This is a genomic window from Pseudomonas sp. OV226 (assembly GCF_003148705.1).
Taxonomy (GTDB): Bacteria; Pseudomonadota; Gammaproteobacteria; order Pseudomonadales; family Pseudomonadaceae; genus Aquipseudomonas.
This window is the reverse complement of the sequence record NZ_QGGS01000015.1, coordinates 1-57,671: the sequence shown is the minus strand read 5'-3', so window position 1 is coordinate 57,671 and position 57,671 is coordinate 1. Positions and strand designations below refer to the sequence as shown.

At 58.9% G+C, this 57,671-nt stretch carries 43 protein-coding genes, 1 tRNA gene and 1 pseudogene (1 of these 45 running past the window's edge); 32 read left to right on the top strand and 13 right to left on the bottom strand.

What is annotated here, in order from left to right:
- A protein-coding gene (mexE, locus tag C7534_RS21405; RefSeq protein ID WP_046033148.1) for a multidrug efflux RND transporter periplasmic adaptor subunit MexE crosses the window boundary here: on the bottom strand, window positions 1-670 show its 5' portion. It extends 584 nt beyond the left edge of the window; 670 of the gene's 1,254 nt are visible here — the first part of the coding sequence; the start codon lies at window positions 668-670; the stop codon falls past the left edge of the window.
- A gap of 306 nt (window positions 671-976) precedes the next feature.
- A complete protein-coding gene (locus C7534_RS21400) occupies window positions 977-1,894 on the bottom strand; it encodes a LysR family transcriptional regulator (RefSeq protein ID WP_109786947.1) in 918 nt (305 codons plus the stop codon).
- 268 nt (window positions 1,895-2,162) lie between these two features.
- Here C7534_RS21400 and C7534_RS21395 point away from each other — a divergent pair, with 268 nt between their 5' ends.
- The 4 genes from C7534_RS21395 to pgm all read left to right on the top strand — a co-directional run bounded on the left by C7534_RS21395 (window position 2,163) and on the right by pgm (window position 8,410).
- Complete coding sequence (locus C7534_RS21395) at window positions 2,163-3,185, top strand: zinc-dependent alcohol dehydrogenase family protein (RefSeq protein ID WP_046033150.1); 1,023 nt, start codon at window positions 2,163-2,165, stop codon at window positions 3,183-3,185.
- A 541-nt stretch (window positions 3,186-3,726) separates the two neighbouring features.
- Window positions 3,727-5,187, top strand: coding sequence for a hypothetical protein (locus C7534_RS21390; protein ID WP_109786946.1), 1,461 nt, complete (start codon window positions 3,727-3,729; stop codon window positions 5,185-5,187).
- A 67-nt stretch (window positions 5,188-5,254) separates the two neighbouring features.
- Entirely contained in the window at window positions 5,255-6,655 is a 1,401-nt protein-coding gene (locus C7534_RS21385; RefSeq protein WP_109786945.1) for an aminotransferase-like domain-containing protein, read from the top strand.
- A gap of 111 nt (window positions 6,656-6,766) precedes the next feature.
- Window positions 6,767-8,410, top strand: a complete 1,644-nt coding sequence (pgm, locus tag C7534_RS21380; RefSeq protein WP_109786944.1) for a phosphoglucomutase (alpha-D-glucose-1,6-bisphosphate-dependent) — start codon at window positions 6,767-6,769, stop codon at window positions 8,408-8,410.
- A 184-nt stretch (window positions 8,411-8,594) separates the two neighbouring features.
- Here pgm and C7534_RS21375 read toward each other — a convergent pair whose 3' ends face one another.
- Window positions 8,595-9,290 carry a pirin family protein gene (locus C7534_RS21375; RefSeq protein ID WP_046033190.1) on the bottom strand — a complete coding sequence of 232 codons (696 nt, stop codon included), beginning with the start codon at window positions 9,288-9,290 and terminating at the stop codon, window positions 8,595-8,597.
- 235 nt (window positions 9,291-9,525) lie between these two features.
- Here C7534_RS21375 and C7534_RS21370 point away from each other — a divergent pair, with 235 nt between their 5' ends.
- Window positions 9,526-12,000 (top strand): UvrD-helicase domain-containing protein, encoded by a 2,475-nt coding sequence (locus tag C7534_RS21370; RefSeq protein ID WP_109786943.1) that lies wholly within the window; start codon window positions 9,526-9,528, stop codon window positions 11,998-12,000.
- A 60-nt stretch (window positions 12,001-12,060) separates the two neighbouring features.
- Here C7534_RS21370 and C7534_RS21365 read toward each other — a convergent pair whose 3' ends face one another.
- Window positions 12,061-12,336 (bottom strand): DUF1652 domain-containing protein, encoded by a 276-nt coding sequence (locus C7534_RS21365; RefSeq protein ID WP_109786942.1) that lies wholly within the window; start codon window positions 12,334-12,336, stop codon window positions 12,061-12,063.
- A 254-nt stretch (window positions 12,337-12,590) separates the two neighbouring features.
- On the opposite strand from C7534_RS21365, the gene C7534_RS21360 reads away from it, so the two are divergent.
- The 11 genes from C7534_RS21360 (at window position 12,591) to C7534_RS21310 (ending at window position 26,075) form a co-directional block, all read left to right on the top strand.
- A complete protein-coding gene (locus tag C7534_RS21360) occupies window positions 12,591-13,406 on the top strand; it encodes a helix-turn-helix domain-containing protein (RefSeq protein WP_109786941.1) in 816 nt (271 codons plus the stop codon).
- 50 nt (window positions 13,407-13,456) lie between these two features.
- Window positions 13,457-14,860, top strand: a complete 1,404-nt coding sequence (locus C7534_RS21355) for an NAD(P)/FAD-dependent oxidoreductase (RefSeq protein WP_109786940.1) — start codon at window positions 13,457-13,459, stop codon at window positions 14,858-14,860.
- 30 nt (window positions 14,861-14,890) lie between these two features.
- Window positions 14,891-15,232, top strand: coding sequence for a cupin domain-containing protein (locus C7534_RS21350; protein WP_046033157.1), 342 nt, complete (start codon window positions 14,891-14,893; stop codon window positions 15,230-15,232).
- 47 nt (window positions 15,233-15,279) lie between these two features.
- Window positions 15,280-16,365, top strand: coding sequence for a polyamine ABC transporter substrate-binding protein (locus C7534_RS21345; protein WP_046033158.1), 1,086 nt, complete (start codon window positions 15,280-15,282; stop codon window positions 16,363-16,365).
- Window positions 16,366-16,456: 91 nt separating this feature from the next.
- Window positions 16,457-16,915 (top strand): REP-associated tyrosine transposase, encoded by a 459-nt coding sequence (locus C7534_RS21340; protein ID WP_109786939.1) that lies wholly within the window; start codon window positions 16,457-16,459, stop codon window positions 16,913-16,915.
- Between the two features lie 476 nt (window positions 16,916-17,391).
- Window positions 17,392-18,849 (top strand): serralysin family metalloprotease, encoded by a 1,458-nt coding sequence (locus C7534_RS21335; protein WP_109786938.1) that lies wholly within the window; start codon window positions 17,392-17,394, stop codon window positions 18,847-18,849.
- A 79-nt stretch (window positions 18,850-18,928) separates the two neighbouring features.
- The gene (locus tag C7534_RS21330) at window positions 18,929-19,351 is read left to right on the top strand and encodes an AprI/Inh family metalloprotease inhibitor (protein WP_109786937.1); all 423 of its coding nucleotides are present in this window, start codon (window positions 18,929-18,931) and stop codon (window positions 19,349-19,351) included.
- A 212-nt stretch (window positions 19,352-19,563) separates the two neighbouring features.
- Window positions 19,564-21,339 carry a type I secretion system permease/ATPase gene (locus C7534_RS21325; RefSeq protein WP_109786936.1) on the top strand — a complete coding sequence of 592 codons (1,776 nt, stop codon included), beginning with the start codon at window positions 19,564-19,566 and terminating at the stop codon, window positions 21,337-21,339.
- Window positions 21,336-22,685, top strand: coding sequence for an HlyD family type I secretion periplasmic adaptor subunit (locus C7534_RS21320; protein ID WP_109786935.1), 1,350 nt, complete (start codon window positions 21,336-21,338; stop codon window positions 22,683-22,685). Before C7534_RS21325 ends, C7534_RS21320 begins: the two co-directional genes overlap by 4 nt.
- Before the next feature lie 2 nt (window positions 22,686-22,687).
- Complete coding sequence (locus tag C7534_RS21315; protein WP_046033164.1) at window positions 22,688-24,052, top strand: TolC family outer membrane protein; 1,365 nt, start codon at window positions 22,688-22,690, stop codon at window positions 24,050-24,052.
- Window positions 24,053-24,221: 169 nt separating this feature from the next.
- Window positions 24,222-26,075 carry a polyurethane esterase gene (locus C7534_RS21310; RefSeq protein ID WP_109786934.1) on the top strand — a complete coding sequence of 618 codons (1,854 nt, stop codon included), beginning with the start codon at window positions 24,222-24,224 and terminating at the stop codon, window positions 26,073-26,075.
- Window positions 26,076-26,111: 36 nt separating this feature from the next.
- On the opposite strand, the gene C7534_RS21305 is transcribed toward C7534_RS21310, so the two are convergent.
- On the bottom strand, window positions 26,112-26,336 hold the full coding sequence (locus C7534_RS21305; protein WP_046033166.1) for a YgdI/YgdR family lipoprotein: 225 nt from the start codon (window positions 26,334-26,336) through the stop codon (window positions 26,112-26,114).
- A gap of 170 nt (window positions 26,337-26,506) precedes the next feature.
- Here C7534_RS21305 and C7534_RS21300 point away from each other — a divergent pair, with 170 nt between their 5' ends.
- The 3 genes from C7534_RS21300 (at window position 26,507) to C7534_RS21290 (ending at window position 31,478) form a co-directional block, all read left to right on the top strand.
- Window positions 26,507-28,174 (top strand): VRR-NUC domain-containing protein, encoded by a 1,668-nt coding sequence (locus C7534_RS21300; RefSeq protein ID WP_109786933.1) that lies wholly within the window; start codon window positions 26,507-26,509, stop codon window positions 28,172-28,174.
- On the top strand, window positions 28,171-30,450 hold the full coding sequence (locus C7534_RS21295; RefSeq protein WP_109787002.1) for an ATP-dependent DNA helicase: 2,280 nt from the start codon (window positions 28,171-28,173) through the stop codon (window positions 30,448-30,450). The genes C7534_RS21300 and C7534_RS21295 overlap by 4 nt, the downstream gene beginning before the upstream one ends.
- A gap of 128 nt (window positions 30,451-30,578) precedes the next feature.
- On the top strand, window positions 30,579-31,478 hold the full coding sequence (locus C7534_RS21290) for a zeta toxin family protein (protein WP_109786932.1): 900 nt from the start codon (window positions 30,579-30,581) through the stop codon (window positions 31,476-31,478).
- Here the strand turns inward: C7534_RS21290 and C7534_RS21285 are convergent.
- A complete protein-coding gene (locus C7534_RS21285) occupies window positions 31,459-32,211 on the bottom strand; it encodes a DJ-1/PfpI family protein (protein WP_109787001.1) in 753 nt (250 codons plus the stop codon). The two genes, C7534_RS21290 and C7534_RS21285, sit on opposite strands and share 20 nt — an antisense overlap.
- Window positions 32,212-32,358: 147 nt before the next feature.
- On the opposite strand from C7534_RS21285, the gene C7534_RS21280 reads away from it, so the two are divergent.
- A complete protein-coding gene (locus C7534_RS21280; RefSeq protein ID WP_109786931.1) occupies window positions 32,359-34,281 on the top strand; it encodes a hybrid sensor histidine kinase/response regulator in 1,923 nt (640 codons plus the stop codon).
- Window positions 34,282-34,348: 67 nt separating this feature from the next.
- Here the strand turns inward: C7534_RS21280 and C7534_RS21275 are convergent, their stop codons facing one another.
- The 4 genes from C7534_RS21275 to C7534_RS21260 all read right to left on the bottom strand — a co-directional run bounded on the left by C7534_RS21275 (window position 34,349) and on the right by C7534_RS21260 (window position 38,346).
- On the bottom strand, window positions 34,349-34,825 hold the full coding sequence (locus tag C7534_RS21275) for a hemerythrin domain-containing protein (RefSeq protein WP_046033169.1): 477 nt from the start codon (window positions 34,823-34,825) through the stop codon (window positions 34,349-34,351).
- A gap of 295 nt (window positions 34,826-35,120) precedes the next feature.
- The gene (locus C7534_RS21270) at window positions 35,121-35,348 is read right to left on the bottom strand and encodes a hypothetical protein (protein WP_223525560.1); all 228 of its coding nucleotides are present in this window, start codon (window positions 35,346-35,348) and stop codon (window positions 35,121-35,123) included.
- A gap of 260 nt (window positions 35,349-35,608) precedes the next feature.
- Window positions 35,609-36,952: a cation:proton antiporter gene (locus tag C7534_RS21265; RefSeq protein WP_109786930.1), complete on the bottom strand. Its 1,344-nt coding sequence runs from the start codon at window positions 36,950-36,952 to the stop codon at window positions 35,609-35,611.
- A gap of 239 nt (window positions 36,953-37,191) precedes the next feature.
- Window positions 37,192-38,346: a MalY/PatB family protein gene (locus C7534_RS21260; RefSeq protein WP_109786929.1), complete on the bottom strand. Its 1,155-nt coding sequence runs from the start codon at window positions 38,344-38,346 to the stop codon at window positions 37,192-37,194.
- Between the two features lie 354 nt (window positions 38,347-38,700).
- Here C7534_RS21260 and fdnG point away from each other — a divergent pair, with 354 nt between their 5' ends.
- From fdnG to C7534_RS21215, 7 genes are all read left to right on the top strand, one after another.
- On the top strand, window positions 38,701-41,766 hold the full coding sequence (gene fdnG, locus C7534_RS21245) for a formate dehydrogenase-N subunit alpha (RefSeq protein ID WP_146206182.1): 3,066 nt from the start codon (window positions 38,701-38,703) through the stop codon (window positions 41,764-41,766).
- The gene (gene fdxH / locus C7534_RS21240; protein ID WP_046033175.1) at window positions 41,767-42,702 is read left to right on the top strand and encodes a formate dehydrogenase subunit beta; all 936 of its coding nucleotides are present in this window, start codon (window positions 41,767-41,769) and stop codon (window positions 42,700-42,702) included.
- The gene (locus tag C7534_RS21235) at window positions 42,699-43,352 is read left to right on the top strand and encodes a formate dehydrogenase subunit gamma (RefSeq protein ID WP_077432149.1); all 654 of its coding nucleotides are present in this window, start codon (window positions 42,699-42,701) and stop codon (window positions 43,350-43,352) included. Before fdxH ends, C7534_RS21235 begins: the two co-directional genes overlap by 4 nt.
- Before the next feature lie 4 nt (window positions 43,353-43,356).
- Window positions 43,357-44,283 carry a formate dehydrogenase accessory protein FdhE gene (gene fdhE, locus C7534_RS21230; RefSeq protein ID WP_046033177.1) on the top strand — a complete coding sequence of 309 codons (927 nt, stop codon included), beginning with the start codon at window positions 43,357-43,359 and terminating at the stop codon, window positions 44,281-44,283.
- Between the two features lie 64 nt (window positions 44,284-44,347).
- The gene (selA, locus tag C7534_RS21225) at window positions 44,348-45,778 is read left to right on the top strand and encodes an L-seryl-tRNA(Sec) selenium transferase (protein ID WP_109786926.1); all 1,431 of its coding nucleotides are present in this window, start codon (window positions 44,348-44,350) and stop codon (window positions 45,776-45,778) included.
- Window positions 45,775-47,712, top strand: a complete 1,938-nt coding sequence (gene selB, locus C7534_RS21220) for a selenocysteine-specific translation elongation factor (RefSeq protein WP_109786925.1) — start codon at window positions 45,775-45,777, stop codon at window positions 47,710-47,712. Before selA ends, selB begins: the two co-directional genes overlap by 4 nt.
- Window positions 47,713-47,718: 6 nt before the next feature.
- Window positions 47,719-47,814, top strand: a tRNA-Sec gene (locus C7534_RS21215).
- A gap of 9 nt (window positions 47,815-47,823) precedes the next feature.
- On the opposite strand, the gene C7534_RS21210 is transcribed toward C7534_RS21215, so the two are convergent.
- Complete coding sequence (locus C7534_RS21210; protein WP_109786924.1) at window positions 47,824-49,152, bottom strand: OprD family porin; 1,329 nt, start codon at window positions 49,150-49,152, stop codon at window positions 47,824-47,826.
- A gap of 54 nt (window positions 49,153-49,206) precedes the next feature.
- Entirely contained in the window at window positions 49,207-49,860 is a 654-nt protein-coding gene (locus C7534_RS21205; protein ID WP_046033181.1) for a hydrolase, read from the bottom strand.
- 197 nt (window positions 49,861-50,057) lie between these two features.
- Here C7534_RS21205 and C7534_RS21200 point away from each other — a divergent pair, with 197 nt between their 5' ends.
- The 5 genes and pseudogenes from C7534_RS21200 (at window position 50,058) to C7534_RS21175 (ending at window position 56,075) form a co-directional block, all read left to right on the top strand.
- Window positions 50,058-51,146 (top strand): AI-2E family transporter, encoded by a 1,089-nt coding sequence (locus C7534_RS21200; RefSeq protein WP_046033182.1) that lies wholly within the window; start codon window positions 50,058-50,060, stop codon window positions 51,144-51,146.
- 393 nt (window positions 51,147-51,539) lie between these two features.
- Window positions 51,540-52,724 (top strand): patatin-like phospholipase family protein, encoded by a 1,185-nt coding sequence (locus tag C7534_RS21190; RefSeq protein ID WP_177412262.1) that lies wholly within the window; start codon window positions 51,540-51,542, stop codon window positions 52,722-52,724.
- A 109-nt stretch (window positions 52,725-52,833) separates the two neighbouring features.
- Window positions 52,834-54,122: pseudogene (locus C7534_RS21185) on the top strand (NAD(P)/FAD-dependent oxidoreductase).
- Between the two features lie 25 nt (window positions 54,123-54,147).
- The gene (locus tag C7534_RS21180) at window positions 54,148-54,705 is read left to right on the top strand and encodes a helix-turn-helix domain-containing protein (RefSeq protein WP_109786922.1); all 558 of its coding nucleotides are present in this window, start codon (window positions 54,148-54,150) and stop codon (window positions 54,703-54,705) included.
- 23 nt (window positions 54,706-54,728) lie between these two features.
- Complete coding sequence (locus tag C7534_RS21175) at window positions 54,729-56,075, top strand: glutamine synthetase family protein (RefSeq protein WP_109786921.1); 1,347 nt, start codon at window positions 54,729-54,731, stop codon at window positions 56,073-56,075.
- A gap of 108 nt (window positions 56,076-56,183) precedes the next feature.
- Here C7534_RS21175 and C7534_RS21170 read toward each other — a convergent pair.
- The coding region (locus C7534_RS21170; RefSeq protein ID WP_109786920.1) for a bifunctional aconitate hydratase 2/2-methylisocitrate dehydratase at window positions 56,184-57,671 on the bottom strand (1,488 nt) is incomplete at its 5' end.

The following is a 57,671-nucleotide window of genomic DNA, read 5'->3' as shown; positions in this document are numbered from 1 at the left end:
TGTACTTGAGGAATACGCGCTCGTCTGCGTCGAAGTAGGCGTAGACCTTATCGGTGGACACGACGCTGGTCAGCGGTGTGGTATCGGCGGTCACCAGGTTGCCGGCGGTGATTTCGGCACGGCTGACACGACCACTGATCGGGGCGGTGACACGGGTGAAACTCAGGTTCAGTTTGGCCAGGTCCAGTTGCGCCTGAAGGGCACCGACGGCGGCGCGGGCTTCTTGAGCGGCACTGGTACGCGAATCGGCCAGTTCGGCAGAGATCGCGTTGCTGGTGCGCAGGCGTTCACCGCGCTGGGCTTCGTTTTCACTGCGAGTCGCATTGGCGCGGGATTGGGCGACCAGGGCTTCGAGGCGGCGGACCTCAGCCTGGAACGGACGCGGGTCGATCTGGAACAGCAAGTCGCCTTTCTTGACCAGTGCGCCTTCAGTGAACGCCACTTCATCAATCTGCCCGGAGACTCGTGGGCGAATTTCTACCGTTTCCGGGGCTTCCAGGCGCCCGGTAAATTCGTCCCACTCGTTGATCGGTTGTTCCAGCACCTTGGCGACACTGACTTTGGCCGCGGGCATGGTGGCGGCAGACTCCGGAGCCTTGCCGCAAGCGCTCATCACCACCACGGCCAGCAGGGCCAACGGGAAGCGCAAATGTTTGAGTGACTGTTCCATGGATGCATCCGCCAATGTATTGAGATGGGCGGATGATGAGCGGCGAGGGTGTATCTCACGAATCGAATGAAGCGAAGGTAACTATCATTCGGAATGATATGAGGCTCGGGCGAGCTCTCTAGCTTGCACCTTGCGTTGGTGAGCTATCAACGGGCTTGATGGAAATTCTGTGTTGCTGGAAAAGCATCAATCAGTCTTGAAACCGAGGTGAGGCTATCGCGGGCAAGCCTGGCTCCTACATATCGTGCAATGGCCCTGTAGGAGCAAGGCTTGCCTGCGATAGCGTCGGCGACATTCATACGTATGTCACGTCAGGCTGTCCGGATCCCCGAAGAACATCTGAATCCGTGAACGCAACCAGCGCTCGCCCGGATCATTGTCCTGCGACCCGCGCCAGGCCATGTGCAATTCAAAACTGCGCACCGGCAGCGGCGGATCTTCAGCCCGAACACCACCGGCAGCCGTCAGCGCGTCGGCCGTGTAGTCGGGCACTGTCGCGACGATATCCGTCCCGCTCAGCAGCGTGCTCAGGCCGTTGAACTGCGGCACCGCCAGTACGACATGCCGTTTGCGCCCGAGCTTTTCCAGTTCTTCATCTATAAAGCCGCTCAGGTCGCCAGCGAACGACACCAGCGCATGCGGTCGTGCACAGAAATCATCCAGGCTCAACGGCCCCGGCACTGTGTCGGCCCGCAACAGCTTCGGCATGCTGCGACGTAGTACTTTGCGCTTGGCGTTGGCCGGCAGGTCGGCGGTGTAGCTGACGCCAATGGAGATCTCGCCCGAGGCCAGCAGGCTTGGCATCAGAATGTAATTGGCCCGGCGCACCACCAGGACGATGCCCGGTGCTTCGGCCCGCAGGCGCTTGAGCAGCATCGGCAGCAGGGCGAACTCGACATCGTCCGAAAGGCCGATGCGAAACACCGCGGTGCTGGTGGCCGGGTCGAATTCCGCCGCACGACTGACCGCGGTGGAAATCGAATCCAGTGCAGGGGAGAGCAGGGCGAAAATTTCTACCGCCCGGGCGGACGGCTCCATGCTGCGACCGGTGCGCACGAACAACGGATCATCGAACAGCCCACGCAGGCGCGAGAGCGCCGCACTGATGGCCGGCTGGCCGAGAAACAGTTTCTCTGCAGCGCGGGTTACGCTGCGTTCGTGCATCAATGTTTCGAAAACGATCAACAGGTTCAGGTCGACACGACGCAGGTCATTACGATTCATCTGGAGTCCTGGCAGAGTCATCAAGCTTGACGAGAGCGGCCATATGAGAACAATGGCCGGCATGAATCTTACGGGGAAAGGCTGCTACTCTGCACCGTGTAATTCAGTTTTTCCCGAAAGGCCGCTTCGATTTTCACGACATTTGACAATGTCGCCGGTGCTGCGGAATCAATGACAGGCATGTCGACTATTAATAGCCACTGATAGTCTTGGGTAGAAAGCCCGGATAGAGTTCATGGCATTAGAGGTTACTTTGACGAGGTTTGCGATGTCCCGCACGATCCGTTTTCACAAGTTTGGTCCAGCCGAGGTGCTCAAATGCGAAGAGCATGCGGCAGTGCTTCCTGCTCCGGGCGAAGTGCAGGTGCGCGTCGAGGCGATTGGCATCAGCTGGTATGACACGCTTTGGCGCCAGAATCTGGCCTCGTCCCACGCTCGTCTGCCTTCGGGCCTGGGCCAGGAAATGTCCGGCGTCGTTACGGCGCTCGGCGAGGGCGTGGATGACCTGGCAGTGGGTGACAAGGTCGCCAGCTTCCCGTCGCAAAGCCCGAACGATTATCCGGTGTACGGCGAGCAAATTGTTCTGCCTCGCTCGGCGCTGACCCGCTATCCCGATGTGCTGAACCCGATCGAAGCGGCCGTGCATTACACGCCGTTGCTGATTGCTTACTTTGCTTACGTCGATCTGTCACGCGTCAAGCCCGGGCAATTCGTCCTGGTGACCGACGCCAGCCATTGTGCCGGACCTTCGTTCGTCCAGCTTGGCAAGGCCTTGGGTGTACGCGTGATTGCTGCCACCAAAACGGCGGATGAACGTGAGTACCTGTTGTCGCTCGGTGCCGAGAAAGTGATCGTCACCGAAGAAGAAGATCTGCTCATGCGGATCAACAAAATCACGGACAACCGCGGTGTGGATGTGGTGTTCGATGGTTTGGGCGGTCCGCAGATGTCGCTGCTCGGTGATGTGCTCGCACCGCGTGGAAGCCTGGTGTTGTATGGCCTGCAAGGGGGCAACCAGACGCCGTTCCCGGCCTGTGCAGCGTTCCAGAAGAACATTCAGTTCTTTGTGCACTGTATCGGCAATTTCACCGGCAAGCCGGAACTGGGCATCATCCAGGACCAGGTCGCGCTGCAACGTGCCTTGCGTGACATCAACCAGTTGACCGCGGACCGCGTGCTGCTGCCGCTCAAGACTCGGGTCTTTCCGTTTTCCGAGTTTGTCGAAGCACATCGCTACATGGACGAATGCCCGTGCCGCGAGCGGGTGGCCCTCCAGGTCGAGCCTGTGTAACTCCCCGTTAAAAAGTCCGTGCTTGCACGGACTTTTTCATTCCCTTGTCGAAAGCACGAGGCGTCCTGTCAATCCATGACGGGGCCGTTCAGCAACTGAACTGGTTTTTGCCCTCAATCTGTATCTTCTAATCATCATATAAGCCTTGATAATTGAATGATTACTTTCATCTCAAGGAATGAGCTATGGCTGTTTATAGGGGCTCCGTAATACACGCTCAACAATTAGTGTGTTTTCGAAAAGTTGAGGAAGTGAGCAGGGTAACTTCTTTCTTTATTTGTCGTACTACCTGTCTGTGGGAAGTTGTCGGATATTTCCTAGGATGTCTCGTGCCCTCGCCAGAGGCCCGCCCTGCATGGGCTGAAGGCTCTCGGCGGCACGGCGCATCATTGGTTGCGCCTAATCATTTCAAATAATGACTAAAAACCAAGTGTTAATATTTCATATCAACTCCAGCACTCTAATCATGACAGGTGACCGATTGCATCATGCATGACGTTGTTTGTGTGACATCGACTCTATGAGTAACAGGTAAACGAAGATGACCAATACCCATGATCAGGCAATGAACTATGTTTATCAGCAAGTACTGCAACGATTGCTGAGTTTTTTCTCACGGGCTGAACGTACGGCTTTGCAACTGATGATTCAGCGCATCGTGGTCGCAGCCGGTGGCATGGAACGTATCGGCGAATACAAGGTGCTGACGATCCAGTCCGGCACCCGAGACAATTGCTACACCCTTGCTCTGCTGCGCGCCGCACAATTGAGTATTGCCGGCCGGGCGCCGGCGACATTCCAGCTGCGGGTGGCGACCTCGCGATCGAACGGGGTGGTGTCGGCGGCCCTTGAAAACATCCATCGCAGTTGTAGCGCATTGTTTCTTTACGATGATCCTCGCGTTGAAGTGTTGATGGTCGATAACCGCGAGGTCCTGCCGTTCAATCATGCGGTGGCAATCTCCGAAGCCGGACGGGAGTCAAATCGCCTCAATCTTTTGATGGTGGGTCACCGTCGAACCTGGAACGGCCCCCTCGACCTTTGGGATGACGCCTACCTGGCAACCGGCGAGTTCTACGGGCAGATAGCCCGCTGGGATCGCGGTGTCGATGCCTTGGTCAGCAGCGATTCGCCTCGTCAGCAAAAGCAGTTACTGGAGGGGTTGAACCGTGCTGCGGCGAAGGCCGGTTTCAAGGCCCCAGATCAACCGGAAACCAGCTATGAGCAGCTCTTTGCTCGACTCGATGAACTGGGCAGCGATTGCTATCGCGAGTTTTATCCAGATCACGAACAAGCCGCGTGGCGCCCCGCAGAAGGTTTTGAGGCGTGTCGCCGTGCGACCTACATCGATATTCACGACATGTTGGTCAGCAACCTGGAAGAGCGCTGGCCGCTGCTCACCGAGTTCCTGAAGTTTCAACCTGACGGGCTGACGACTCAATTGAGCGATTACGAATTCGTCAGCCTTTCGATTGCCGCACACCTGCGGGGGCTGCAAGCCTGCTTCGTGCAGGGTCGCGCGTATGAGGCCGGTGTTGCCGACTATGTGCAGCGGGTATTGGTGATGATGCGCCGCAAGCACCTTCCTGAGCATGCGTGTGAACAGGCATTACAGGCGTTTTGTGCCCCGGCAATCCTGTCCGATCAGCGGGAATTGGCGGCGATAGAGGCTCAAAGGACTTTGGGTCTGAATGAAGCTCAGTTGGTGTGTTTGCTGTTCGCTCCTTTTGTCGAGCATGGCGCATCGCTTGAATACTTTCTGCGCCAGTGTCATCCCGGCATGCTCGTGGCATTGCCGGACCTGCATCGGGCCATGCAGGGCATGCCTGCACCCGAGCAGGTTTTGCAATGGATGGTCGACGTCAGCGGGTTACCCGTCAGCCTGATCGGTACGCTTTATCGCATGGGGCCGGTGGTCAGCGGCGAACCTGCGGACGTGGGGCAGAGCGCAGATACAAGGGAGATTGACGTTGTGACGAGCGAACGGTCAGCGGGACGTTGAAGGTGCCCGGCTTGGTAACGTCCGCTCAGCGGCTTTGGGCCGTGTTCAGCGTGTTCGGTCATTGCTCATGAAAGGACCCCGAGAAACCGATTTCGCTTATCAGGCGGTGTACCGCTACCTGACCCACCTCATCAGCGAGCCGGCCAGCGATACGCGCGTGCGGCTTCCTTCGTTACGACAGTTGGCGGAACGCCTGAGCGTATCGATTTCCACCATTCAGTACGCTTACTCGCTGCTGGAAAAGGAGGGGCGAGTCTATTCGGTCGCCAAATCCGGTTACTACGCATTGCCCGTGTCCTTCATCCGGCCGCCGTGCAGCGGCAATGACCTGCTGGAGACGGTTTATGTCAATGCCAGGCGCCCGGGAATGCTGGTGTTGAGTACCGATGAACCTGCGCTGTTGCAGCCGTTGGACAGCCCACTGTTGCTGCTGGAGCGAGAGCTGTTGCGCCAGTATCCGCGCCAGCCGCAATCGAGTGTTCAACCTTGCGGCGAACGGGAACTGCGCGCGGCGCTGGCGGCACGCTATACCTCCTCGCCAGCGCGTTGTTGGCACGCCGACGATGTCTACATCGGCGCCGATCTGCGGGGCGTACTGGAAATATTGATCGCGGTGCTTTGTCTCAAGGACGCAACGGTCGTGGTGGAGTCGCCCTGCGACTGGTCGATCTTGCGCTTGTTTGACGCCTGCGATGTAAACGTTGTCGAGGTGGCATTGCAAGCCGATGGTGGGCTTGATCACGACCATCTGCAGTTGTTGCTGGAGTCCGAGCCGGTGAGACTTGTGATGCTGTCGTCCGGCCTGAACATGCCGCGTGGCAGTGTGGCCTGCGACAGCAACAGACAGAAAACCGCACAGTTGCTGGAGCGGCACGGTAGTTGGGTGTTGGAGAATGACTGTTACGGCGAACTTGAATATGAACCCGGCCGTCCACGGTTTCGCGATTTACTGGACCCGGACAGATTGATCGTATTTTCCACGTTCGAGAAAGTCATCGGGCCAGAAGCGCCTTATGGTTATCTGCTTTCGCGGCAACTGCGCAGTGAACTGCAGCGGCACTTTCTGCTGCGCTCGTTCCGCTTGTCGCCGATCCGCCAGAAAGCCATCGCGCGCCTGTACAACAATGGGCGGATCGACCAGCACTTGTTGGTGCTGCGACGACTGCTCAAGGAGCGCAAAGTGCAAATGACCCAGTTGCTTGAGGAGCGCCTGGCGGATGCGTTGCACTATGTCGACCCCAAGGGCGGAGCGACGGTCTGGGTTCGTTCGTTGCGTCGGGTCGATGTGCGCGGCGTGTTCCACCGCCTGCTCAAGCAACAAGTGGTGGTGGCGCCGGGGGAATTGTTCAGTTTGCGCGGGCTGCATGCGCAACATTTACGATTGAGCCATACCTTTGGCGGTGAGCATGATCTTGGCGTTGCACTGGGCTTGCTGGGGGATGCCTTGCGTCTGGAGGCGGTCGATTGAACGAGGTTATAAAACATCCTCGATCTTCCTGGATCGATAACATCGCGTTGCGGTCAAACTGCCAGTAAACTGCGATCCAATTCCTGAACCACTCTATTTCAGAGGTTTTGCATGACACTCAGTCCTTTTGCGGGCAAACCGGCACCGGCAGAATTGTTGGTCGATATCCCGCGACTGGTAACGGCCTATTACACCGGCCAGCCTGACGCCGCCATCTCAACCCAGCGTGTAGCATTTGGCACGTCCGGGCACCGAGGCAGCTCGTTCGACCTGAGTTTCAACGAGTGGCACGTTCTGGCTATCAGCCAGGCGATCTGCCTGTATCGCGAAGCCCAGGGCATCGACGGCCCGTTGTTCGTCGGGATCGACACCCACGCACTGTCCACGCCGGCGGGTGCCAGCGCCCTGGAAGTGTTGGCGGCGAACGGCGTCACCGTGATGATCGCCGAAGGCGATGAATACACGCCGACCCCGGCCATTTCCCATGCCATTCTCTGCTACAACCGTGGTCGCACGTCGGGGCTGGCGGACGGTATCGTCATCACGCCGTCCCACAACCCGCCGCAAAGCGGTGGCTACAAGTACAACCCCACCAACGGTGGTCCGGCCGATACCCATATCACCAAGTGGATCGAGGCCAAGGCCAACGAACTGCTGGCCGCCAGGCTCGCTGGCGTCAAGCGCATCAGCTATGAGCAGGCCCTGAAAGCCAGCACGACTCACCGTCACGATTACCTCAATACCTACGTTGCCGATCTGATCAACGTGATCGACTTCGACGCCATCCGTGATGCCAAGCTGCGTCTGGGCGTTGATCCGTTGGGCGGAGCAGGGGTGCGCTACTGGTCGGCTATTGCCGAGCACTACCGTCTGGACCTCGACGTGGTCAACAAACAGGTTGATCCGACGTTCCGGTTCATGACCGTCGATTGGGACGGCCAGATCCGCATGGACCCATCGTCCAGCCACGCGATGCAAGGCCTGATCGGCCTCAAAGAGCGCTTTGATGTCGCGTTTGCCTGCGACCCGGATCATGACCGTCATGGCATCGTTACGCCGTCCGGTGGTTTGCTTGCACCGAACAATTACCTGGCGGTATCGATCGACTACCTGTTTCAGAACCGCCCGCAGTGGCGCGCCGATGCAGCCGTGGGCAAGACCGTGGTCAGCAGCGGCTTGATTGATCGCGTTGCCAAGCGCCTGGGGCGTCGATTGTACGAAGTGCCCGTCGGCTTCAAATGGTTTGCTGACGGTCTGTTCGACGGTTCGCTGGGTTTCGGCGGCGAAGAAAGTGCTGGCGCCTCGTTCCTGCGCAAGGATGGCGGTGTCTGGTGCACCGACAAGGATGGCTTGATCCCGGCACTGCTGGCAGCAGAAATGACTGCTCGCACCGGCCGCGACCCGAGTCAGGCCTATCGTGCATTGACCGACGAACTCGGCGAGCCGTTCTCGGTACGCGTGGATGCCAAGGCCAACCCTGAGCAGAAAGCCTTGCTGAGCAAGCTGTCGCCGGATCAGGTCACCTCGACCGAGCTGGCGGGCGAAGCCATCCAAAGCATCCTCAGCCATGCGCCGGGTAATGATCAGGCCATCGGCGGCCTGAAGGTCATGACTGAAAACGGCTGGTTCGCGGCGCGCCCATCGGGCACGGAAGACATCTACAAGATCTACGCCGAAAGCTTTGTGAGTGATGACCACCTCAAGCAATTGGTGGCAGAAGCACAAACACTGGTGGATGGCGCCGCTGCGAAGTGATTGAAGACCCTATCGAGGGCAAGCCCGGCTCCTACAGGTTCAGTGGTGAACACAGATTTTGTGTTTGACCCCCGACACTGTGGGAGTCGGGCTTGCCTGCGATGGCGTCGGTACAGTCACCAAAAATCCAAAAAAAGGGGCGACCATAGGGTCGCCCCTTTTTTATCCGGCGTTTTTTACTCGATCAAGCCAGGTCGACCAGGACGATTTCACTGTCCTCGATCGCTGTCACTCGCAACACCTGCTCATCGGCCACGGCAACACCGTCTCGAGCTTGTGCACGCAAGCCGTTGACTTCAATGACACCGGTGGCTGGCACCAGGTAAGCGCGACGACCGCTGTCCAGGCGATATTCAGCCGATTCACCGGCCTTCAGGTTGGCCGCCACCAGCCGCGCATCGGCACGGATTCGCAAACTTTGATCGTCACCGGATTTGCCGCTGGCCAGAGTCACGAAGCCTTCACGCTCACCTTTCGGGAACGGCTTGGCGCCCCAGGACGGTGCAAGACCGGACTCGTTCGGGATAATCCAGATCTGGAAAATCTTGGTCGGTGTCGCCTCCAGGTTGTATTCGCTGTGTGCGATCCCGGTGCCGGCGCTCATCACCTGAACATCACCTGCTTCGGTGCGGCCCTTGTTGCCAAGGTTGTCCTGGTGAGTAATCGCGCCTTCACGAACATAGGTAATGATTTCCATGTCCCGATGCGGGTGTTGTGGAAACCCGGTGCCAGGGGCGATCACGTCATCGTTCCACACCCGCAGGTTGCCCCAGTTCATGCGCTTGGGGTCATAGTACTCAGCGAACGAAAAGTGATGATGGGCATCCAACCAGCCGTGATGGGCGCCACCCAAAGAGCTAAAGGATCTGAGTTCGAGCATGATCGTTTCCTGAAAGGGGTTAATGGCGAGCATCATCTATCAGGCACTCATCGATAAAAAGCGTAAAAAATGCCTCATTACCATCGAATTAGTTGATGCAAAATAACCTCAAAACGTTCTCATCCAGCCTTCACTTCATCGCATAAGCCAATGACCTGTAAGCATTTCACTAGAACTGAACAGCAAATGCAGACACCATAGCCCTCAACAGCCTCACACCCTGGAGTCAGCCCGCGTGCCGCAACACACCCCCGATCTTCCTCCCGAACTTCGTCCCTTGACCGAGATGCCGCTGCTCAAACGCCTGGCCGCCCGATTCTTCGGTCATGGCTTGACCCGCCTGCGCGCCCAACACCGCGCCTCCTGGTTGCATGGGCAGGCCGACGGTTTTCGCAGCGGTCACAGCGCGGGGTTCGACTACGGCTACAAAGAAGGCCGGGTCGAAGGTTTGGAAGAAGGCCGGCAGGTGTTGCTGATCCGCGACTCGCGTTCAACCGAACATCGGCCACCCAACGTCGATGACAATCTGTTTGACGATTGGCGACTGCCATTGAGCGCTGAACTGAAGAGGCGCATGAGGGCTGATGTGGCCAGTCTGATGCCATCGCATGCCCAGCCGAGCGCTGCCCAGTGGAAGATGATTTTCAGCGATACGCCGTCAACGTCAGTGATTGCCGGGGCGGGCGGAGGCAAATCGACCACGCTGGTGCTGCGCATCCTGCTGCTGACTCACTACCTGGGTTTCGAGCTGGATTCGATGACCGTAGTGACGTTCACTCGCGAGTCACGTAAAGACTTCATTAACAAGCTGATCGAACTGTTTGCGTTGTGGGACCGTGCGCTGAGCCTCAAAGAGGCGCGCAATCTGGTGCGCACTTTCCACTCTCGTATCCTGCCGATGGTACGCAGCCTGCCGGGATTCGAGCGTTTGCAAGCGTTCGAAAACCTCAGTGATCGCGCGCAAAACGGCGACGAGGAGGTCGACAGTAATCCGTTCGACTTGCGTATCAATGATGCCCAGCGACAGCGGCTCAACGCCTGTTATCACCAGTTGCATACCCGTGACGAACGCTTTCGCGAGTTAATCAAGCCGTTGTCCCGTCACGCCTTGCAACTCAAGGAGCTGGAGCGCGACCACCCGGATGTACAAAAACGCGTGGCCGTGACCGAATTGGCCGCCAAGCGCGATGAAGAGTTATGTGATGCCATTGAAGACCTGTGGTTTCGCGCTGGCGCCTGGCCCATCAAGGGCATTGAGCCGAAACGCCAGACTTTCGATATCAATGGCTCGACGTTCCATTGCCACGGTTACATCCCGAGTCTGGATGCGTGGGTCGTGCTGGGGTTCGATCCCCGGGAAAACCCGCAGGTCTGCCGTCCGAATGCCAAGCTAACGGTCCGTGCAGAATGGGCGGTTAAGCGCACCCTGTTTCAAGCTTTCTGTCGTAAGCCATTGATATGGCTTGATAGTTACGAGTCATCAAAGCGCATTTTGACCTCGTTGGCAGGCGATGCCAGTGCGGGGCCGGGCTTTGATTACAAGGTAAAAGGAGAGCTGGCGTCAGCCCCCTTGCTGGATTGTTTTGTCGCGGCGGCCGGGTTCATAGAAAACCTCGGCCTGGATGTTCCGGGCGCAGTTGGTCAGATGAGTTTCGCCAAGGATGACCCCGACCGGTTCTTCTTCGAGGCGTTGAGTCTGTTCTGGCGGGCGCTGGAAGATCACCTGCTCGATCAAAAGCCCCCGGTGATGACCTACAACCGAATGTTCGCGCTGTTCAGTGAGCACTCTCCAGAAAACCTGAAACTGCTCAGTGACGAGCTGCTGCGGCCACTGTCACACCTGATGATTGACGAATTTCAGGACGTATCGCCACAAATCGTCTCCTGGATTCGCGCAAGCCTGGTGGAAATTCGCAGTCGCGGTCCGGCGATGCACATTGGCCGGGGGGCGCAGCGTTCATCCTTGCTGTGCGTCGGCGATGACTGGCAGTCCATTTACGGCTGGCGCGGCAGTTCGCCGACGTACTTCATGGAGTTCAACAAAGAATTCCCGTCACCCGGCACTACCAAAGTCATGCTCGGCGACAACTATCGCAGCCATCAATACATCATCGACGCTGCCGAGCATATCGTCCGTGCGGCGCCGGCTATCGCAGGCAAGAAAGCCAAGGCTTGTGGCGAGCCCAAAGCGTTGTTGCCGGTAAACGTTCTGGATCGAGACGATCAGGGCATGGCACAGCGCCTGATGGAACACTACCGGCAGGGTGATTCAATCTTGATGTTGTATCGAAAAAGTAGCGATAAGTTATTGATAGAACAACATATTCAGTCGGTTATTAATGTTGATTCTAGCTTGCCTTATGACGAGCGCCGACTCAAACAGCTCACCTATCACAGCGCCAAAGGCTTGCAGGCTGACGCAGTATTTTTGCTGGGCGATTGTCAGCATTTGACCCAGTCACCGTACAAGAACCAGGTTTACCAGATGGCGGGCCTTGGCAAGGCAGGCGACAGTGAGCCGTACGACAGCGCGCAAAAGGACGAAATCCTGCGACTGGCGTACGTTGGCATCACCCGGGCAGTGAGTCATTGCTACTGGTATGTGGAGGGGCAGGACTCATCCGCGGTGAACATGCCCAAGGCGTCCGACCGAATCGGCAGCGGCAAAGCGTTTTTTGCCGATCATCGTGTTGGTCAGAAGTCAGCGTGACCTGAATCTCACCCAATAAAAAGCCCACATCGCGTGGGCTTTTTATTGAGTGTTCAGCCATCAGGCATAGCTTCTGAGGGCCACAGGTGGGATGAACGCCTCAAGTTCATCCTCGACAGCTTCAATGATTCGCTCGACATCCGTAGCGTTCATGACGGTTGCGCAAGGAATACCGGCAATGGCGATCATGGTCTCGCCACTGGCGCGATCAAACAGCCGCGCAATCATGCTGCCCGGCGCGTCCATGCTCGCCTCGAATCCCATGGGATGAAAATGCCAGCGCATCAGCTGGCAGGCGTTTGGAAACGTGACTTTGCTGAAAGACCCTTTATTCATATGTTGCCCGCCTTCTTCATCGAGCGCTTCCTTTAGCTCAGTTTAGGAGGGGTAGAGCCTTCAATGGCTCAACCGGTGACTGCATTTAAAAGTAGCACCGGTATGTGAAAACGATGTGATTTTTTTCGGTTCCATTGAGCGGTTCGTCGATTTTTTTGTAAGGGTGTCACGCTGGGTTTTCGCAGGGCATTTTTGCAGCCATTGAAGCCTTCGCCGAACTTGGGCAAGCTCGGCGTTTTCGCCCTGGGTTTTTTATGCACACCGATGATGATGGGCCGCAGCAGACCCGGGTCACGGGCGAGACGGTCATGCGCTACCACTTGTGCTGGAAGCACCGCGATCTGGATGGCGTGATGGCGCTTTATCACCCCGAGATCCAGTACCACGACTTTTTCCAGAATCGCGTGATGGGGCTCGATGAACTGCGTGAGTACGTGCGCGTCAGCATGCCTCGCAACCCGGGCGAAGCGCTGGAACATTCGGACCGGATTCGCCTCGACGGCAACACCGCGTTTATTCAGTACCGGATGACCTTGCGTGGCGGTGAGGGGCTGGTGTCCTTCCACACCAGCGAGGCAATCACGGTACGTGATGGCTTGATTTGGCGGGTCAACGAATACGCCACGCTGGTCCACGAGCAGGCAGACAACAAGGCGAGCAAGGCGCTGCGCCCGGCCGTCAGTCGTCTGGGGTTGTCGCCGAGACAATTGAGTTTCATGGCCGATGACTTGCAGCAGTATTTCCAGCGTCAGCAACCTTACCTGGACCCCGAGCTCGACCTGCAACGGGTAGCGAAGGAGTGTGGCTACAGTCGCAACCAGATTTCCTACTTGCTGAATCAGGTGCTGGGCCAGAGCTTCTATCGCTACGTTAACCAGGCGCGCTTGCAACATCTGCTCAGCGCACTGGACGCTGCCACGCCGCCATTGCGTATCGACGAGCTGGCGTTTGCCGCGGGTTTCAATTCGCTGTCGGCGTTCTACAACTGTTTTCGCCAGCACACCGGTCTGTCCCCCAAGGCCTATGCAAAACAAATTTCTTTGCGTGCACGCGCGCAAGACAGTCCCTGAGCCCACGCACTAGGATCGACGCCATCGAAGTTTGAGTGGCGGAGTCTTGCATGTCGGCGTGGCGCACTATCAGTTTATGGATGGATCAGCTCGACGAGCCGTTACTGGCTCGTCCGGCGCTGGAGCACGACCTGGACGTCGACGTCGCAATCATCGGCGCCGGCTATACCGGGCTCTGGACGGCGTATTACCTCAAGCGTCTGGCACCGGGCCTGGACATCGCTATTGTCGAAGCACAAACCGCCGGTTTTGGCGCCTCGGGCCGTAATGGCGGCTGGTTGATGGGCAATATCCTGGGTGAGGACCGCTTGCTCGCCGATTTGTCCCCGGAACAACGCCGCGCGTCATTCGATCTGCTGCACGCCATTCCTGATGAAGTGGAAGTCGTCCTTGAGCGTGAGGGCATCGCCTGCGATTACCGCAAAGGTGGGGTGCTTTACTGCGCCGCACGCTACCCCGAGCAGGAAGTCAGCCTGCGCCGCTATCTGGACGACCTTTACCGCCAGGGCCTGACCGAAAGTGATTACCGCTGGCTCAGTCCCGAGCAACTGGCGCAACAGATCAGAATTGCGAAGCCCTATGGCGGTATCTATGCACCGCACGTCGCGACCCTCCATCCGGCAAAGTTGGTGCGAGGTTTGGCTCGGACGGTGGAAAACATGGGGGTAAAGATCTATGAAAACAGCCCGGTCACGCAGTGGCAGTCGGGGAGTTTGCACACGGCCAAGGCACAGGTTCGCAGCCGCTGGATTGTCCCGGCAGTAGAAGGCTACGCAACCACCTTGCCGCCGCTGGGTCGGTATCAACTGCCGGTGCAAAGCCTGATCGTTGCCACGGAGCCGCTGTCGGCTGCGGTCTGGGACGAAATCGGTCTGAATCAAGGCCAGGCGTTCAGCGAGAGCAGCCGCCAGGTGACCTATGGCCAGCGTACTGCCGACAACCGCTTGGTATTTGGTGCGAGGGGCGGGTACCAATTCGCCGGCAAATTACGCCACGACTTTGACCTGACAACCCACGAAGTGGAGCTACGGCGCTATCTGTTCGGCGAGCTCTTCCCTCAGATGAAGAACACACGGATTACCCACGCCTGGGGCGGCAACCTTGGCATGTCGCGGCGCTTCAAACCGCACATGTTGTGTGATCACGCCAGTGGCATTGCCTTGTCCGGTGGTTATGGCGGGGAGGGTGTCGGTGCCAGCAACCTGGGCGGACGTACCCTTGCTGATCTGATTCTTGAGCGCGATACGGAGTTGGTACACCAGCCTTGGGTCATGCCGGGTGGGCTCGACACACTCAAGGCCTGGGAGCCGGAACCCTGCCGCTGGCTCGGTTACAACGCGATCATCCGCAGCTTTGTCCACGAAGACCAGACCCTGGCCAACCCGGCTACCGCACCCTGGCGCCGCAAGCTGGCCAGCGGGGTCGCGGGGTTCATGGAAGGCTTCATGCAGTAAACAGCGCTTTCTCCCTCGACAGGTACGCCCATGAGCATTACGCAGTTCAAGAACACCGCCACCTTGCAGCTGGAAGAATCCAATCCGGTCGCTGTGCCACTGGGGACCCCCGTGGCGGTGGCCTCGACCACCAGCGTCGAACGCGACGACGGCGTCGAAACCGGGGTCTGGGAATGCACGCCCGGACGCTGGCGCCGACAAATCGTTGCCCAGGAGTTCTGTCACTTCATCCAGGGGCGCTGCACTTTCACCCCGGACGACGGTGAAACCCTGCACATAGAAGCTGGCGATGCATTGATGTTGCCAGCCAACAGTCTCGGTATCTGGGATATCCAGGAAACCGTGCGCAAGACCTACGTTTTGATTTTTTGATCTTCTGATTGCCTGCCAATAACAAAAGCCCCTACAGGAATCGACTCATGATCCGAAAGACACTGACACTGGCGCCACTTGCACTCGTCGCAACCCTCAGCCAGGCGGCCGAGACGGTTAAAATCTACAACTGGTCGGACTACATCGCCCCGGACACCACAAAAAATTTCCAGAAAGAGACCGGCATCGCCTTCACCTATGACGTCTATGACAGCAACGAAACCCTCGACGGTAAACTGATGACCGGTAAATCCGGGTATGACGTGGTGTTTCCGTCCAACCACTTCATGGCGCGGCAGATTGAGGGGGGAGCGCTGAAGAAGCTCGACAAGAGCCAGTTGCCAAACTGGCAGAACCTCAATCCGGTGCTACTCAAGGCCTTGCAAACCAACGATCCGGGTAACGAGCACGGTTTCCCGTACCTATGGGGCAGCACGGGTATCGGCTACAACATCGCCAAGGTCAAGGCTGCGCTGGGCGACAACGCGCCGGTCGATTCCTGGGACCTGATCTTCAAACCCGAGAACATGAAAAAGCTGCAAAAGTGCGGCGTCGCCATCCTCGACAACGGCCCGGAACTGTTGCCTGCGGCGCTGAATTACCTGGGGTTGCCACCCCACAGTAAAAATCCGGAAGACTATAAAAAGGCCGAAGCACTGCTGCTGAAAGTTCGGCCGTATGTCAGCTATTTCCATTCGTCCAAGTACACCAGCGACCTCGCCAACGGTGACATCTGCGTGGCCGTCGGTTTCTCCGGCGACATCCTGCAAGCGGAGAATCGCGCCAAGGAGGCCAAGAATGGCATCGACATCGGCTACTCCATTCCCAAGGAGGGCGCCGCCATCTGGTTCGACATGGTCGCGATGCCCGTCGACGCGCCTGACGAGAAAGCGGGCTACGCCTTCATGAATTACCTGCTGCGCCCGGACGTCATGGCCGATGTCAGCAATTACGTGCACTACGCCAACGGCAACGAACAGGCCGACAAGCTGATCGAGCCGACAATCAAGAACGACACCAAGATTTATCCGAGCCCCGAGATGATGGGCAAGCTGTTCGCACTCGAGGCGATGCCGCTGAACATTGACCGGGTTCGCACGCGCGTGTGGAACAAGATTCGGACGGGGAGTTGAGGGTTCATGTTTTGTAGTCATTGCCCGCAGTGACTCGGTTGGCAACACGGTAGATTCCAGGCCTCCTTTCAATTGATCAGGGGGCAATGGAATGCCATTCGATTCAAAAGCGGGTCATTTGCGCATTGGGCGTTTTTCCGAATCTGGGCGCATTTACTTATTGACGGTTGTCGTTCACCAGCGGCAGCCGTTTTTTGTTGATTGGCGTTTGGGAAGGTTGGTTGTCCAGCAATTGCGTTTGGCACAGGAAGAGGGCTGGGGGGAATTTTGGGCGTGGGTGGTGATGCCGGATCATATGCATTGCCTGGTGCAACTGCGCGATAAATCTCTGGCTGAGTTGATGTGTCGAATCAAGTCACGCAGTAGCCTGGCCATTAATCAGGCATTAGGGCGCAGAGGGCGCCTGTGGCAGAAGGGGTATCACGATCGTGCTGTGAGGCGAGAGGAAGATGTGAAGGCGCTTGCTCGGTATGTCGTGGCTAACCCGATACGAGCGGGACTGGTGACACGGGTTCATGATTATCCGCTTTGGGATGCGTGTTGGTTGTGAGTTTTTGACGACTGCTGCGCAGCCGGACGCAGGCTGCGCCAGCTGCTACAGGTTTCACGTACGCCACAATCCTTGTAGCAGCTGCCGAAGGCTGCGTCCGGCTGCGCAGCAGTCGTAAATTCTCAAATCCAACACAAATTTAACTGATATCAACGCACTGGCACTTATATTAATAAGTCCAGAAAATCGAGACGCCTTCGACAAAAAACAACTTACTTATATTTAATATTTAAATAGCGAATTGTCAGACGATTTGCGCAAACGCACAGATGCAAAACAATCTTTAGCCAGCGCACGCATTGTTTACGGGCATATGCCGGAACAGAACAATTTGGCGTCAAAAAAAACACTAGACGTTTGATTTCAAATTGTGTCAGTTTTCTTTCGCCTTCATTGGGCGAGTGATAGGACGATCTCGCCAGGGATTGTCGCTATCTGACAAAAACTGTTCCATAGCTAAACAAGGAAGTTTGTTTATGTCGAATGTAAAAACCAGCGCTATTGATCATGCCGAACAGGCCTCTGCATCCTCGCAAGCATTGGCTGCACCCAGTTCAGCGTATAACCAGATCGACAGTTTCAGCCATGAATATAACCGAGGCGGCAGTCTCACGGTCAATGGCAAACCGTCCTACTCCGTCGATCAGGCCGCCACCCAGTTACTGCGCGACGGAGCTGCCTACCAGGATAAGGACGGCAGCGGCAAAATCGAACTGACCTACACGTTCCTGACCTCGGCATCGTCGAGCACCATGAACAAGCACGGAATTACCGGCTTCAGTCAGTTCAGCAGCCAACAAAAAGCCCAGGCCGTGCTTGCCATGCAATCCTGGGCCGATGTGGCCAACGTGACCTTCACCGAGAAGTCCACGGGCGGTGACGGTCATATGACCTTCGGCAACTACAGTGGTGGCCAGGATGGCGCCGCGGCATTTGCCTATCTGCCGGGCACGGGCGCTGGTTATGACGGTACGTCCTGGTACCTGACCAACAGCAGCTACACGCCGAACAAGACGCCGGACCTGAACAATTACGGCCGTCAAACGCTGACCCACGAGATCGGGCACACCTTGGGCCTGGCGCATCCTGGCGACTACAACGCCGGCGAAGGCGCACCGACTTACAATGACGCCACTTACGGGCAAGACACCCGCGGTTACAGCGTCATGAGTTACTGGAGCGAAAGCAATACCGACCAGAACTTCAGCAAGGGCGGCGTCGAAGCGTATGCGTCCGGCCCGCTGATGGACGATATTGCCGCCATCCAGAAACTCTACGGTGCCAATACGAGCACCCGTACCGGCGACACGACCTACGGCTTCAACTCCAACACCGGTCGCGACTTCCTCAGTGCGTCTTCGTCGTCGGACAAGGTCGTGTTCTCGGTGTGGGATGCAGGCGGCAAGGACACCCTGGACTTCTCGGGTTTCACCCAAAACCAGAAGATCAACCTCAATGAGGCTTCGTTCTCCGACGTCGGTGGCCTGGTCGGCAACGTTTCCATTGCCAAGGGTGCAGTCATCGAGAATGCGATCGGCGGTTCGGGCAGCGATCTGTTGATCGGTAACGGTGCCTCCAACGAATTGAAGGGCGGTGCCGGCAACGACATCCTCTTCGGCGCGGGTGGTGCTGACAAGCTATGGGGCGGTACGGGTTCGGACACTTTTGTGTTCGCTGCCAGCAGCGACGCCAAGCCAGGTGTGGCCGACCAGATCCTCGACTTTGTCAGCGGCCTGGACAAGATCGACCTGACCGGCATTACCAAAGGCGCAGGCCTGCACTTCGTGAGCGCGTTCACCGGTGCGGTCGGCGATGCCGTATTGACCACCTCGGGCGCCAATAGCCTGTTGTCGGTGGACTTCTCCGGGCATGGTGTGGCTGATTTCCTGGTCAGCACCGTAGGCCAGGCCGCGTTCTCGGACATCGTGGCTTGATTCAGGGCTAACAAGGAGCGCGGTGCTTGATGGGCCGCGCTCTGTCCTTGCCTCGAAGCACGCGGGAGTGAATCGTCGGATGTCCACTAACGCCTTGATCTGCACAATGACCGCGTGGCTATTGGCGACGCTGATGATGTTTCCTGGAGATACAACCATGGCCAGCAGCCTGAAATTAGCGGACCCCTCTGAACTCGACGGACAATGGCAAGCCACCTTGATCGCCACACAAGGTTCGTCCGAGTCGTTGGCAATGCAGGACAAACCATCGAATGTTTGCCTTGTTGACCTTCAATCCACCCAGACGCTGGGCGAGGGTGCCGAGTGCCTCGGTGCCTGGCTGACAGAACCAGCAACCGGCTGGTTCCCCGAGCCAGACGGTATCGCGATTACCGGCAAAGAAGGCTCAAGAATTTTCTTTTTCAGCCGACAGCATGATGGGTTTTATCAAGGTAATTTGAAGTCAGGTCTGATCATCACGCTCAAGCGCCCCACGGATTAAGCAAATAAAGTGACAGGCCGGTGCAAATTTAAATATAAACCCCGGCATTGAAGTTATAAGTGACAGATCAATACGCTGACTCATTGTCGAGTATGGAAAACGGGTTGTTAATTTGTAAGCGTTAACTGACAAAGAATGTCTGGAACTGCGAACAAACAGTTAATTGAAACCTCGCCAAAACAGGGCGATGAATATCATCTCAGGAAAAATCAATGAAGATGGCTAAGGCCCCAGCCACCCCACCGTTGTTCAAGGCGTTGGGCGACTATAAAAGCATCTTGATCAGCGTCGGTTGTTTTACCGCATTGATCAATGTGCTGATGCTGGTCCCGTCCATCTATATGCTGCAAGTCTATGACCGAGTGTTGTCTTCGCAAAACGAAACGACCTTGGCCATGTTGTCGCTGATGGTCGTCGGTTTCTTTGCGTTCATCGGGCTGTTGGAGATCATTCGCAGCTTTATCGTGATCCGCATTGGCAGCCAACTGGAGCGACGTTTCAACCTGCGGGTTTATCAGGCTGCGTTCGAGCGCAACCTGTTTAAAGGCGAGGGCAATGCCGGGCAGTCCCTGGGGGACCTGACGCACATTCGTCAGTTTGTCACCGGTCCTGCGCTGTTTGCCTTCTTCGACGCACCCTGGTTTCCGGTCTATCTGTTCGTGATCTACCTGTTCAATATCTGGCTCGGTGTGTTCGCGACTGTAGGCGCGCTGGTACTGATTGGCCTTGCCTGCCTCAACGAAATGATGACCAAGAAGCCATTGGGTGAGGCTGCCGGTTTTTCCCAGAAATCCAGCCAATTGGCGACGAGTCACCTGCACAACGCTGAAACCATCCAGGCGATGGGCATGCTCGGCGTGTTGCGCAAACGCTGGTTCCAGGTGCATTCGCGCTTTCTCAGCTTGCAGAACCAGGCCAGCGACATCGGTGCCGTCATCAGTTCCCTGAGCAAGACCTTGCGCCTGTGTCTGCAATCTCTGGTTCTGGGCCTTGGTGCCTTGCTGGTCATCAAAGGCGACATGACGGCCGGGATGATGATTGCCGGTTCGATTCTGATGGGCCGCGTCCTGAGCCCCATCGATCAGTTGATTGCCGTATGGAAACAGTGGAGCGGTGCCAAGCTCGCCTACCGCCGTCTTGATGCATTGCTGCAAGCCTTCCCACCGACGGACGAGGCGATGACGCTGCCCGCGCCAAAAGGGCAGATCACTTTCGAGCAGGTCAGCGCTGGCCCACCTGGGCAACGTGCGGCAACGCTGCACATGGTCAACTTCAACCTGGGTGCCGGGGAGGTGATGGGCGTGCTCGGCGCCTCCGGCTCAGGCAAATCGACATTGGCCCGAGTGCTCGTCGGCGTCTGGCCAACCCTTGGTGGCACGGTTCGACTGGACGGCGCGGACATTCATCGCTGGAACCGCGATGACCTGGGCCCCTATATCGGTTATTTGCCGCAAGACATCGAATTGTTCAGCGGCAGCATTGCTGAAAACATCGCCCGGTTTCGTGAAACCGATCCACAAAAGGTCGTCGAAGCTGCACAGCAGGCGGGGGTCCATGAACTGATCCTGCGCATGCCGCAGGGCTACGACACGGTGCTGGGTGAAGACGGCGGCGGCTTGTCCGGTGGCCAGAAACAACGTGTGGCACTGGCCCGTGCGTTGTACGGCAAGCCGAGCCTGGTGGTGTTGGACGAGCCCAATTCCAACCTCGATACCGTGGGTGAAGCCGCGCTGGCCGGCGCCATTGCGCAAATGAAAGCTCAGGGCACCAGTGTGATTCTGGTCACTCACCGTTCTTCGGCATTGGCCCAGGCTGACAAATTGCTGGTGCTCAATGAGGGGCGATTGCAGGCATTTGGGCCAAGCCAGGACGTGCTCAAGGCGCTCTCCGGTGCTCAGGATCAACAACGTGAGAACGCGCCGCAAGCAGCGGGCGGGCTCAGCATGAGCCGGCAGTATCAGCCCACGACAAGGAATTCGGGTGTATGAGCAGCGCACGCATGAACACCGAAAGCGAAGCGACGATGGAACACGATTACCTCACTGAACGTCCCGAGCGTGATGCGCGTTTTTTTGCCCGCATGGGCTGGATGCTGGCCATCGTCGGTGCCGGCAGTTTCTTCACTTGGGCCAGCCTCGCCCCACTTGATCAGGGCATTGCAGTGCAGGGCACCGTTGTGGTGTCTGGCAAGCGCAAAGCCGTGCAATCGATGAGTCCCGGTGTGGTCAGCCGGATTCTGGTGCGCGAGGGGCAAGTGGTGAAGCTGGGCCAGCCGCTGTTCCAGCTCGACCAGACCCAGGTCGCGGCCGATGTCGATTCGTTGCAGGCGCAATACCGCATGGCCTGGGCCAGCGTTGCGCGCTGGGAAAGTGAACGGGACAACCTCAAGCAAGTGAACTTCCCGGCGGAACTGATCAAGGATGCCGATCCTCGATTGGCATTGGTGCTCGAAGGTCAGCGGCAATTGTTCAGCAGCCGCCGCGAAGCCTATTTCCGCGAGCAGGGCGGGTTGCGTGCCAACATGGAAGGCGCCAGCGCGCAGTTGGCCGGCATGCGCCGTGCCCGCACCGACCTGACGGCCCAGGCCAACTCGTTGCAACAACAACTGAGCAACCTTCAGCCCCTGGCGGACAACGGCTACATCCCGCGTAACCGTCTACTGGAATACCAGCGTCAGCTGTCGCAGGTGCAGCAACAATTGGCCGAAAACACCGGCGAAAGCGGTCGCGTGGAGCAGGGCATCCTCGAAGCGAAACTCAAGCTGCAACAGCACATCGAGGAGTATCAGAAAGAAGTCCGCACCCAACTGGCCGACGCGCAACTCAAGAGTGTGACCCTCAAGGAGCAACTGACCTCTGCCGGGTTCAACCTGCAACACAGCGAGATCATCGCGACCGCCGATGGCATCGCGGTCAACCTCGGGGTGCATACCGAGGGCGCCGTGGTGCGCCAGGGTGAAATCTTGCTGGAAATCGTGCCGCAGGGCACCCGCCTGGAAGTGGAAGGGCACTTGCCGATCAACCTGATCGACAAGGTTGGCACCCATTTGCCGGTGGACATTCTCTTCACCGCCTTCAACCAAAGCCGCACGCCACGGGTACCCGGCGAGGTCAGCCTGATTTCCGCCGACCAAATGGTCGACGAGAAAACCGGCGCGCCGTACTACGTGTTGCGCAGCAGCGTCAGCGACCAGGCCATGGAAAAACTCAACGGGCTGGTGATCAAGCCGGGCATGCCGGCGGAAATGTTCGTGCGGACTGGTGAACGTTCACTCCTCAACTATCTGTTCAAACCGCTGCTCGACCGGGCAGGTTCCGCGTTGACCGAGGAATAAGGATGTTCGGCTGTATGAATAAGCTTTCCCTGCTCGCGGCAACCCTGGTGTTGCTGACGTGCAACAGTGTGATGGCCATGGGGCCGTTCGCTATCTACGAACAAGCGTTGCGCAATGACCCGGTGTTCCTTGGCGCGATCAAGGAACGCGATGCGGGCCTTGAAAACCGCCTTATTGGCCGTGCTGGCCTGCTGCCAAAGCTGGCTTACAACTACAACAAGGGACGCAACACCTCCAAGGTCACCTACCTTGATGAGCGTCGGCAAAATCAGACCGATGACCGCAATTACAGCAGTTACGGCTCGACCTTGACCCTGCAACAACCCTTGCTCGATTACGAAGCTTACGCGGCGTATCGCAAAGGCGTGGCGCAGTCGTTGTTTGCCGATGAGGCCTTTCGCGGCAAGAGCCAGGAGCTGTTGGTGCGGGTGTTGGAGAACTACACCAAGGCACTGTTTGCCCAGGATCAGATCGACATTGCGCAGGCGCGGAAAAAGGCCTACGAGCAGCAGTTCCAGCAGAACGAGCAGATGTTCCGCCAGGGCGAGGGCACGCGCACCGATACGCTTGAGTCGGAGTCCCGTTACGAACTGGCGACCGCTGAAGAAATCGAGGCACGCAACGAGCAGGATGCGTCCTTGCGTGAGCTGGGTGCGCTGATTGGCGTCCCGACGATCGACATCGCCGACCTGGCGCCGCTGGACCAGCACTTCCAGACCTTCATCCTGCAACCGGCCAACTACGACACCTGGCACGAAATGGCGGTGGCCAATAACCCGAGCCTGGCCTCCCAGCGTCAGGCCGTGGAAGTGGCGCGTTATGAAGTGGAACGCAACCGCGCGGGCCACCTGCCCAAAGTCAGTGCCTATGCCTCGGCGCGCCAGAACGAATCGGAAAGCGGCAACACTTATAACCAGCGTTACGACACCAACACCATCGGCATCGAAGTCAACGTGCCGCTGTATGCCGGTGGCGGGGTATCGGCGTCCACCCGCCAGGCCAGTCGCAACATGGAACAGGCCGAGTACGAACTGGATGGCAAGACCCGGGAAACCATGATCCAGCTGCGCCGACAGTTCAGCGCCTGCCTGTCGGGCGTCAACAAGCTGCGCGCCTATCAAAAAGCCCTGGTGTCTGCCGAAGCGCTGGTGGTGTCGACCAAGCAAAGCATCCTGGGTGGCGAGCGCGTCAACCTGGATGCGCTGAACGCAGAACAACAACTCTTTACCACTCGCCGGGATTTGGCTCAGACACGCTATGACTACTTGATGGCCTGGACCAAGTTGCATTACTACGCGGGGACCTTGAGCGAACAGGATCTGGCCAAGGTAGACGAGGCGTTCGGCCAAGGTCCGACAACCCAATGAGTTGAACCTGTAGCCGCTGGCGTAGCCTGCGTCGGGCTGAAACCTGTCGGCGCCAGGCATCACGTTTGCGTAAAGGCTGCATGCACTAAAGGCTCCGGGGCGCTTCGTGATCGAGGCGTCCTGGTTGTGAGCCATCTCTGACAATTCCAACAAAAGAGAGGCAATACCAATGGGTGTGTACGACTACAAAAACTTCAACACGGCAGACTCCAAGGCGTTGTTCACCGACGCCATGGCCATCACGTTGTATTCCTATCACAACCTCGACAACGGCTTTGCCACCGGCTATCAGCACAACGGTTTCGGCCTGGGTTTGCCCGCGACATTGGTCACCGCGTTGCTGGGCGGCACCGATTCACAGGGCGTCATCCCCGGCATTCCCTGGAACCCGGATTCGGAAAAAGCCGCACTGGACGCGGTGCAAAAAGCCGGCTGGACACCGATCACCGCCACGCAGTTGGGCTATGACGGCAAGGTTGACGCTCGCGGAACGTTCTTCGGCGAAAAGGCCGGTTACACCAGTGCGCAAGTCGAGATCCTCGGCAAGTACGATACTCAGGGACACTTGACCGAAATCGGCATCGCCTTTCGCGGCACCAGCGGCCCACGAGAAACCCTGATCAGCGATTCCATTGGTGACGTGATCAACGATCTGCTGGCGGCGTTGGGCCCCAAGGATTATGCAAAAAACTACGTCGGCGAAGCCTTCGGCAACCTGCTCGGCGACGTGGCGGCGTTCGCCCAGGCCAATGGCCTGTCGGGTAAAAACATCGTGGTCAGCGGCCATAGCCTCGGCGGCTTGGCGGTCAACAGCCTGGCGGACTTGAGCACGGATAAGTGGGGCGGGTTTTTCTCGGACTCCAACTACATCGCCTACGCGTCGCCGACTCAAAGTGGCACCGACAAAGTACTCAACGTCGGCTATGAAAACGATCCTGTGTTCCGGGCCCTCGACGGTTCAACGTTCAACCTGTCGTCGGTGGGTGTGCACGATGCCGCCAAGGAGTCGGCGACCGACAACATCGTCAGCTTCAACGATCACTACGCGTCGACAGCGTGGAATGTGCTGCCGTATTCCATTCTCAACATCCCGACCTGGATCTCGCATTTGCCCACCGCTTACGGCGACGGCATGAACCGGGTGATTGAATCGAAGTTCTACGACCTCACCAGCAAAGACTCGACGATCATCGTCGCCAACCTGTCGGACCCGGCGCGCGCCAATACCTGGGTTCAGGACCTCAACCGCATTGCCGAAACCCACAAGGGCAGCACGTTCATCATCGGCAGCGACGCCAACGACCTGATTCAGGGCGGGCAAGGCACCGACTACCTGGAGGGCCGCGACGGTAACGACACCTTCCGCGATGGTGGCGGCTACAACATCCTGTTGGGCGGCAAGGGCAATAATGTGCTGGAGTTGCAGGCGTCGTCGAAGACCGTCGAGTTTGCCAATGACGGCGCTGGCACCTTATACCTTCGCGATGCCAATGGCGGCATCAGCATTACCCGGGACATCGGCAGCATTGTCAGCAAGGAACCGGGATTCCTGTGGGGGCTGTTCAAGGACGATGTGACCCACAGCGTGACGGCCAACGGGCTAGTGACCGGCAACAACGTGACCGCATACGCCTCATCGGTGAAGGGTGGCGCCGGGGCCGATACGCTCAAGGCGCAGGCCACGGGCGATTGGTTGTTTGGCCTGGACGGTAACGATCAACTGATCGGAGGCAAAGGCAACGATGTCTTTGTTGGCGGGGCGGGGAATGACCTGATGGAGTCGGGAGGCGGGGTCGATACGTTCCTGTTCAGTGGCGCCTTTGGCCAGGACCGGGTCGTGGGCTATCAGGCAAACGACAAACTGGTGTTTCTCGGGGTTCAGGGCGTGGCGCCCACCGATGATTTTCGGGCACATGCCACCACCGTCGGGCATGACACGGTGCTGACATTGGGTGGGGATTCGGTGACGTTGGTGGGGGTTGGACTGGACAGTTTGTCCGGTTCGGGGATTGTGATTGCCTGACAGTGTTGGGGGCCGGTAAGGCCCCCTTCGCGGTCCTCAGTCTTCCGGGCGCACCGTGGCCACATCCTTGGAGTTGACCTTGATTTTGGTGCCGGAAATATCTTCAAATTCGTAGAATCCGTCTTTGGTCTTGGTTTTCGGCATGTCCTTGGTCAAATACTGAGTGCCGTTTTGCAGGGTCACGACCGTCGGTGTCGAGCAGCCGGCCAGGGCTAACAAGGCTGCTGCGGCCAGCGGTAGACCCAGGGTTTTGATGTTCATGTTCACCTCATGCAATGCTGAAAAAACCTCTATGTCGGTTGGTGCCATCGATTGGCAGAAAGTTCGATGCCCGCCCGAAAATGACTGAATAACGCCGCCGCTTATCCTTTTCCGTTTGCACCGTACCGCGGGGAACTGTTATCTGTACGCATAACCAGTACTCGCTTGCCATGGCGCTTTTCCCTGTGACTGCAAACCCCCTCGACGATCCGTTCTATTACCTCAACAACTTCATGCAAGTGCTTGACTGGCTTGAACATCGTTATGCCGATGTATTAAGTGTAGAAGAACACGCCTTCATCCGTGATTTCGCCCGGCTGCCTCGGGAGTCGCGGGCGCTGCTGGTCAGAATGGTGATGCGCAAGGGCGTGCATTTTCGGGCCGGTAAACTCAGTTACGTCGAGATCGGTGACATCGCCAGTGCTGTCGCACCGTTGTTGGCGGCGGGCTGGATTGATGAGACGACGCCCTTGCACATCGAGGAATTATTCGAGGTGCTGCTCAAGGGCGAAATTCTTCAATGCTTCGGCGCGCTGATCGATCAACCGAAGGGCAAAAAGGCCGATTGGCTCGCACAGTTGAGTGAACAGTTTCCCGAGGCACAACGCTTTGCCCAATGGTGTCCGGCACTGCATGACCGGCTGTTCACCTTGACCATCATGGACCTGTGCGACCGGTTTCGGCTGATGTTCTTTGGCAACCTGTATCAGGACTGGTCGGAGTTCGTGCTGGCCGATCTGGGCATTTTCACCTATGAAAAAGTCGAGTTCAGCCTCGAATCCAGGGGCCTGCACAGTCGCCAGGATGTGGACGCCTGTGTATTCCTGCATCAATGCCAGCAGCATTTCGAGGCGGGCGAACCGGTGGCGTCCATCGTCGAGCGGATCAACGGCCTGACACTTGGTAATCCCTGGCTGCAGCGACGTCGCGACAAGTTGTTGTTTCAGATAGGTCAGCATTGCGAGCGCATCGCCGATTTCGCCGGTGCGCTGACGATTTACCGCGACTGTGCCTTTCCCGGCGCTCGCGTGCGGTTGATTCGCGTGCTGGAGCGTTGTGGTGACTATCAACTCGCCCTGGACCTGGCGACGCTTGCCGAGCAATCGCCGCAAAGCGCCTCCGAGCATCAGCATTTACTACGAGTGTTGCCCAGGCTGCGGCGCAAACTGGGCGGTCCGGCGCTCAAACGGTCAGCCCCCCGGCCAATGGAACGCCTGGACCTGCAACTGCCAAGAACCGATCTGGCGTTATCGGTGGAAGGTTACGTTCAGGCCCACCTCGCCGAAGAACTGGCGCCGGTGCATTACGTCGAGAACAGCCTGATCAACTCACTGTTCGGATTGTTGTGCTGGCCAGCCATTTTCGCGCCAGTGCCGGGGGCGTTCTTTCACCCGTTCCAGCGTGGGCCGGCTGACCTGCTGCATGAAGACTTTTCAGCGCGCCGGGCCGAGTTGTTCGACGCCTGCCTGGCTGAGCTCGATGACGGCCGTTACCGGCAGACGATTCGTGAGCGGTTTGCCGCCAAGTGGGGCGTTCAGTCGCCCTTTGTATTTTGGGGAGTGCTGAGCGAAACGTTGCTGGACCAGGCACTCGATTGCCTGCCGGCGGAACACCTCAAGCACTGGTTCAACCGACTGTTGCTGGATATCAAGGCCAACCGCGCCGGCATGCCGGACTTGATTCAGTTCTGGCCCCAGCACAAGACCTACCGCATGATCGAAGTCAAAGGCCCCGGCGACCGGCTGCAAGACAACCAACTGCGCTGGCTGGAGTTCTGTCACGAGCATCAAATGCCCATTGCCGTCTGCTACGTGCAATGGGCGGAGCCGGGCGTTTGAGCTACAGCATCGCGGTACGGGCATTGTGCGAATTTACCGCCAAGGTCGGCGACCTCGACCTGCGTTTCACCCCGTCGCCGACGGCGCTGGAAGGCATCGTCGGGCACCGTACCGTCGCGTCCCGGCGCAGTGACGGTTATCAAAGCGAAGTCGCCCTTGAAGGCGTGCACAAAACCCTGAAGGTAAAGGGCAGGGCGGATGGCTATGACCTTGGGCAAAACTGCCTGGAAGAAGTCAAAACCTATCGCGGTGACTTGAGCAAACAACCGCCCAATCACCGGCAACTGCATTGGGCGCAGGCGAAGATCTACGGCTGGTTGATGTGTCAAAAACTGGAGCTGACACAGATCAACCTGGCGCTGGTGTATTTCGACATCGTCAGCGAAAAGGAAACCTGCCTGGTCGAGGCGTTCAGCGCAGCACACCTGCAGCAGTTCTTCGAGCATCACTGCGAGCTGTTCCTGCAGTGGGCCGAGCAGGAAATGGCCCATCGCGAGGCGCGCAATCAAGCGGCGCAGCAATTGGCTTTTCCACATGCCGGGTTTCGTCCGGGGCAACGGCATTTGGCTGAATCGGTGTTCAAGGCCGTCAGTAGCGGTCGCTGTCTGATGGCGCAGGCGCCGACAGGCATCGGCAAAACCATGGGCACACTGTTCCCGATGCTCAAGGCCCTGGCGCCGCAGCAACTGGACAAAGTGTTCTTCCTCACCGCCAAAACGCCGGGGCGAAAGCTTGCGCTGGACGCTGCCCAGGTCATTCAACAAAGCGCCGATGCGCCGCCACTGCGTGTGCTGGAAATGATCGCCCGGGACAAAGCCTGCGAGCATCCGGACAAAGCCTGTCATGGCGAATCCTGCCCATTGGCGCGGGGTTTCTACGATCGTTTGCCTGCCGCTCGTCAAGCTGCCAGCCACCTGAGCCTGTTGAATCAGGCTGCATTGCGCCAAGTCGCCCTGGATCATGAGGTTTGCCCGTATTACCTGAGTCAGGAAATGGCCCGCTGGGCGGACGTGGTGGTCGCTGACTACAACTATTACTTCGATTTCAGTGCGCTGCTGTTCGGGCTCGCCCAAGCCAATAACTGGACCGTCGCGGTGCTGGTCGACGAAGCCCACAACCTGGTGGAGCGCGGCCGGCAGATGTACAGCGCCAGCCTTGATCAATCGACTCTGCGTGACATACGCAAAACCGCGCCCGAAGCATTGAAAAAGGCTTTGCAGCGGGTCAATCGGGAGTGGAATGCCCTGCATAACCAGCAACTCGGTGCCTATCAGGCGTACGACAAAGCACCGGAAAAGCTGCTTCAGGCCTTGTTTTCGTGCAGCGCGAGTATCGGTGACTACTTGAACGATCACCCGCAGGGACTGGACAGCGCCCTGCAAAATTTCTACTTCGAGATGCTGCAATTTTGCCGGGTGGCCGAATGCTTCGATGAACAGTTCCTGTTCGACATCAGCAAGCGCGACCTCGACCGCCAGCGGCCATTGTCCCAGCTATGCCTGCGCAACGTAGTGCCGGCCGGCTTCATCCGCCCGCGCCTGACCGCTGCGCGCAGTACGGTCTTGTTCTCTGCAACCCTCAGTCCAAAGCACTATTACGCCGACCTCCTGGGCACGCCTGAAAATACGGTGTGGATTGATGTCGAGTCGCCGTTTCAGTCGGATCAGTTACAAGTGCACATCGTCAGTCAGATCTCGACACGTTTCGTCCACCGGCAGGCGTCGCTTGAGCCGATTGTCGAGCTGATCGCCCGGCAATTTGGCGAGCGTCCCGGGAACTATCTGGCGTTCTTCAGCAGCTTCGATTATCTGCAGCAAGTGGCGCAGTTACTGGCCGAGCGTCATCCGCACATCACACGGTGGTCGCAGTCCCGGGGAATGGGGGAGGCACAGCGTCAGGACTTTCTCGACCAGTTCACCACGCACAGCCAAGGGGTTGGCTTTGCGGTGTTGGGCGGTGCGTTTGGTGAAGGCATCGATTTGCCTGGCGCACGCTTGATCGGCGCCTTCATCGCCACGCTGGGCCTTGCGCAACTCAATCCGGTCAATGAACAGCTGAAACACCGCATGGCCGCCCTGTTTGGTGCCGGGTATGACTACACCTACCTGTTCCCAGGCGTGCAGAAAGTGGTGCAAGCGGCAGGGCGAGTGATCCGTACCCAGCAGGACCAAGGGATCGTCATGCTGATTGACGACCGGTTTGGCGAGAGCAAGGTTAAACAGCTATTGCCACGCTGGTGGGCGTTTGAACCGACGAATCTTCGCGCTTTCGAGTAGGACTTTTTACGTTATAGAACAGCGACATATCTTGAAAGACACGCCGATTTGAACAAACGCCCGATCACCGCTTTATTCAAAGGGCAGGCAATCACTTTCAAGCGAATCTTTGATAAGGAAATCAAGGTATGTCAGTTGCACCGAATTACGCTTACACCCCGGCGCAGGTCACGGCTGCATTCAATGAAATCAAGACCTCGTTGTTCAGCGGGATCATCGCCCAGACCACCCCAAAGGTATTGATTGTTGCGGGGCTGCAAGGCTCCGGCAAAACCTATCTACTGGAAAACCACCTCTTACCCACCCAGCGCTACGAGCAATTCGTTCGTCTTTACGTGCCCGAATACCGACAAAAACACCCCCTGTATGCCGAGATGATCAAGCTCGGCGTCCTGCATGCCTATGAGCACACGGAAACCTTCGTTCGAGAACTCAGTACCAAGATCTTCACCGAAGCCTTCACCCTCAAATACAACATCATTGTGGAGTGCGCCTTCGACAGCATCGATTTCGCCGCATTTCCTCCGCTGGCAACCGCTGCCGGTTACCAGTTCGAGACGCACATCGTAGGTTGCAATCAAGCGTTCGCCCACCTGTCCAGTATCAAGAGAGCACTCAAGAGCCTGGAAAACAGGGAGCTCGAACGGTTTGTCACGGTGTCGGCGCTGGAAGCCGGCATGAGTAACGCACAAGCAATCATCCTGGCCTTCGAGACCGCCTCGAAAGCAGTCAGCGGCTCACAGATCACGGTGTATGAACGTGGGCTGGGCGGATTGAAAGAGCGGGTTTCGCGTTTCCAGAAAATCTATTCCAACGCCGCCACCGATGTCGTTTCTCCTACGGCCCCAACCGCTTACAGCACCTATGGCAACATCATCAACAACCACATCTACACCAAGAGAGAACGTGACGAGATGGTTAAGGAATGCCACCTGGCACTGCTCAAAACCCAGGCACACGCAGCGCAAGTGCCTGACTTTGTCTACAACGACCTGCAGGCTTACATCGTCAAGTACGTGTACCGATAAGTCGTAGCCATTCGGCGGCGAAGCGATGACAGTCTCCCGGCCAGCGAGCGGTCAGTAGCTGGCCATCGCGCACGACGAAGCCTCGTTGTGGCTGGTCTGCTGAATCACGTACGGCGAGAAAGGGGCCCCGCAGGAAATCTGCGGGGCTGGAAAGGGCGGCGGTGACTTCCGCCTCGACAGTCTGCGGGTAGGTTCGGTAATAACGCCCAAGCCAGGCAGCGGTCATTACCCAGGCCGGCAATTCCATGGTGTTGGCCACCAGTGCAGTGACCTTGCGCCCTTGTAACACTGAAAGCCCGGTGTCGGGATCAACCGTGCGGGCGAGCAGCAAAACACCGTGACACACCGCGGCCACCGGTTTGTCGGCCTTGAAAAAGTGCAGGGCAATTTGTTGTGCCTGAGTGGATTCCAGCACGCTGCGCATGCCCTTGGCATGGCCGCCAGGAATCAGCAGGCCCTCGAACTGGCTTGGGTCGACATCGGCGTAGGACAGCGGTTTACGAAAGGCCGTGTCTTCGATCATCTGCCTGTAGCTGGCAAGATCAGGCTCGCGCGTCATCAATAAAGGGTTCAGCGGGCCAAAACCGATATCCACCAACCGCGAATCGGCGTAGGCAGGCAATCCTGAGGGCGTGGCAAAGCACACATCGATCCCGGCTCTGTGCATCGCTTGCCAAGGCACGCTGCTCTCGGTCGGGTCGTAGTCAGAAGTCGGCAACAGAATCAGGATCATGGGGGCGCCTTTTGTCAGCCAGAAATGGCCATTGGCATCGAGCATAGGGGGTCTGGTGCCAGTACTCCACCGAACATGCACCTTGCGGCTTTCCAAACCCTTGGTTTACCGCATACTCCATAAAAATGTTAATCCCGGGTGTAGTCGATGAGTGAGAAGTCGTCCAAAGTAAACTCCATCGAGGAAATGCGCTTTCGCCTGTTGATTGATGCAGTGGTGGACTATGCGATCTACATGATCGATCCGGATGGCATCATCACCAGCTGGAACTCTGGCGCCCGGCGATTCAAGGGTTATGAGGAAGCGGAGATTCTCGGCCAGCATTTTTCAAGGTTCTATACCGAAGAAGATCGACGTGCCGGTTTGCCCCAGCGGGCGCTGGACACGGCAAATCGGGAAGGGCGATTCGAAGGCGAAGGCTGGCGGGTGCGCAAGGACGGCACGCACTTCTGGTCGCACGTAGTCATCGACCCGATTGTCGACCCGAGCGGCAAATTGCTGGGGTATGCCAAGATCACCCGGGACCTGACCGACCGGAAAATCGCCGAGGAAACCCTCAAGCAAAGCGAGCAACAGTTTCGGTTGCTGGTTCAAAGCGTCACCGACTACGCCATTTATATGCTCGACCCCGAGGGACGCCTGACTAACTGGAACCCTGGCGCCCAGCGCATCAAGGGCTACCGGCCCGAAGAAGTGATCGGCCAGCACTTCTCGATGTTCTATACCCCTGAAGACCGCGCAGCCGGTGAGCCGCAGCGGGCCCTGGCGATTGCCACACAGGAGGGGCGATTCGAGAACAAGGCCTGGCGGGTGCGTAAGGACGGCACGCGGTTTCTGGCCCATGTGGTGGTCGATCCGATATGGGGCGAGACCGGCAGGTTGCTTGGTTTCGCCAAGATCACCCGTGATATCACCGAAGCCACCCAGGCACAGCAAGCCCTGGAGCAGACCCGCGAAGCGCTGTTCCAGGCGCAGAAGATGCAGGCCATCGGCCAATTGAGCGGCGGGATCGCCCACGATTTCAACAATTTGTTGACGGTCATCCTCGGCAATCTCGAAATCGTCCGCAAACGGGTAGGGGACGACCCGAAATTGACTCGTTTGGTCGACAACGCCCGGCAGGGTGCCTTGCGCGGTGTGACCCTGACTCAGCGCATGCTGGCCTTTGCCAGACGTCAGGAACTCAAGTCCGAATCCGTGGAAATACCCGCGTTGGTGGAAGGCATCAGTGGGTTGTTACGCAGTTCTCTGGGGCCTTCCGTAGCGCTCGACATGCAGTTTTCAACAGAACTCAAACCGGTCATGGCGGACGTCAACCAGCTCGAACTGGCGGTTTTGAACCTGGTCACCAATGCCCGGGACGCCATGCCCGACGGCGGTAAAATCATCATCTCGGCCAAGTCCTCCGAGCTTTGCGACCAAGCCGCGTTATCGCTTGATAACGGTCCGTATGTCTGCTTGAGCGTGACCGATACCGGCGAAGGCATGGACGCTGACACCCTGGCTTCAGCGATGGATCCGTTTTTCACCACTAAAGGCGTCGGTAAAGGTACGGGCCTGGGGCTGTCGATGGTGCATGGCTTTATCGAACAACTGGGCGGGCGGTTCATTCTCAGGAGTCACAAGAACATCGGCACCACTGCCGAATTATGGATTCCTGTTGCTACGACCACGTCAGTAATCAAGGCCGCCATCGAAGAAGAACAATCAGAACCGGTGGCCCGGTTGTGTGTTTTGGTAGTCGACGACGACAGCCTTGTGTTGACCAGTACCGGCCTGCTGCTGGAAGACCTGGGTCACCGGGTGATCAGTGCGGCCTCAGGTGCTCAGGCGCTCGAATTGTTCGACAGTGAGCAGAACATCGACCTGGTGATTACCGACATGGCCATGCCTCATATGAATGGCGCGCAACTGTCACAGGCCATTCGGCTGAAGAAGCCGGAAATGCCGATTGTCCTCGCTACCGGATACGCCGAGCGTCTGGAGGGTTTTGCGGTCGAACTGCCACGCTTGTCCAAACCCTTCACTCAACTCAATCTGGTGGAAGTCATTGCCCAGGCCATGAAGTGATTGCCGCCCTGCAAAATCCCCGGCGTTTGGGCAAACGCCGGGCTTTCCTGATGTTGGTATCTCAAGATCAAGCGGCGAGGTTACCGTCGCCCAGTTCTTTTTTGTATTGCGCCTTCAGCGTTTCCATCTGAGCGCCTAACTCTTCCAGGGTCGCTTTCCCCAGCAGCTTTTTCGCTTGAGGGAACATCTCCGTTTCTTCCTCTTCGATGTGGTGTTCCAGCAGCTCCTTGACCACTTTGACTCGACCTGCAAACTCGGGAGTGGAAGGATCGGTCACTTTCAGGTCCGGTAGCACCAATGAGTCCACGGTGCGGTGTTCTTCCTTGGCTTCGTAATACATCACGTCCTGCTCCTTGCCTCCGGCCTTTTTATAAGCCGGGTACAGGACTTCTTCCTCAAGCCGGGTATGAATGCTGATTTCCATTTCCAGTTTGGCCAACAACTCTGCGCGTTTTTTAATACCGCGTTCGGTGGACTCACTTAATTGGCTCAGGATGCCTTTTACACGTTCATGGTCAGCTTTCAACAGATCAATGGCGTTCATGGTCAGTCTCTCAAATCAACGTGGGGGTAGCGAACGGACTCATTGGCCGACAGTCGCTTGAGGTGATTGAGCATAAGGCGTGCCGCCATTCAGCCTGATCAAGATTCCATAAAAATCAATCACATAAACGCCGGTGTGGTTCGCTGCGGTCGTGCAGGCTGCATGAGTCCAGGATTTGGCCCATGCAGTTCGCAGTGCAATACGACCAAGCGCTGCAACGTGTCTACGTCTTACCGTTTCAAACATGAATTTGGAGTCAAAAAAAACCCGGCAATTGCCGGGTTTTTTTCGACGCTCAGGCCCGCTCTTCAAGCTGTTCGCGCAACTGATGAGACTGATTGGCCGACCTCGGAATGGGCGGAAAATCTTCGTTGAGCAGGCGCAGATGCTCAATCGCTTCCTGAAACTTCACATCAGCTTTTCGACGCAGGGCTTGATAGCGATCAAACTGCTCTGCGTCCAGATCGTCGCCCTCCAGCAACTCAAAAGCACTACGGCTTAACGCTTGGGCTTCTTCGAACATCTGACGATTGCGTTCCAGAGCGAACGCACGGCAGGCTTTGATTTGATCGGAGGAAGAACACTGGATCATGACCGGCACCTTGTTTTTATGTGGGGGCCCTTATAAGAAACGTCTTCGCCGCAGGGGGACCAGACCTGCCAGGCCCGCCAGATAATGTCAGGCGGGTGGGGCTGATGTTGTGACCACCGGACCCCATAGGGTTTCAAAAAATTTTGCGCAAAAAAATCGATAATCCACGGCATAAAGGCTTGAGTGAACAATCAATTTATTTGTTTTTTCCGGTGTTCATAGCGCTCCAGCATGGGTTGCGTGCTGAGTCCGTGAGCCAGGATACTCAGGGCTACCAAGGACAGCGTCATGTCGGTGCATACCGTCGCGGTTGATTGCCCTAACCCATGGTTCAAGGCGTAGAACAGGTAGTACAGGCTGCCGATTCCGCGTATGCCGAACCAGCCGATCAACAGCCTTTGTCGCCAGTCGAGTAGCGGCCCCCATGGTATGACGGCAACACACAGCGGCCGGATCAGGCAAAACAAAACCGCCCCGATCGGCAGTGCGCGCCAGTCCCAGTGTGCAATCAGCACGACACCGAGCAGGGTCACCAGAAACACTTCCATGGCCCGTTCCACCAGGCTGCCGAATGCGAGCATGTCACCCATCATGATGCCCGCCGCAACCTGTGTGTCTTCGAGGTGCTCGGTATCGCCATGTACGGCATGCTGCGGCTCGACGTTCTGATGACCGACCACAGGCTGGACCAGATGTTCGGCGGGCACTTCATCATGACGGGTGGTGCTGACCTCTTCCTGACGAAGGCCAAGGCCGGCGGCAAACACTGATAAAAACCCATAGGCATGGATCGACTCGGCCCCGACATACGCCAAGGCGATCAGGGCCAAGGCCAGGTAGTCATTGGGGGACAGCGTGCTGTCATCGTTGCGGATTCGCAGCAACAACGTCAGGCGTCCGATGCCGCGCCCCATCCAGTATCCGCTGAGCACGCCGGCCGGCACCGCCCACAACACGCTTCGCAATAACCAGTCCCCCAGCCAGCCGGGTTGACTGTCATGTTGCAACAAGAGCAGGCCAAGAATGACGAAGGGGAAGGCGATCCCGTCGTTGAGCCCGGCTTCGCCCGACAGACCGAAACGTACGGGGTCGTCATCCCGGGCATCGTTGACTTGCACGAGGCTGGCCAGCACCGGGTCGGTCGGTGCGAGAATCGAACCGATCAATACCGACGCGCCCCAGGACAATGCAAACCCGTAATGCAACAGCAGGCACACGCCGGCAATGGTCAACACCATGACCGGCGCCGCCAGCCCCACCGCAATCCGCCAGTTTTTATCCTTGAACGGCAAGCGTAATTTCAGCCCGCAGACAAACAACGAGAACAGCACCGCGACTTCCGTCAGGTGCTCCATCCAGTTGGCTGCGTCATCGGTGTTCAGCTTCAACAAACCCAAGGCGCCTGGTCCAATGACAGCGCCCAGCACCAGGCACACCGCTGACGTGGTCACTGGCATCCATCGCAGGTACGAGGAGGTCAGTGCCAACGTCAACAGCACGACGCCCAACACCGCGACCCACAGGATGAAACTCATGGTTTGCTACTCGCCAGGCAGGTGTCGCGATGGTTCGTGCATGACTCTTCAGCGGCCCGTGATGTGGGCTTACAAGTATTGAGGGGGAAATTTGGCAGGGGTTCATTTTTTCTGGCGAAACCACACCCTGTAGCAGCTGGCGCAGCCTGCGTCCGGCTGCGCAGCAGACGCCACAAGCACGGCTGCTGCGCAGCCGGACGCAGGCTGCGCCAGCTGCTACAAAGGAATAGTCGTTGTTGCTAGGCCTTGTGGTTACGCAAACTGCGCTCCATCCGCGCAATGCCTTCTTCGAGCAACGCGCGCGGGCAGCCGAAGTTCAGGCGCACGAATTGCCGGGCGTCATCGCCGAAATCCAGGCCCGGGCTCAAACCGACCTTGGCCTGGTCCAGGAAGAACTGCTGCGGGTTGTCCAACCCCAGCGCCGAGCAGTCGAGCCACGCCAGGTAGGTGCTTTGCGGCACATTCATGGTGATACCCGGCAGGCGGGTGCGAACGGCGTCGACCAGGTAATCGCGGTTGCTTTGCAGGTAAGCGCTCAGTTCCGTCAGCCATGGCCCGGCTTCGCTGTACGCGACGCGGGTGGCTTCCAGGCCCAGCGGGTTGACGCTGTCGACCATGCCGCAACGGGCGTGGTTGACCTGCTCACGCAGGGCGCGGTCCTGAATGATCATGAACGAAGTTTTCAGGCCGGCAATGTTGTAGGCCTTGCTCGCCGACATCAGCGTGATCGTGCGCCGGGCGATGTCCGCGCTCAGGGTCGCCATCGGTACGTGCTTGCGCCCGTCAAAGCACAGCTCGGCGTGAATCTCGTCAGAGATGATCCACGCGCCCTGTTCTAGGCAGATGTCGGCAATTGCTTGCAGTTCGTCCCGTGGAAAGGCTTTGCCCAGCGGGTTGTGCGGGTTGCTCAGCAGCAGCGCGCCGCCACCTTGCAGCGACTGGCTCAGGGTGTCGAGCGGTGTGGTGTAGGTGCCGTCGGCCAGTTCATTGAAATTCAGCTCGACCTTGTTCAGGCCCCAATGGCCCGGTGCGTGGCGCAGTGGCGGATAGTTGGGAACCTGCACCACGACGTTTTGTTGCGGTTGGACCAGCGCTTTGAGGGCCATGTTGAAGCCCGACTCGACGCCCGGCAGAAAGATCAGCTCTTGCGGCTCGATGCGCCAGGCGTATTTGTTCCAGAGGTCGGCGACGATGGCTTTGCGCAAGTTGTCCGGGGCCACGCTGTAGCCGACCATCGGGTGTTCCAGGCGTTTTTGCAGGGCCTGGATGATCATCGGCGGTGCGGCGAAATCCATGTCGGCCACCCACATCGGCAACACATCGGCCGGGTAGCGGCTCCATTTGGTGCTACCGGTGTTATGGCGGTCGAACACCTGATCAAAATCGAAAGTCATGCGCGGTCTCGTAACGGCGGATTAATCATGCCGGCCATGATAAGCGCCAAATCTTGTGGGAGCGAGCCTGCTCGCGAAAGCCCGCAGTAAAACCCTGTGGGAGCGGGCTTGCCCGCGATTGCTTCGGCACAGTCAACATTTATATCGGCTGAATCACCGCCATCGCGGGCAAGCCCGTTCCCACAAGGATCGTGCCGATGGGTACAGAGGCCGACAACTGGCCGACGGTCGGTTTTCACACCGATTGCCAATGCGCGGACTACAGTTTGAGGTGTCGGCAGTCCGTCTGCCGCCACCGTGATTGATTGAAAAGTCCGGCAAAGCACCGGATTTCCACCTGATCAGGAGTGCACGATGGACCTCAGCCGTCGTCAGTTCTTCAAGGTCGCCGGCATCGGCCTTGCAGGCTCTAGCCTGGGGGCGTTGGGCATGGCCCCGACGCCTGCCTTTGCCGAACAGGTGCGTCACTTCAAGCTCACCCACACTCATGAAACCCGCAACACCTGTCCGTATTGCTCGGTTGGTTGCGGGTTGATCATGTACAGCCTGGGCGATGACGCGAAGAACGTCGCACAAAATATCATCCACATCGAAGGTGACGCCGACCACCCGGTCAACCGCGGCACCCTTTGCCCCAAAGGCGCTGGCCTGCTGGATTTCATTCACAGCCCCGGTCGGCTGCAATACCCGCAGGTACGCAAGCCCGGCAGCAGCGAGTGGACGCGCATCTCCTGGGATGAAGCGCTGGATCGCGTCGCCGACCTGATGAAGACCGACCGTGATGCCAACTTCATCGAGAAGAATGCCCAGGGCCAAATAGTGAACCGCTGGCTGACCACCGGTTTCCTCGCGGCATCGGCGGCGTCCAACGAAGCGGGCTACATCACCCACAAGGTCATTCGCAGTCTCGGCATGCTGGGGTTTGATAACCAGGCGCGTGTCTGACACGGCCCGACGGTGGCAAGTCTTGCCCCGACGTACGGCCGTGGTGCCATGACCAATACCTGGACCGATATCGCCAACGCGAATCTGGTTCTGGTGATGGGCGGCAACGCAGCAGAAGCGCACCCGTGCGGTTTCAAATGGGTGACAGAAGCCAAGGCGCACAACAAGGCGCGGCTGATCGTGGTCGACCCGCGATTTACCCGCACGGCGTCGGTGGCCGACTATTACGCGCCGATTCGCACCGGTACCGACATCGCCTTCATGGGCGGTCTGATCAATTACCTGCTGACCGAAGACAAGATCCAGCACGAGTACGTGCGCAACTACACGGACGTGTCGTTCATCGTCAAAGCCGGGTATGGCTTCGAGGACGGGATTTTCAGCGGTTACGACGTGGCCAAGCGCAGCTACACCGATAAGTCCGGCTGGGGCTACGAGCTCGGTGAGGACGGCTTCGTCAAAGTCGACCCGACCCTGCAAGACCCGCGCTGCGTCTATCAACTGATGAAGCAGCACTACAGCCGCTACAACATCGATCTGGCGAGCCAGATTTGCGGAATGCCGGTCGATGCCATGCAGAAAATCTGGGAGGAGATCGCCACTTGCTCGGTACCGGGCAAGACCATGACGATTCTTTACGCCTTGGGCTGGACCCAGCATTCGATCGGCTCGCAGATCATCCGCAGCGCGGCGATGGTGCAATTGCTGTTGGGCAACGTCGGTATGCCGGGCGGCGGCGTGAATGCCTTGCGCGGGCACTCCAACATCCAGGGCCTGACCGACCTCGGCTTGCTGTCCAACTCACTGCCGGGTTACCTGACGCTGCCGGGCGATGCCGAACAGGATTACGCGGCGTACATCACCAAACGCACGCAAAAGCCGCTGCGGCCTGGGCAACTGTCCTATTGGCAGAACTACAGCAAGTTCCACGTCAGCCTGATGAAAGCCTGGTACGGCGCCAATGCCACGGTGGAGAACAATTGGGCGTACGAGTACCTGCCGAAGCTGGACATCCCCAACTACGACATCCTTAAAGTGTTCGACTTGATGGGCCAGGGCAAGGTCAATGGCTACTTTTGCCAAGGCTTCAATCCGATTGCGGCGTTGCCCGACAAAAACCGGGTGATGGCGGCGTTGGCCAAGTTGAAATGGCTGGTGGTGATGGACCCACTGTCCACCGAAACCTCGGAGTTCTGGCGCAACGTCGGGCCGTACAACGATGTGAAAAGTGCCGACATCCAGACCGAAGTGATTCGCCTGCCCACCACCTGTTTCGCCGAGGAGGACGGCTCTCTGGTCAACAGCAGCCGCTGGCTGCAATGGCACTGGAAAGGCGCGGACGGTCCGGGCGAAGCGCAAACCGACATTCGGATCATGGCCGAGCTGTTCCTGCGTCTGCGCCAGCGCTATCAGGCGAAGGGCGGCGCATATCCCGATCCGATCCTCAAGCTGTCGTGGCAGTACAAGATTGCCGACGAACCCACACCGGAAGAACTGGCCAAGGAAATCAACGGTTACGCCGCCACCGATTTCACCGATGCCACGGGCGCGGCGATCAAGGGCAATGCGCAACTGGCCGCGTTCAGCCAGCTCAAGGACGACGGCAGCACGGCGTCTGGCTGCTGGATTTTCTGTGGCAGCTGGACCGAAACCGGCAACCAGATGGCCCGGCGCGATAACAGCGATCCGTTTGGTATGCATCAGCACCAAGGCTGGGCCTGGGCCTGGCCGGCGAACCGACGGATTCTTTACAACCGTGCTTCGGCCGATCCGCAAGGCAAGCCGTGGGATCCGAAAAAACGCCTGGTGTGGTGGAACGGCAAAGTGTGGGGCGGCACCGATGTGCCCGACTACAAGGCCGACGTGCCACCGGAAGCGGGGATGAGCCCGTTCATCATGAACCCCGAAGGCGTGGCCCGGTTCTTCGCCGTCGACAAAATGAACGAAGGCCCGTTCCCAGAGCACTACGAGCCGTTCGAGACGCCCATCGGCATCAACCCGCTGCACCCGCAAAACAAGAAAGCCACCAGTAACCCGGCGGCGCGGATCTTCGATTCGGTGTGGGATTCCCTCGGTGTGGCCAAGGACTACCCCTACGCCGCCACCAGTTATCGCTTGACCGAGCATTTCCACTTCTGGAGCAAGCATTGCAAGCTCAACGCCATTGCCCAGCCGGAACAGTTCGTCGAAATCGGTGAAGTGCTGGCGAAGGAGAAGGGCATCGTCGCCGGTGACCGCGTGCGCGTCAGTTCCAAGCGCGGCCACATTGAAGCGGTGGCGGTGGTGACCAAGCGGATTCGTCCGTTGCAGGTCAACAATCAAGTGGTGCACCAGATCGGTATCCCGTTGCACTGGGGGTTTACTGGGCTTACGCGCCACGGTTACCTGACCAACACCCTGGTGCCGTTCCTCGGCGATGGCAACACACAGACCCCGGAATCCAAGTCATTCCTGGTCAACGTGGAGAAAGTCTAAATGGCCAGCCAAGACATCATTGCCCGTTCGGCCACCACGACAGTCCCGCCTTCGGTGCGCAATCAGGAGGAAGTGGCCAAACTGATCGACACCACCAAGTGCATCGGTTGCAAGGCCTGCCAGGTCGCCTGCTCGGAATGGAACGAGCTGCGCGACGATGTCGGGCACAACCTCGGCACTTACGACAATCCGCAGGACCTGAGCGCAGAAACCTGGACCCTGATGCGCTTCACCGAGCATGAAACCGATGCCGGCAACCTTGAGTGGCTGATCCGCAAGGACGGCTGCATGCATTGCGCCGAACCCGGCTGCCTGGCCGCGTGCCCAAGCCCCGGGGCGATCATCAAGCACGCCAATGGCATCGTCGACTTCGACCAGGACCATTGCATCGGCTGCGGCTATTGCATCACCGGCTGCCCGTTCAACATTCCGCGAATCTCGCAAAAGGACCACAAGGCGTACAAGTGCACGCTGTGTTCGGACCGGGTCGAATTCGGCCTGGAACCGGCCTGCGTGAAAACCTGCCCGACCGGGGCGATCGTGTTCGGCACCAAGGAAGACATGAAAGAACACGCCGCCGAGCGCATCGTCGATTTGAAAAGCCGTGGCTTCGAAAATGCCGGTCTGTACGACCCGGCCGGCGTTGGCGGCACCCACGTGATGTATGTGTTGCACCACGCCGACGCGCCGCAGCTGTACGCCGGGCTGGCGAAAGACCCGGCAATCAGTCCGTTGGTGGGATTGTGGAAAGGCGTGAGCAAACCGCTGGGCTTGCTCGCTATGGGCCTGGCGGTGCTGGCCGGGTTCTTCCATTACGTGCGCATCGGGCCGCAGGTGGTGGAAGAGGATGAGCATCCCCCAGGTAAAGACCCGGCGGTGCATGAGGTTGACCCATCGGTTCATACCTATGATCCGCGGCGGGAGGACAGGCCATGAGCAACAAAACGATCCTGCGTTATACCGCCGGCCAGCGCACCAATCACTGGCTGGTCGCGATCCTGTTTTTCATGGCCGCACTGTCCGGGCTGGCGTTGTTTCATCCGGCGCTGTTCTGGCTCAGTAACCTGTTTGGCGGTGGCCCGTGGACGCGCATCCTGCACCCGTTCATGGGCGTGGTGATGTTCGTGCTGTTCCTGGGCCTGGTGATCCGCTTCTGGCGGGCCAACTTTTTTATCCGTAACGACGGCTTGTGGCTCAGGCGGATCGACAAGGTGATTCAAAACGAGGAGGAGGGTGTGCCGCCCATCGGCAAATACAACCCCGGGCAGAAGCTGCTGTTCTGGACCTTGCTCGCCTGCATGTTGGCGCTGCTGTTGACCGGACTGGTGATCTGGCGCGCGTATTTCAGTGCGTACTTTGGCATCACCCTTATTCGTTGGGCGATGTTGCTGCATGCGTTGGCCGGATTTGTACTGGTGCTCAGTATCATCATCCACATCTACGCCGGCATCTGGATCAAGGGCTCGGTCAGCGCCATGGTGCATGGCTGGGTCAGCCGCCCCTGGGCGAAAAAACACCATGAACTCTGGTACCGCGAAGTGACCCGCGACGAACAACCGGACCGGCCAATCAGCAAAAAAGGATAAGCCCTTGGCGACGATTCTTGAGCCTGGAGAGATTGAAGCGGCGGCGAGTTCACCGCCGTTTCTGTATAGGCCGCCGCACAACCTGTTCACCTTGCGCGCCTTACGCCTGGAGCGCCTGGCCGAAGGGCATCCACTGGCGGATTACCTGCGGCTGGTGGCCGGTGTGTGTCATGTGCAGCAGCGCTTGATGGACGATCCGCCGGTCACAACGCCGCCTGATCCCGAACGAATCAAGGTCTGCCAGGCGCACGGCTTGCCACCACTTGCCGCCGACAGTCTGGTACGCGAGGGCCATTGGTTGCCGTACCTCGGAGCGTTGTTGCAGCGCTACCAACCACCGCCACAACCCGCCGTCGAAAAAGCCCTGACGACATTGCGCAACACCCGCGACGGGCAACTCAAGGCCTGGGCGGTGGCCTTGGTCAGCGGCCAGTTCACGCTGCTGCCGGCCGCGCTGGTGCCGTTTCTGGGAGCTGCGCTGCAAGCGGCCTGGAGTCACTGGTTGCTGAACACGCCGGGGCTGGATCTGAAACCCGGTGACGCCCTCAATCAATGCCCGGCCTGCGGGTCGCCAGCGATGGCGGGGGTGATCCGTCACCGAGGCAAACACAACGGTTTGCGCTATCTGGTGTGCTCGTTGTGCGCCTGTGAATGGCATGTGGTGCGGGTCAAATGCGTGTATTGCGAGCAAAGCAAAGGCCTGGATTACGTCAGCCTCGATGACGACCGCCACGCGGCCAATCAGGCACCGCTGCGTGCCGAAACCTGCCCCGGTTGTCGCAGCTATTTGAAGTTGCTGTACCTGGAAAACGACGCCGAGGCGGAAGCGCTGTCGGCAGACCTGGCCAGTCTGATGCTCGACATGCGCCTGGAACAGGAAGGCTACTCGCGTCCGGCGCCCAATTTGCTGCTGGCCCCGGGGGGTGACTGAACGCTTCACTTGAGCTCAACGGCTACACTCAGGCGCGACGGTCAATCGTTTCCGGGAGCGCCTGATGTCTTCAACGTCCGCCAGCCAAACCTTGCGGCTGCCTTCCATCGACAGTTTGTTGCGTCATCCCGCCTGCCAGCCGCTGGCCGAGCGCTATGGCCGGGACGCGCTGCTGGCGAGCCTGCGGCAATTGCTCGATGACTTGCGCGAACCTGTCCTGACGGGCCAACTCGATGCCGTGGAAATCAGCCCGCAGGTCTTGGCGGGGAGGGCGGGCGAGCGCTTGGCGCAACAACACCAAAGTCATGTGCGCCGGGTGTTCAACCTGACCGGCACCGTGCTGCACACCAACCTCGGGCGGGCATTGCTGCCTGAAGTCGCCATTGAAGCGGTGCAAATGGCCGCACGCTATCCGCTCAATCTCGAATTTGATCTGAACAGCGGCAAACGCGGTGACCGTGACGACCTGATCGAAGGGTTGATCCGCGAATTGACCGGCGCCGAAGCGGTGACGGTGGTCAACAACAACGCGGCGGCCGTGCTGCTGACGCTCAACAGCCTGGGGGCGCGCAAGGAAGGGATTATTTCCCGGGGCGAACTGATCGAAATCGGCGGTGCGTTCCGCATTCCCGACATCATGGCGCGGGCCGGGGTGCGCTTGCATGAAGTCGGCACCACCAACCGCACCCATGCCCGTGATTACGAAGCCGCCATCGGCCCGCGCAGTGGTCTGGTGATGCGCGTGCATGCCAGCAATTACGCGATCGAAGGCTTTACCGCACGGGTGCCGACCGCCGAACTCGCGCAATTGGCGCACAACCATGGGTTGCCGCTGCTCGAAGACCTCGGCAGCGGCAGCCTGCTGGACCTGACCCGCTGGGGCCTGCCCGCCGAACCGACGGTGCGTCAGGCTTTGCTCGATGGCGCAGATATCGTGACCTTCAGTGGCGATAAATTGCTCGGTGGACCGCAGGCCGGGTTGATTGTCGGGCGCAAGGACCTGATCGCCAAGATCAAGAAAAACCCGCTCAAACGTGCGCTGCGCGTCGACAAACTGACCCTGGCCGCGCTCGAAGCGGTGCTGGGTTTGTACCGCGATCCCGAGCGGCTGGCCGAACGTCTGCCGAGCCTGCGGCTGCTGACACGACCCCAAGCCGACATCCTCGCGCAAGCACAACGGCTGCAACCTTCGCTGGCTCAAGTATTGGGTGACGGCTGGAGTGTCAGCGCGATGCCGGCACTGGGCATGATCGGCAGTGGCAGCCAACCGGTGGCGCGCTTGCCGAGCGCCGCGTTATGCCTGCGGCCAAACGTGTCCAAGCGTCTGCGCGGCCGGCAATTGCTGGGGCTGGAAGCTGCGTTGCGTCAGTTGTCTATCCCGGTGCTGGGCCGAATCGACGACGATTCACTCTGGCTGGACCTGCGCCAACTGGATGACGAAGCGGCATGGCTGGCGCAACTCGATCAATTGTCAGTCGAGGGGCGGGCAGGGTGATCGTCGGCACGGCAGGGCATATCGATCATGGCAAGACGTCTTTGCTCCAGGCGTTGACGGGGCAGGCCGGCGACCGTCGCCGGGAAGAACGCGAGCGCGGCATGACCATCGACCTCGGCTACCTCTACGCCGCGCTGGAACCGGGCGCCGGGTTGACCGGGTTCATCGACGTGCCCGGCCACGAACGTTTCACCCACAACATGCTGGCCGGGGCGCAAGGCATTGATCTGGTGCTGCTGGTGGTCGCCGCGGATGACGGCGTGATGCCGCAAACTCGCGAACATCTGGCGATTGTGGAACTGCTGGGGATTGCTCGGGCACTGGTGGCGATCACCAAGTGCGACCGGGTCGAACCGGCCAGGGTGTCCATCGTGCGCGGGCAGATCCAGGCGTTGCTGGCATCGGGCCCTTATGCGAACGCGCCGCAGATCGCCCTGTCGAGTGTCACCGGGGAAGGTGTCGAGGCACTGCGCCAGGCTTTGCTCGACGCTCAGCGTGAAGTGCGCCAACGCAGCACCAGCGGCGGGTTTCGCCTGGCGATTGATCGGGCTTTCAGCGTCGCCGGTGCCGGGATCGTGGTGACGGGCACCGCGTTGTCCGGGCGCGTGGCGGTGGGCGACACCCTGGTGCTGAGCCCGCAGGGCAAACCCGTGCGCGTGCGCGGTCTGCATGCGCAAAACCAGGCAGCAGACACAGCGATGGCCGGTCAACGCGTCGCACTGAACCTGAGTGCCGAGCGATTGGCGCTGGATCAGATCCACCGTGGTCATTGGTTGCTGGCCGAGTGGCTGTTTGCGCCGACTCAACGCCTCGACATCGACCTGCGTTTGCTGGCCAGCGAAGCCAAAGCCTTCGAGCACTTTCAGCCGGTGCATGTTCACCTGGGCACTCAGGACGTAACCGGGCGGGTGGCGCTGCTGGAGAGTGCCAGCCTGGTGCCGGGCGGGCGGATGTTTGCGCAGGTCTTGTTGAATGCCCCCGTGCACGCAGTCAAGGACGCCCCTGTGATCCTGCGGGACCAGAGTGCCCAACGCACCCTCGGCGGAGGCCGGGTGCTCGACCCGTTTGCCCCGTCCCGGCACCGTCGCAGCCCCGAACGGCTGGCGCAACTGCAAGCCCTCGACATCGGTGACAATCTGGAAGAGGTCTTGCCGGCGTTGTTGGCCCACAGCGATACCGGCCTCGATCCACGGCAACTTGAACGTCAATTCAACCGTCCTCGCGCGACGTGGCGATTGCCCGATGACGTGCGCCTGATCGAGACCCGCCAAGGTCCATTGCTGTTCAGTTCGGCGCGCTGGGAAGCGTTGAAAGCCCCCTTGCTGGAACACCTCGCACGCTTCCATCAATTGGAACCGGACCAGATGGGCCCGGACCGGGATCGCCTGCGTCGGTTTGCCGCCTCCGTGCTGGAGCGCCCGACGTTCATCTGCCTGCTCGACGAATTGCTGGCCGGTGGCGCTATTGTCACCAGCGGTCCGTGGCTGCATTTACCGGCTCATCAAGTGCGCTTGAGCGACGACGACGAAGCCCTGTGGCAGCGCTTGCAGCCGCTGTTCGAGCAGGCCGGTTTCGATCCGCCGTGGGTGCGCCATCTGGGACATGACGAGGCGACCGTGCGCTTGCTGCTACGCAAAATGGCGCGCCTGGGACTGCTGCATCAGGTGGTGCGGGACCTGTTCTACACCGACGCGATGATCCGTCGGTTGGCGGCTATGCTGTTGCAGATGGCCGAGCTTGGTCCGGTGATTCAGGTCGCGGCGTTTCGCGATGCAGTGGGCCTGGGGCGCAAGCGCAGCATTCAGATTCTGGAATACTTCGACCGTATTGGCCTGACCCGGCGCATGGGCGACAAACGCCAGATCCGTCCCGACAGTGCGTTAGCCCGAGAACCAGAGCTCCGACAACCAGAGCCCCGACAACCCGAGGACTGATTTCCAGGAAGGCAATCGCGCCCGGTGGCGCGGCCGGGCTTCAAACCCGGTTGGGGACGGCATCCGTTCCCGGGCAGGTTCGACTCCGGCTGCCTTCCGCCAATTTTTGTGTCACAGCGGCCCGAGATTCAGCGGGTACTGGATGACCACGTAAACCCGGTCAATGTCATCGCCCGCCTGGGCGGTATTGGCGCGATGAGACACGTGCGACAGTTGCAGCGACAAGCCCTTGGCCGCCCCGGACTGCACGATGTAGCGCACGTCGATGTCGCGCTCCCAATGACGTCCGCCATCGCCTTGTTGTGGCACATACGTGCCGGTCTCCGCGTCGAACGGGTTATAGGCGCCGCCCTTGGGCGCGTGGGTGCCGTCGATCTGGCTGCCTTTGACATACCGTGTCATGAAGGCCAGACCGGGAATGCCATAAGTGCTCAGGTCGAGGTCGTAGCGGGCTTGCCAGGATTGTTCGTGGGCGCCGTTGAAGTCGGCGTACTTGATCGAGTTGGCCAGGTAGATGGAGTCGCCACCGACGAAGTCGAACGGGGTGTCACCGTTGATTTTTTGGTAGGCCAGCGTGAAACCATGGGCATCGATGGTGTATTTGCCCGACAGGCTGAACGCGGTGTTGTCGATGGCGCCGGCCAGTGCCTCGCCCGTGTCCCGCGTGTGGTAGAGATTGGCGTCGACGAACACTCCCGGCTGTTTCAGATGCACATTGGCGTAGTACTGATGCCAGGTGTCGGTCAGTGTTGAAGCATAGAGCGCGCCGCCGACAGGGCTTTGGGTGAACAGGTCGGCACCGGCAAACGAAATGCCTCCGGCGTCGGTGTTAGCCCCGTAACCGGAAAAATTGCCCTTGCCCGAAGCGCTGTCCTGATTCTTGAATGCCGTGAAGTGGCCTGCCTGCAGGTTCATGCCATCAATTTCGCGACTATTGAGCAGAAAACCCGTGGCGTACTCTGGCTGCAGGCGTTTGTCGGCGGTGTCGAACACCGGGGCTTCGACCATCATTTCGCCGAACGCCAAGGTGGTCCTGGAGGCCCTGACTTTCAGCGCGCCGCCACCACTGGAGTAGTTGTCCTCACTGCGCCCATCGCTGCCCACCGGCAGCAATCCGGTGCCGGAATGACCTTTGCCACTGTCGAGCTTCAGCCCCAAAAAAGCGTGGCTATCGAGGCCGAACCCAACGGTACCGGGCGTGAAGCCAGACTCGAAAGCGCCAATGAAGCCTTGCGCCCACTCGGCCTTGTAGCTTTTGCCCGATGGTGAAGGCGACCGGTAGTCACTGTTGAGGTAGAAGTTGCGGCTGAGCACATTCAGCGTTGCCCCCTCCAGAAATCCTTGCGGGTTTTGATCCGACTCATCAGCCCGCGCCGTTGCGACGGTGCCAGCGCACATCAGAGATAAGCAGAAAGCGGCTTTTTTCGAAAAAAACGTCATGGTTCAATGGCCACCTGATAGCGACTCCGCGCGTACGGAGTCGCTATTTTTTGCTTAGTGGGCTTCCGAAGCGCCGAACATGCTCTTGGCGTAGATCAGGCCCAGACCGTAGGCGCCGCCGTTGGCAATCGAGGTTTTTACGGTTTCGTCGTAGGTTTCGCCGCGCGCCCAGTCACGCTGCAATTCAAGCAGGTATTGCAGCGAAGTCATCGGCCGGGCACCGATCTGGATCATGCGTTGCATGGCCATTTCGTGCGCTTCGGTGGTGACGTCACCACAGGCATCGGCGATTACGTACACCTCGAAACCCTGGTCGATGGCCGACAGTGCCGGGCCAACGATGCACACGGACGTCCAGAGACCGGCGAGGACGATTTTCTGTTTGCCGATTTTGTTGACTTCAACAGCAATGCGCTCGTCTTCCCAGGTGTTCATGCTGGTACGGTCGATCACGTTGTGTTCCGGGAATACCGACTTGATTTCGTCGAAGATCGGGCCTGAAAAGCTCTTCTCGGCCACGGTAGTAAGGATGGTCGAGACCTTGAAACCACGGGCCGCCTTGGCCACCAGCGCGGCGTTGTTGCGCAGGGTCACGGCATCGATCGACTTGGTCGCAAAGGACATCTGCGATTGATGGTCGATCATGATCAGGGTGTGGTCGGTCGGGGTCAGCAGGGTTTTGCCGGGGACTGCTTTTGCAATGGCCATGATGATGTCCTTACGGGTGAGTGAGGAGGCTATGGTCGCGAAGATTCAGGCTCGGATATTGAGTCGATGTGCTGTGTTTGGATTTTTTTTCGAGGTATAGCGATACATCACGCATTGTTGCCGTCGTACTGTCAAAACTCCGTCTATGCTGCCCTAACCGTTCCCCTACCTTTGCAGCTATCAGCAAGGAGGCATCCATGGTGCCCACACCTCTGTCCGAGAAATCGTTGACCCGCAGCATGCTCGATGTACTGATTCGTGCCGGGTTGATTGTTGTTCTGGTGCTGTTTTGCTTCGAGATATTCCAACCGTTTCGCGACTTGATGCTGTGGTCGGTGATCCTGGCAATCACGCTCTACCCGTTGCAACTGCGACTGATGGGGTCGCGGGGACGCAGCGAGGGGCGTGCTGCAACGATCATTGTGCTGATTGCCATCGCTATTCTGGTGGTACCGGTCTATCTGTTGGGCACTTCGATTGGTTCGTCGGTCGGAAACGTCATCGACCTGGTGAAGGAGGGAACCTTCCAGATCCCGCCGCCGCCCGAGTCGGTCGCGACGTGGCCACTGGTGGGTAAATCGCTCTCGTCGATATGGCTGCAGGCCTCCTATGACCTTCCCGACCTGATAGCGAAGTACCTGCCGCAGATAAAAGGCGTCAGCGTCGGCTTGTTGACCAAGATTGCCGGCGTCGGGGCGGGTTTGCTGATGTTCATCGTCGCCCTGATCATCGCCGGTATTTTCATGGCCCATGGAGAGGCCGGCACCCGCGCCGCGGTAGAGATTGCGTCTCGCGTCAGCGGTCCTGACAAGGGGCCGAAAATCGCCGAACTGTGCACCGCAACCATCCGTGCCGTTGCGCTCGGCGTGGTCGGCATCGCGTTCATTCAGATGCTGCTGGTGGGTATCGGCTTCGTGCTCAAAGGCATCCCGGGCGCAGGTATTCTTGCGATCTTTGTGTTGCTGCTCGGCATCATGCAGTTACCAGCCACGCTGATTACGCTGCCGGTGATTGTCTACGTGATGGCGACCGAGGGGCCCAATACGAGGACCATCATCTTCTCGGTCTTTGTGTTCGTTGCCGGTCTGGTGGACAACGTTCTCAAACCGCTGTTGCTGGGGCGAGGCGTGGATGTGCCAATGCCGGTCGTGTTGATCGGCGCGTTAGGCGGCATGGTCACCAGCGGCATCCTTGGACTGTTCATCGGGCCAGTGGTGCTTGCGGTCGGCTATCAACTATTCTGGCAGTGGGTTCAGGATCGGCCGGAGGACGGAGCAAATCCGTAACCATGAACACGCAGAGTCATGAGCTCCTCGAGCGGGTGTTGACCGCTCATGGGGGGCTCGATCGCTGGAACAGCTTCAGCAAAGTACGCACCACCCTCGTGACAGGTGGTGCGTTATGGGCAAAGAAAGGGCTGACGCAGGACAGCGCGCCACGCCGACGGGACGCTCGTTGCCGAGCGCTCAGCCCCCCGGGAATCCTTTCAAGACCACGAAGAAAATACCCCTTGGGATCCACTGCGCCGCGCGTACTTCAATGGTTACGCGCTGTGGTCCTACCTGACGATGCCGTTCTTGTTCACCGTGGCGGCAATCGGCCTCAGCGACATCCGTTACGCGTAATGCCCGTCGCAATGCTCATGTGATCTATCAGCAACGGCGGCCGGAGGAGGCGTTTTGAAACCATTCCTGCCCGGACCGGGTGCGTCAACGTGGAACATGTTGCGCCAAGCGTGTCTGCAACGCCGCGATGCCGTGCCGCCGACTTTGACGGAACTGGCGGTCGTCCCCGGCATCGCACAGGCGCGTTACTGGCTGGACCGGGATTTCGCTCCGCTCATTCGGGACGTGAATCAGGCCAACCATCGCGAGGCTGAGGCGCTCGCCAGGGCGGGAGTGCCGAATGACGTCCTGCCGGTGGCCAACATGCTGGCGGTTTCCGGCGGTGGTGACGCCGGCACGTTTGCGGCAGGGATCATCGCGGGATGGACGTTGAATGGGACGCGCCCACTGTTCAAAGTGGTCACGGGCATCAGCGCTGGCGCCCTGGTGGCTCCGTTCGCTTTTCTGGGGCCTCAATACGACGACATCATTCTGCGCATCTGCAGCGCCATCGGTCCCAAAGACGTTTTCCATTCGCGCAATGTGCTGACCCGGCTTGCCAGCGACGGCATTGCAGACAGCAAGCCACTGTCGCGGCTCGTCGCCCAGTACGTCACCGCTGACATACTGGCGGCGATTGCGGCGCAATACGCCAATGGACGACTCCTGATGATCGGTACCACCGACCTCGATGCAGGGCGGCCCGTGACCTGGAATATGGGGGCCATCGCCTCCAGTGGAGCACCGGGCGCACTGGACCTGTTTCGCCAGATCCTGATCGCGTCGATGAGCATTCCTGGCGCCGTTTCACCGGTCATGATCGACGTGGAAGTGAACGGTCAACAGTTTCAGGAAATGCACGTGGACGGCGGCGTCATCACGCAGGTATTCCTTTACCCACCCGGCACGGTCATGGCTCTGAACAGCGTGACCGGCGCACGTTTGCGCCATGACCGGAATTTCTATGTGATTCGTAACGGGAAAATGGAGCCCCAGTGGTCCGGGACCAAGCGTCGCACGTTGAGTATCGGCGGTCGCGCCATCAGCGCATTGATCCAGACGCAAGGGATCAGTGACCTGGAACGGATTTACCGAATCGCTCAGCAGGACGGGGCGGACTTCAATCTGGCGTACATCGGCGCCGATTTTCATCACCTGCGCAGTCATCACTTTGATGGCGAATACATGAAGCGTTTATTCGACTACGCCTTTGAACTCAGTGCGAAGGGTTACCCGTGGCATAAATCCCCCAATATCTGAAGACAATCGCGATCCTTGATGTCCAGTCGGTCATCGTGGAGTTGCCTGCATGAAATTAATACTGTAGTTTTTCATGAAATTATAAAAACATAATTTCATGAGAGCTCGTATGTTCCAGCAGTCCACCCAGCATGTCGCCAGCTATTACGCCCACAGTTGCGCGGATCGCTTGGTCAATCGCCCTGCGCTCAGGGGTGAACAAGACACCGACATCCTGATCATCGGCGCCGGCTTCAGTGGGCTGCACACTGCGTTGCGCCTGGCCTTGGCCGGCAAACGGGTGACCCTGCTGGAAGCCAGTCGAGTGGCGTGGGCGGCCTCCGGGCGCAATGGTGGCCAGGCCATTCTCGGCTGGTCGTGTGACAGCCGCCGCTGGAAGCCGCGTTGGGTTACGAGCGCGCACGCCGGTTGTGGGACGGCATGCGCTGGGCGGCGCAGGAGCTGCGTGAATTACCCGCTCGTCATGGCTTCGATTGTGATTATCGCGCGGGGCATTTGTGGACGTCGGTCATGCCACGGCGTGTCGGGCTGTTGACCGAGTGGCAGCGCGAGGCCAGCCACAAATGGGGCCACCATGGCTTGCGGTTCATCAGCCGTGAACAGTTGCCGCAATGGATCGCCAGCGAGCGCTATCAGGCCGGCCTCTATGATCCCGAGGGCGGTCATCTGAACCCGCTGAAACTGGCCATCGGCCTGGCCACCGCCATCGAAAAGGCGGGCGGCCGCATCCATGAACAAAGCAAAGCATTGAGCTATCAAGAGGAGGGCGGTCGTTACCGGGTGAACACCGAACACGGGACCATTCGGGCAGACGTTCTGGTGCTGGCGTGCAATGCGTATCTGGACCGGCTCGACCCGAAACTGGCCCGTTGCGTATTACCGGTCGGGACTTATCAAGTGGCCACCGCGCCCCTGTCTCCCGAGCAGGCCACCGCGCTGTTGCCGAGCAATGTCTGCGTCACCGACAACCAGTTTGTCCTCGATTATTTCCGGCGCACGCCCGACAACCGCCTGCTGTTCGGCGGCGGCTGCACGTATCTGGGCGGTATGCCAAAGGACATTGCCGGGGCCACGCGTCCCTTCCTGGAACGAGTGTTCCCGCAGCTCAAAGGCGTAGCCCTGGAATTCGCCTGGGGCGGGCACATCGACTTGACCCTGAAACGAACGCCGGACATTGGCCAGTCAGGGAATCGCTACTGGATGCAAGGCTATTCCGGGCATGGCGTGCTGCCGACACTGGCCGCTGCCCGCGCCGTGTCCGACGCGATTCTTGGCCAGGACGATGAATTGTCCTTGTACCAGGGTTTGAACAACGGCAGTTTTCCCGGCGGCAAATACCTGGCTGCGCCGCTGGAAGCCATCGGCAAAGCCTGGTATCGACTGCGTGACAGTATTTGATGAGTCATCAACTGGAAATCCAGGCATGAACAAGCAAGAAGAAATCGCTGCGCTGGCGATCCTTATTCACGATCTGCGCAAGCACAAGAAATACACCTTGAAGGAACTGGCCGACAAAATCGGCCGTTCCGTGGGCTTCCTGTCGCAGGTCGAACGTGGCCTGTCACGGCCCACGGTGGCCGACCTGACGGCGATCAGTGAAACCCTGGACGTACCGACGACGTACTTCTACAGCCTGCCAAAACCCAAGGAATTGCCATGGGTCACCCGGCCGGACGAACGCCGCACGTTGTACTTCGCCAACGGCATTACCGACATTCTGGTTTCGCCAAAGATCCGCGCATCGTTTTCGATGCTCGAAAGTCACCTTGAAGCCGGTGCCAGCAGTGGCGACCGGCATTTGACTGACAGCTCCGAGCAAGGGGGTTACGTGCTCGAAGGCGAGCTGACGCTGTGGTTGGGCGACGACGAGGACCCCGTCAAATTAGTGGCTGGCGACAGCTTTCAGTTCGACAGCCATACCCGTTGCCGCTACGGCAACCTCACCGAGCATCTCACGCGAGTGCTTTGGGTTTACACCTGATGAAAAGACAAGGACCCACAATGATGGATGCTACCTGCTCTGACCTGTTGGCCGAGGTGCGCGCCTTTCGCCAACGCTATCCTGAGGTGCGCTATGTCGACCTGATTTCCCTGGATATTCCAGGGCATTTCTACGGCAAGCGTTATCCTGTGGACATGCTGGAAAAGGTGGCGGCCGGCAGCGCGCTGAAACTGCCGCAGAACTGTGTGCTGCTGGGCGTGCAAGGCGGATTGTTCAAGATCGGCGATTACTGCTTCAACGACGGCGATCCCGATGCGCTGCGTCGCCTGGTACCCGGCACACTCAAGCCTGTGACCTGGGAAGGCCAACCGCTGGGGCAAATGCTGATTACCTCGGACGGCACGGATAACCCCATCGTGTTCGAACCGCGCCAGGTATTGGCCCAGGTTCTGGACCGCCTCGCCGGTAAAGGCATTCATCCAGTCGTGGCATTTGAGCTGGAGTTCTACCTGTTCGATAAAAAGCTGCGCGACGGGCTACCGCAGTTTCCCCGCGACGGGCTGACAGACGATGCCGACGATCAACCCAATATGCACATCGAGCGGCTGTCACGTTTTGCCCCGGTACTCGATGAAATGGTCGAGGCATCGCGTGCCCAGGGCATCGACAGCACGGTGATTACCGCCGAGCTCGGGCCGGGGCAGTTCGAGATCAATTTCGGTCACCTGGACGACGGCTTGCGCGCGGCGGACTGGGCCGCCCTGTTTTGCCGCAGCAGCCGCGGTGTTGCCCTCAAGCACGGCTATCGCGCCAGTTTCATGGCCAAACCTTACTTGCAGCACCCGGGTAGCGGCATGCACGTACATGTCAGCCTTTACGATGCGGCTGGCAATAACATTCTGGCGGCCAATGAACAGCGATCGTTGCGTCACGCCGTGGCCGGTTGCCTGGAACTGCTGCCGCATTGCATGCCGGTTTTCGCCCCGAACCAGAATGCCTATCGACGCTTGGGCGGCACGACCAACATCGCCACCCAAGCGAGCTGGGGTTTTGAAGATCGCGATGCGTGCCTGCGCATCCCTGAGTCGGACTCGAAGAACCTGCGCATCGAACATCGTCTGGCAGGCGCCGATGCCAATCCATATCTGGTATTGGCGGCGATTCTGGTGGGCCTGGAACACGGACTGGACGCGGGCAAAGAACCGATCTTGCCGTTGAACGAAGACCGCAACAGTGGCGTCGACTTTCCAAAGGAAATGCTCGAAGCCGTGCGCGCAATGCAGCATCAACCGCAATTGCGTGAAGGGCTGGGGGCTGAGTTCGTGAATGTTTATTGCGAGAACAAACGTCAGGACCATCTGGCGTTCATGCAGGAGATCAGCGCGCGGGAATATCGCTGGTATCTGTAAACGCAGGATGCGGGCAGTCGCTCAATCTCATGATTGGGCAGAAAGAGTAAGGCATAAAAAAACGCCGCCCCTCTCACGAAGGGCGGCGTTTTCTATGGCGTTGCAGCGTTAGGCTTGAACGACCGGAATGTTGGCGTTCGCAGCGACTTCACGGAACTCGGCGATCTGGTCGAAGGACAGGTAGCGGTAGACATCGGCCGCCATGCTGTCGATCTTGCCCGCGTATTCCATGTACTCCTCGACGGTCGGCAGGCGACCCAGGATGGAAGCAACAGACGCCAGCTCGGCCGAAGCCAGGTAGACGTTCGCGCCGTCACCCAGACGGTTCGGGAAGTTACGGGTCGACGTCGACACCACGGTGCTGTTCGGTTCAACGCGTGCCTGGTTACCCATGCACAGCGAACAGCCCGGCATTTCCATGCGTGCGCCGGCCTTGTCGTAGATGCCGTAGTAGCCTTCTTCGGTCAGCTGGTGAGCGTCCATTTTGGTCGGAGGCGACAGCCACAGACGGGTTGGCAATGCTCCATCGACCTGTTCCAGCAATTTGCCGGCAGCGCGGAAGTGACCGATGTTGGTCATGCACGAACCGATGAACACTTCGTCGATCTTCTGACCTTCAGCGGACGACAACAGACGAGCGTCGTCGGGGTCGTTCGGAGCGCACAGGATCGGTTGCGTGATCTGTGCCAGGTCGATCTCGAGGACTTCTGCGTATTCAGCGTCTTTGTCCGCTTGCAGCAGCTCTGGTTTGGCCAGCCAGGCTTCCATCGCTTGAGCACGACGCTCCAGGGTACGGGCGTCGCCGTAGCCTTCGCCGATCATCCAGCGCAGCAGGGTGATGTTGGAGGTCAGGTACTCGGCAATGGCCTTTTCCGGGAGTTTGATCGTGCAGCCGGCGGCGGAACGTTCGGCGGAAGCGTCGGACAGTTCGAACGCTTGCTCCACGGTCAGGTTGTCCAGGCCTTCGATTTCCAGGATGCGGCCGGAGAAGGCGTTGATTTTGCCTTTCTTCTCGACGGTCAGCAGACCGGCCTTAATGGCGTAGTAAGGGATCGAATGAACCAGGTCACGCAGGGTGATGCCCGGTTGCATCTTGCCTTTGAAACGCACCAGGACTGACTCGGGCATGTCCAGCGGCATGACGCCGGTGGCGGCGGCGAACGCAATCAATCCAGAGCCCGCCGGGAACGAAATACCGATCGGGAAACGGGTGTGCGAATCGCCACCGGTACCGACGGTGTCCGGCAGCAGCATGCGGTTCAGCCAGCTGTGAATGATGCCGTCGCCCGGTTTGAGCGAAACGCCGCCGCGGTTACGCATGAAATCCGGCAGGGTGTGGTGAGTCGTCACATCCACAGGCTTTGGATAAGCCGCAGTGTGGCAGAAGGACTGCATCACCAGATCCGTCGAGAAGCCCAGGCACGCCAGGTCTTTCAGTTCGTCACGGGTCATTGGACCGGTGGTGTCCTGGGAACCCACGGTGGTCATTTTCGGTTCGCAATAGGTGCCAGGACGCACACCGGCTACGCCGCAAGCCTTGCCGACCATTTTCTGCGCCAGGGTGTAACCCTTGGTGCTTTCAGCCGGGGCTTCCGG

Bases quoted from the DNA above. Each gene is read 5' to 3' on its own strand.
- C7534_RS21320 (WP_109786935.1), top strand. From the start codon at position 21,336: ATGAGCAGCGCACGCATGAACACCGAAAGCGAAGCGACGATGGAACAC.
- C7534_RS21275 (WP_046033169.1), bottom strand. From the start codon at position 34,825: ATGAACGCCATTGATCTGTTGAAAGCTGACCATGAACGTGTAAAAGGC.
- C7534_RS21325 (WP_109786936.1), top strand. From the start codon at position 19,564: ATGAAGATGGCTAAGGCCCCAGCCACCCCACCGTTGTTCAAGGCGTTG.
- C7534_RS21235 (WP_077432149.1), top strand. From the start codon at position 42,699: ATGAGCAACAAAACGATCCTGCGTTATACCGCCGGCCAGCGCACCAAT.
- C7534_RS21385 (WP_109786945.1), top strand. From the start codon at position 5,255: ATGAAAGGACCCCGAGAAACCGATTTCGCTTATCAGGCGGTGTACCGC.
- pgm (WP_109786944.1), top strand. From the start codon at position 6,767: ATGACACTCAGTCCTTTTGCGGGCAAACCGGCACCGGCAGAATTGTTG.
- C7534_RS21400 (WP_109786947.1), bottom strand. From the start codon at position 1,894: ATGAATCGTAATGACCTGCGTCGTGTCGACCTGAACCTGTTGATCGTT.
- C7534_RS21205 (WP_046033181.1), bottom strand. From the start codon at position 49,860: ATGGCCATTGCAAAAGCAGTCCCCGGCAAAACCCTGCTGACCCCGACC.
- C7534_RS21180 (WP_109786922.1), top strand. From the start codon at position 54,148: ATGAACAAGCAAGAAGAAATCGCTGCGCTGGCGATCCTTATTCACGAT.
- C7534_RS21350 (WP_046033157.1), top strand. From the start codon at position 14,891: ATGAGCATTACGCAGTTCAAGAACACCGCCACCTTGCAGCTGGAAGAA.
- C7534_RS21175 (WP_109786921.1), top strand. From the start codon at position 54,729: ATGGATGCTACCTGCTCTGACCTGTTGGCCGAGGTGCGCGCCTTTCGC.
- C7534_RS21270 (WP_223525560.1), bottom strand. From the start codon at position 35,348: ATGTTCGAAGAAGCCCAAGCGTTAAGCCGTAGTGCTTTTGAGTTGCTG.
- C7534_RS21355 (WP_109786940.1), top strand. From the start codon at position 13,457: ATGTCGGCGTGGCGCACTATCAGTTTATGGATGGATCAGCTCGACGAG.
- C7534_RS21200 (WP_046033182.1), top strand. From the start codon at position 50,058: ATGGTGCCCACACCTCTGTCCGAGAAATCGTTGACCCGCAGCATGCTC.
- C7534_RS21395 (WP_046033150.1), top strand. From the start codon at position 2,163: ATGTCCCGCACGATCCGTTTTCACAAGTTTGGTCCAGCCGAGGTGCTC.
- C7534_RS21260 (WP_109786929.1), bottom strand. From the start codon at position 38,346: ATGACTTTCGATTTTGATCAGGTGTTCGACCGCCATAACACCGGTAGC.
- C7534_RS21360 (WP_109786941.1), top strand. From the start codon at position 12,591: ATGCACACCGATGATGATGGGCCGCAGCAGACCCGGGTCACGGGCGAG.
- C7534_RS21305 (WP_046033166.1), bottom strand. From the start codon at position 26,336: ATGAACATCAAAACCCTGGGTCTACCGCTGGCCGCAGCAGCCTTGTTA.
- C7534_RS21315 (WP_046033164.1), top strand. From the start codon at position 22,688: ATGTTCGGCTGTATGAATAAGCTTTCCCTGCTCGCGGCAACCCTGGTG.
- C7534_RS21340 (WP_109786939.1), top strand. From the start codon at position 16,457: ATGCCATTCGATTCAAAAGCGGGTCATTTGCGCATTGGGCGTTTTTCC.
- C7534_RS21285 (WP_109787001.1), bottom strand. From the start codon at position 32,211: ATGATCCTGATTCTGTTGCCGACTTCTGACTACGACCCGACCGAGAGC.
- fdxH (WP_046033175.1), top strand. From the start codon at position 41,767: ATGGCCAGCCAAGACATCATTGCCCGTTCGGCCACCACGACAGTCCCG.
- C7534_RS21365 (WP_109786942.1), bottom strand. From the start codon at position 12,336: ATGAATAAAGGGTCTTTCAGCAAAGTCACGTTTCCAAACGCCTGCCAG.
- C7534_RS21345 (WP_046033158.1), top strand. From the start codon at position 15,280: ATGATCCGAAAGACACTGACACTGGCGCCACTTGCACTCGTCGCAACC.
- C7534_RS21390 (WP_109786946.1), top strand. From the start codon at position 3,727: ATGACCAATACCCATGATCAGGCAATGAACTATGTTTATCAGCAAGTA.
- C7534_RS21210 (WP_109786924.1), bottom strand. From the start codon at position 49,152: ATGACGTTTTTTTCGAAAAAAGCCGCTTTCTGCTTATCTCTGATGTGC.
- C7534_RS21300 (WP_109786933.1), top strand. From the start codon at position 26,507: ATGGCGCTTTTCCCTGTGACTGCAAACCCCCTCGACGATCCGTTCTAT.
- C7534_RS21265 (WP_109786930.1), bottom strand. From the start codon at position 36,952: ATGAGTTTCATCCTGTGGGTCGCGGTGTTGGGCGTCGTGCTGTTGACG.
- C7534_RS21280 (WP_109786931.1), top strand. From the start codon at position 32,359: ATGAGTGAGAAGTCGTCCAAAGTAAACTCCATCGAGGAAATGCGCTTT.
- selA (WP_109786926.1), top strand. From the start codon at position 44,348: ATGTCTTCAACGTCCGCCAGCCAAACCTTGCGGCTGCCTTCCATCGAC.
- C7534_RS21330 (WP_109786937.1), top strand. From the start codon at position 18,929: ATGTCCACTAACGCCTTGATCTGCACAATGACCGCGTGGCTATTGGCG.
- C7534_RS21310 (WP_109786934.1), top strand. From the start codon at position 24,222: ATGGGTGTGTACGACTACAAAAACTTCAACACGGCAGACTCCAAGGCG.
- C7534_RS21290 (WP_109786932.1), top strand. From the start codon at position 30,579: ATGTCAGTTGCACCGAATTACGCTTACACCCCGGCGCAGGTCACGGCT.
- C7534_RS21335 (WP_109786938.1), top strand. From the start codon at position 17,392: ATGTCGAATGTAAAAACCAGCGCTATTGATCATGCCGAACAGGCCTCT.
- C7534_RS21375 (WP_046033190.1), bottom strand. From the start codon at position 9,290: ATGCTCGAACTCAGATCCTTTAGCTCTTTGGGTGGCGCCCATCACGGC.